Raw genomic sequence first — 54566 nt, 5'->3', positions numbered from 1 at the left:
GGATCAGCCGCACATCGAGATTGAGGAACAGGGTAGCGGAGGAAAAATCGGGCAGGGTGGAAAATTTCGCCAGCGCCCGGCTTGCCAGCATCTGCTCGAAGGCCTTCAACTCGCCATCCGCGGCAGCCTGGTCGAGAAGCGCCAGCGGATTGGAAAAACCAAGCCGGTCATGGCCGCGCATCAGCGATTCATAACCGAATATCGTGCCTGTCGTCGCCTCGACAATCGGCTGAAACGCCGTTTCGAGCACCAGTTTCGCCATGGGAAACATGTGCCCGGAGGCAAAACGCCTTATGACATCGTTCTCCAGCGTGACGGCCTGCATTTCTATTCTCCGCTATTGCCGGTCCCTTGGTGGCGCGCCGTGTGGAATGCGCCATCGGGAACCCGTCTCTTTTGCGGCGAACAATCGCAGATTACAGGTCAACAAAAGCTTTCACGACTGTGAAGCTTTGATGAACGTTTTGTTACAACCTTTTCAATATGGAAGGTTGTTACGCCGGGCCTTATGCCCGGCGGATGTGCCCGGTGTGCGCGGCATAAAGTTCCGCAACGTTCATGCGTTCCCGGTCCGCTTCGACAGGCTGCGTGGACTTTGCGCCGACGCCATGTTCGGCGGAGGCCGCCCATAGTCTCAGCGCTGCCCTGACGACCTCGCTGCCGGATGCGTAAGCGCCGCAATTCACGGCCTCGCGCATTCTTGCTGCCTGTTCCGGGGAAATCGATACTGTCACCATTGGCATGATATCACTCCCTTCTTTAAACGCTGCGAACGGTTCTTCGATGTCCGGTTTGCGGATCGGATGCCGTCGTGGTCTATGGCGGGCGTTTTTATCGTCTTTCGTCTGGCGCCGCTTCCAGCGAAATTTGTATCATCCGCGATATTAGCACGAAACGCGTTCCATTCCCAATTCGCAGTAAATCACGGTTTAGTTTTTCCGGCGTGAGCCGAACGCGGCATGGGGTTCGCCACACTGGCCGATGAACGGGAAACTACCACGCGCCGGCGGTGGAAAGTATGATCCATCGCAAATCAGCGACATAAAATGGCGCGTTTTTTATTGATTGATCGATCAATCAAGAATAATTTGCCATCCGTCAAGGAGACCCCCATGCCCAAGATCGGAATGGAGCCTTTGCGTCGCAAGGCGCTGGTGGATGCGGCGCTTCGCACCATAGGCCACCATGGTTCGCTGAATGTGACGATGTCGGATATCGCCCGGGAAGCGGGCGTGTCGGCGGCGCTCGCGCACCATTATTTCGGCAGCAAGCAGCAGCTTCTGCTGGAAACCATTCGCAGCCTGCTGCGCGATCTCAGGCGCGATGCCGTGGCGGCGCTGACCCGCGCTTCCGGTCCGCGCGAAAGGCTGAGCGCCATCGTGCATGTCTCCTTCCAGAGCGACCAGTTCACGCCCGAAACGGTGGCGGCGTGGCTTGCCTTTTATGTCGAGGCGCAGCGTTCGGAGGAAACCCGGCGCCTGCTGGTGATTTATTCCCGCCGCCTGCGCTCCAACCTCATGGCGAGCCTCAACCGGCTCTGCCCGCCCGACGATGCCGCGCGCATCGCGGAGGGGGCGGCGGCCCTGATCGACGGGCTTTATATTCGTCATAGCCTGCGCTCGGCGCCGCTCGGCATCGCCTCCGCACCGGCGCTGGTCGAGGATTATTTCGACATGCAGCTCAAATCTTTTCCCGATGGACAGCGCCAAAAGCCGTCCATCCGCGTTCTTTAAGGAGACTTCGACATGACCATCGCGACGCCGCTCAAGGCGCAGCCGAAAGCCTCGCATTTCATCGACGGCGACTATGTCGAAGATAATACCGGCGCTGTCATCGAAAGCATCTTTCCGGCCACCGGCGAAGTGATCGCAAGGCTGCATGCGGCAACGCCCGCCATCGTCGAGCGCGCCATCGCCTCGGCCAAGCGTGCGCAGAAGGAATGGGCGGCGATGAGCCCGATGGCCCGCGGCCGCATCCTCAAACGCGCCGCCGATATCATGCGCGAGCGCAACGATGCGCTTTCGACGCTGGAGACGCTGGATACCGGCAAGCCCATTCAGGAAACCATCGTCGCAGACCCGACGTCCGGCGCGGATGCCTTCGAATTTTTCGGCGGTATCGCCCCTTCGGCACTGAACGGCGATTATATCCCCCTCGGCGGCGATTTCGCCTATACCAAGCGCGTGCCGCTCGGCGTCTGCGTCGGCATCGGCGCGTGGAACTATCCGCAGCAGATCGCCTGCTGGAAGGCGGCGCCCGCACTCGTCGCCGGCAACGCCATGGTCTTCAAGCCCTCGGAAAACACCCCGCTCGGCGCCTTGAAGATCGCCGAAATCCTCGTTGAAGCCGGCCTGCCAAAGGGCCTGTTCAACGTCATTCAGGGCGATCGCGATACCGGGCCGCTGCTGGTCAATCACCCGGATGTGGCGAAGGTCTCGCTCACCGGCTCAGTCCCGACCGGCCGCAAGGTGGCCGCCGCCGCTGCCGGACATCTCAAGCACGTGACCATGGAACTGGGCGGCAAGTCGCCGCTGATCGTCTTCGACGACGCCGATATCGAAAGCGCTGTCGGCGGGGCCATGCTCGGCAACTTCTATTCCTCCGGCCAGGTCTGCTCCAACGGCACCCGCGTCTTCGTGCAGAAAAAGGCGAAGGAGCGTTTCCTCGACAATCTGAAGCGCCGCACCGAGGCGATGATCCTCGGCGATCCGCTCGATTACGCCACCCATCTCGGCCCGCTGGTCTCCAGGGCCCAGCAGGAGAAAGTCCTTTCCTATATCGAAAAGGGCAAGGCAGAGGGCGCGACGCTCATCACCGGCGGCGGCATTCCCAACAACGTCTCGGGCGAGGGCGCTTATGTGCAGCCGACCGTCTTCGCCGATGTGACCGACGACATGACCATCGCCCGCGAGGAAATCTTCGGGCCCGTCATGTGCGTGCTGGATTTCGATGATGAGGACGAGGTTCTCGCTCGCGCGAACGCCACCGAATTCGGTCTCGCCGGCGGCGTTTTCACCGCCGATCTCGCCCGCGCCCATCGCGTGGTCGATCAGCTGGAGGCGGGCACGTTGTGGATCAACACCTATAATCTCTGCCCGGTCGAAATCCCCTTCGGCGGCTCCAAGCAATCCGGCTTCGGGCGCGAGAATTCGGCGGCGGCGCTGGAGCATTATAGTGAGCTGAAGACGGTTTATGTGAGCACGGGGAAGGTGGACGCGCCTTATTGATGGGCGGTGCGTGGGGCTTACCCCCTCTGCCCTGCCGGGCATCTCCCCCTCAAAGGGGGGAGATCGGCAAGCGGCGCCACCGCCACTTCATTCGCTGACGTCGAGATGGGCGCGACCTCGCCGCAGATCGATCTCCCCCTTGAGGGGGAGATGCCCGGCAGGGCAAAGGGGGGTAAGCCCCACCCGCCAGCAATCAATCGGAACCAACGCTCACCGGAGAGAGCAAATCATGCAAGCAGACTACGTCATCGTCGGTTCGGGTTCCGCAGGCTCCGCCATCGCCTATCGCCTGTCGGAAGACGGTCGTTATTCGGTGATCGTCATCGAGGCAGGCGGTTCGGATTTCGGCCCCTTCATCCAGATGCCGGCCGCACTCGCATGGCCGATGAGCATGAAGCGCTATAATTGGGGCTATCTCTCCGAGCCCGAGCCGAACCTCGACAACCGCAGGATTACGGCGCCGCGCGGAAAAGTCATCGGCGGTTCGTCCTCCATCAACGGCCTCGTTTACGTGCGCGGCCATGCCGAGGATTTCAACCGCTGGGAAGAGCTTGGCGCGCATGGCTGGGCCTATGCGGATGTGCTGCCTTACTTCAAGCGGATGGAACACAGCCATGGCGGCGAGGAGGGCTGGCGCGGCACGGATGGGCCGCTGCATGTGCAGCGCGGCCCGGTCAACAATCCGCTGTTCCACGCCTTCATTCAGGCCGGCGCGCAGGCCGGTTTCGAACTGACCGACGATTATAACGGCTCCAAGCAGGAGGGTTTCGGCCTGATGGAGCAGACCATCCACAATGGTCGCCGCTGGTCCGCCGCCAATGCCTATCTGAAACCGGCGCTGAAGCGCGGCAATGTCACGCTGGTCAACGGTTTCGCCCGCAAGATCGTCATCGAGAACGGTCGCGCGGTTGGCGTCGAGATCGAGCGCAAGGGCATGGTGGAAACCATCGCGGCCAATCGCGAGGTCATCGTCTCGGCATCCTCCTTCAATTCACCGAAGCTGCTGATGCTCTCAGGCATCGGCCCCGCAGCCCATCTGAAAGACATGGGGATCGAGGTGAAGGCGGATCGTCCGGGCGTGGGCGCAAATCTTCAGGACCATATGGAGTTTTATTTCCAGCAGGTCTCCACCAAGCCGGTCTCGCTCTATTCCTGGCTGCCATGGTTCTGGCAGGGCGTTGCAGGTGCGCAATGGCTGCTGTCGAAAGGCGGGCTTGGCGCTTCCAACCAGTTCGAGGCCTGCGCCTTCCTGCGCTCAGCACCCGGTCTGAAGCAGCCGGATATCCAGTATCATTTCCTGCCGGTCGCCATTTCCTATGACGGCAAGGCGGCGGCGAAAAGCCATGGTTTTCAGGTGCATGTGGGTTACAACCTGTCGAAATCGCGCGGCAATGTCACATTGCGCTCGGCCGATCCGCATGACGATCCGGTCATCCGCTTCAACTATATGAGCCACCCGGAAGACTGGGAAAAATTCCGCCATTGCGTGCGCCTGACGCGTGACATCTTCAGCCAGAAAGCCTTTGACGATTTTCGCGGGCCGGAAATCCAGCCCGGCGAAAATGTGGAGACGGATGAGGAGATCGACGCCTTTTTGCGGGAGCATCTGGAAAGCGCCTATCACCCCTGCGGCACTTGCCGCATGGGCGACAGGGACGATCCGATGGCCGTCGTCGATCCCGAATGCCGGGTCATCGGCGTGGAGGGTTTGCGGGTGGCGGACAGCTCGATCTTCCCGCATGTGACCTATGGCAACCTCAACGGCCCGTCGATCATGACCGGCGAAAAGGCGGCGGACCACATTCTCGGCAAAACCCCGCTGCCGCGTTCCAATCAGGAACCGTGGGTAAACCCGCGCGCGGCCGTCAGCGACCGGTAAGGATCAATGGTAATCGTCCTCGCGTTGGTGGCGGATCGCGAGGATGGACACGGTTTCCGCATCTTCGATTTGAATGAGGACGATGTAACCGGAAGATCCGAACGGAACGATCAGTTCTCGTAAGAGTGCGTTGTCCCCAGGCGCCTTGCGCGTTGCGAAAGGAAATTCGCTCAGTCCCTCAATCGTCGAAATGATTCGGTCCACGGCTTTTTCCGCCGTCGAAAAATCCTTTTCCAGCAGAAAATCATATAGCCGGGTTATGTCCGCTCGGGCTGCAATCGTGTACCGGAGATTGAAGGTCACTCGCCACGCTCAGCTTTCTTGGCGGCGAGCATCGCCCGCAATTCCCCATGCACCTCTTCGGCCGAATAAAAAATCCCCGTCCGTTTGGATTCTTCGAGCGAGGCCAGCCCGCGCGCAATGAACTCTGCCTGTGATTTACGGATTTCCACCTGCCTGCGCACGGAATCCTCAACGAAGGAGGAAAGCGTCTCGCCTTCCTTCAGCACGCTTTCAGCAGCCTCGCGAAAATCCGCCGTCACCCGCAGCGAAGGGATCGTTGCCGTTTTCATGTTGGGTCTCCGTGCGTTGCAATTGCGATGCAGAATGCGCCGATACAATCCACCTGTCAAATGCAAAACCTTGCAATCCCCGTCCGGGAGTCCGATAAACGGGCTTCCTGCCTCGTGACGACCGTCAAAATCACCGATCTGGACCGCCATGCCTGTCGACTACAAAAAGCTGAAGATGCTCCGCCGTTCCCGTGTCGTTTGGGGTTCGTGGCGGGTGTGGAGGCCGAGGGCGGTTTTCTGGATTGGCGCGATTGCGGTCGGCCTTATCAGCGTCGGCTTTGCATGGCTTGCGGATCGAGCCCAGCACCTTTTCTTCGCGGCAACCTCATCGGGCGAATGGGCGTTTCTGCTGCCGCTCATCATCACGCCGCTTGGCTTCACGCTCTGCGCATGGCTCGCGATCACGGTTTTCCCCAATGCCGGCGGCAGCGGCATTCCGCAGGCGATCGCCGCGCGGCACCTGCGGGAAGATGCGGACCGTTCGCGGCTTCTGTCGCTGAAACTCGCCTTCGGCAAGGTGGTGCTGACGGTGGCCGGGCTTTTGTCCGGCGCCTCCATCGGCCGTGAAGGCCCGACCGTTCAGGTCGGTGCCTCGATCATGCTGCAGGCCGCCCGCTGGGGCGGCATGGCGCAGGCGAAGGGACTTATTCTCGCTGGCTCGGCGGCGGGCATCGCGGCGGCTTTCAACACGCCGCTGGCCGGTATCGTCTTCGCCATCGAGGAGATGAGCAAGACCTATGAATCCCGCGCCAATGGCCTCGTTCTCACCGCCGTCATCCTGTCGGGCCTCGCTTCGCTGGCGCTGGTCGGCAGCTATACCTATTTCGGCACCAGTTCGGTGATGGCGAAAACGGCCATGGACTGGCTGCTGGTTCTGGTCTGCGGCGTTGGCGGCGGTGCGTTCGGCGCGCTGTTCAGCGCCGGCGCCTTGCGTCTTTCCGCCCGCATCCGGCGCTTCGCGCAGGCCATGCCGCTGAAGCGAATGCTGGCGGTCGCAGCCGCCTGCGGCCTTGCCTCCGCCATCATCGGCATTGCGACTGGCGGCGCGACCTTCGGCACCGGTTACGAACAGGCACGCGCGGCAATCGAGGGCGAGGCCGCGCCGACATTCTTTTTCATCGAAAAACTGGCGGCGACGTTCTTGGCCATGATGTCGGGCATTCCGGGCGGCATTTTCGCGCCGTCGCTGTCGGTGGGCGCGGGTTTCGGCAGCACCATGGCCGCCTTGCTCGGCACCAGCATCGGCCTTGGCGCCATCGTCGGCATGGCGGGTTATTTTGCGGGCGTGGTGCAGGCGCCGATGACGGCCTTTGTCATCATCCTTGAAATGACCGGCAATCACGAAGGCGTCATGCCCATCATGGCCGCATCGATGCTCGGATATCTGACATCGCGGCTTTTCTCCCGCGAGCCGCTTTACCATGGCCTGTCGCGGGTCTTCATCGCCCAGAGCATTCGCGCCAGACGCGCCGCTCAGGCCAGCGAAACGTAACCGCTTATGCGCGAATGCCCGCCACGCCGAAATACCCGAGCCCCGGTATCTTCACGCCGGGCCGGCTGAAATCGATGCCGGCGACAAGACCGAGAAAATTGATCTCGAAACCGCTGCGCGCACCCGCCGAAATGCCGAACAGGCCGCCGAGCGAAACGCTTGCATCCTTCCAGTCGTCGGCGATGTGGTAAAACGCGCCGTCCGGCAGATAATCGCGGCCGACCGCATCCGGCGGCAGCACGACGCCGAGTTCCGGCACGCTGCGCAGCACATCGGCGACGAAGGTGTTGGAGTTGGGGCCGGGATAGATGCGGTAGCCGCCCGGCTGGCCATAGGGGTAATCGGCAATCGCCTTTTCGATCTTCGGGATGAGCTTTTCCGCTTCCGCGCCATGAATGGCCACCACCTGGCGCGGCATGTTGGAATACCAGTAGGCATCCGCCGCATAACCATTGTGGCGGATCGGCGTGCCCCAGCCCACCTTGTCGTAACGGTCATAGCTCGTAGCGCCCGGCTTTTTCAGCACGACCCAGGCATGGCTGGCGACGGAGCCCTTGAAACCGCCGGTCATGGCGGAAAAGACGTAGACGGCGGCTTCGCCGTTGCTGGACGCTGCCGGCAGCATGCCGGAGGACGACCATCTTGCGGCGTTCCAGCCGCGCGGATGGTCTTTCATGGCCCACAGCCCGGCCGATGCCAGCGCGGGAAGCAGATAGATAACGGCAATCGCCAGCAGCAGACGTTTTGCAAATTTCACTGATAGCCCCGTGCATCGAAAAATCAATTGCGGTATCAACCACATGAAATCAGAATTTTTTGAGGCTGCGAAAATGAACAATTCCGTTACCGTCGAAGTCACCCGCGGCAACCTCGTGGAAAGCCGCCATCAGGGCCTTGCCGTGGTGGTGGATGGCGATGGCGGCGTACTGTTTTCGGCTGGCGATATCGAGCGCGGCATCTTCCCGCGTTCCGCCTGCAAGGCCATGCAGGCGCTGCCGCTGGTGGAAAGCGGTGCCGCGGATACCTATCAGTTCGGCAACCGTGAACTGGCGCTTGCCTGTTCCTCCCATTCCGGCGAGGACGCGCATGTGGAGCTCGCCGCTTCGATGCTGGCGAAAGCGGGCAGGGATGCCGATACGCTGGAATGCGGCGCGCACTGGTCTTCCGACCAGAAAACCATCATCCATCAGGCCCGCACGCTGGAAAAGCCGACTGCGCTTCACAATAATTGCTCCGGCAAACATTCGGGCTTCATCTGCGCCTGCTGTCACACCGGCACTGACCCTAAGGGCTATGTCGGTTACGATCATCCGCTGCAGCAGGAAATCCGCGCCACGATGACAAGCCTGACGGGTGCTGCTCTCGGCCAGGACAATTGCGGTGTGGATGGCTGCTCCATCCCCACCTATGCCGTACCGCTCAAAGGGCTGGCGCATGGTTTCGCGAAAATGGCGACGGGCAGGGGGCTGGAAGCGGGCCGTGCGAAAGCCTCGCGCCGTCTCGTCGAGGCCTGCATGGCGGAACCCTTTTACGTGGCGGGCACCGGCCGCGCCTGCACGAAACTGATGCAGATCGCACCGGGAAAAATCTTCGCAAAGACCGGCGCGGAGGGCGTCTTCGTCGCCGCCCTGCCGGAAAAGGGCGTTGCCATGGCGGTGAAATGCGAAGACGGCACGACGCGGGCGGCGGAAGCCATGGTCTCGGCATTGCTTGCGCGCTATTTCGATGAAGGCAGCGCCGAGCAGCAGGCCTTGAGCGGCATGGCGAACCGGCAGATGCGCAACTGGAACGGCATCCATGTCGGCGATGTCAGAGTCGTCGGGCTTTAAATAACCTTTGACGCGGCCGGTTGCGGGCACGATGATGACGTGCCCTGCGTGTGACGGCCATCCCATGGCCGCCGAGGGACGGCGTCCGCATGAGGAAGAAGCGGGCGCTTCATTGCTTTGGAGGTCGCATATCCATGTTCACACTGTTTTTCTCCCCCGGTTCCTGCTCCCGCGCCAGCCATATCGTGCTTGAGGAATCCGGCCTGCCTTACAAGGCCCACCGCGTCAACTTCGCGGAGGGCGAGCAACGCTCCGAGGCATTTTTAAAGATCAATCCCAAGGGCCGCGTGCCCGCATTGGCCACGGCAAGCGGCGTGCTGACGGAGACGCCCGCCATCCTCGCCTTCATCGCCCAGATGGCGCCGGAAAAGAAGCTCGCGCCGCTCGACGATCCCTTCGAATTCGCGCTGATGCAGTCCTTCAACGCCTTCATTTCCTCCACCGTGCATGTCGCCCACGCGCATGGCCGGCGCGGCAGCCGCTGGGCGAATGAGAATAGTTCGCTTGCGGATATGAAGGCGAAAGTGCCGCAGACCATGGGCGAGTGCTTCGAACTGATCGAGCACGGCATGCTGCACGGCCCATGGGTTCTTGGCACCGCCTATTCCGTTGCCGATCCCTATCTTTTCGTCATGTCCGGCTGGCTGGAAAGCGATGGCGTGGATATTGCCCGCTTCCCGAAAGTGCACGACCACTTCCGCCGCATGAACGACCGCCCGGCGGTGCAGCGGGCGCTGGAGGGCGAGAGGGGCTGAGAGGCTCAGTATTTCCGTCATTCCGGCCCTGAGCCGGAAACCAGCCGACGCGCGTCTGCGCGGCGGGAAGACTCCTCTCAGCCCAAGGACTTGGGCTGGCTGGATGCCGGATCAAGTCCGGCATGACGGAGGGGTAAGGGGCTTAACCGCTCAGGCCGCCTCGGCGGCCCGGCTGTCCCACATCGTCTTGAACGCCGTGCGGGCCTGGCAACGATCCAGCCAGGCTTTCAGCGCCGGATGGGCGTCGAACAGCGGCTTGTGGCCCTGCGCGTAACGAACGATTTCCGCCGCGTTGAGATCGGCCACGGTGAAACGGTCGCCCACCAGATAATCATGGCTGGAAAGATGCTGCTCCAGCACCCGGAAGGGGCGCTTCAGCAGCCGGGCGGCGACATCGATCACGGCCTTGCCGCTATCGCTTTCCGACAGGCCTTCGGCGATGGCGGAGGAAATCTTCAGCGAATTGGTTTCGATTTCGGTGGCGGCGAAGAAGGACCATTGCAGCATCGCCGCATCTTCCTTCAGATCGACGGGAGCGAGCGGTCCGCCGTATTTGCGGGCAAGGTAGAGATTGATGGCCATGGATTCGTAAAGCACCATGCCGTCATCCTCGATGCAGGGAATGGTGCCCATCGGGTTGACGGCGAGAAATGCGGGAGACAGCGTGTTGAGCGGCGCATCCGCAGCCAGCGGATCGGCAAGGCGGCGGGCCTGTATCACGGGCACATGCTTGAATTCTATGCCCAGTTCACCCGCAAGCCACAGCGTGCGCGTGGCACGGGAACGGTAGACACCGTAAATCGTCAACATCGAAGTTACCCCTTGGCCAGTTAGATGCGCGGCACGTTACGGTCTCACCCTCTTAAAGTGAAGTTGCAGACCCCCGGGGCAACTATGATTTTTTCTGATCCGTGAAGAAGTCCGTATCCGGCGACAGGCGATATTCGAAACGGTCGATAAAGCGTTCGAACAGGCGTGCGAATGTCTCCACGTCCTCCGCGGGCCATCCATCCATCACGTCCTCGATGACGCTCATCTTCGTCCGGCGCATTTCCTGCAAAAGACTGGTGCCGAGCGGCGTGATTTCGACAATGCTGCGGCGGCCGTCTTCCTGGGAAACGCCGCGTTTCAGCAGGCCGCGCCCCACCATATCCGCCACCACCCGGCTGCCGCGGGAGGGATCGATGCGCATGCCCTCGGCAATCGCACCCACGGTAACATCGCCTTCCGCCCGGCGCAGAATATCGAGAACGTCGATATGGGAGAGTTCGAGACCCGGAGCGAGCTTGGCAAGCGCCATGCGGCCGATGATGCGGCGGCCGATCATGATGCGCATGCGCGTCATCGTATTGCCGATCCGCTTGATGTCCTCGGGCAGATCCTCGTTCCAGTTTTCCTCAGTCGCCACGCTTCATCGTCCCTTTCGATGCTGTTTTCCGATCACATTTAGCGGCAATAGCACAGATGTCAAAAACTTGCCATTGACATATATATGCTGATAGCACACAAATTGTCGCAGCAAAACTGCCGGAAGCCAACGAGATTTTTCATGGATATGTCCACCGCGCCCGTGGCGCCGCTTGTGTCGGATCATCGGCGCAGGCTCATCGTCTTTCTGTTCCTGATGCTGGCCATGTTCATGGCGACCCTCGATAACCAGATCGTATCGACAGCACTGCCCACCATCGTCGGCGAGTTCGGTGCGCTGGAGCGTTTCGGCTGGATCGGCTCGGCCTATCTTCTGGCGACCAGCGCGGTCATGCCTGTTTATGGCAAGCTCGGCGATCTGTTCGGCCGCAAATATGTGATGATCGCGGCGGTCGTCATCTTCACGCTCGGTTCGCTCGCCTGCGGGCTGGCATGGTCGATGGATTCGCTGATTGCCGCCCGCGTTCTGCAGGGCCTTGGCGGCGGCGGCATCATGGTGTCGATCTTCTCCGTCAATGCGGATCTGTTCGAACCGCGCGAGCGCGCCCGCTACCAGAGCTACTCCAGCCTCACCATCATGGCGTCAGGCAGTGTCGGCCCGATCCTCGGCGGCACGATGAGCGACCTGTTCGGCTGGCGGTCGATCTTCCTCATCAACCTGCCGCTCGGCATTATCGTCATTGCGGGTCTTGCGTTGATGCTGCCCTACCGTCGTCCGGCGCGCCAGCCGAAGATCGATTATCTCGGCGCGGTCCTCTTGGCAGCCACCATTGCCAGCGTGGTCTTCTGGGCTGACAGCAGCGAATTGTTCGGCTCGCTGATCGCAGGCCCCAGCCTCGGCATCATCGCTTTCGCCGTCATCGCCGCTTTCCTGTGGGTGCAGGTGGAACGCCGCGCGCCGGAACCCGTCGTGCCGCTGCGTCTCTTCAAGGACAGCACCTTTCCGCTGTTGATGATCGTGTCGCTGACCAGCGGCGGCATCGGTATCGGCATGGTCAATTATTATGCCCTGTTCCTGCAGACCACGACCGGGCTTTCGCCCTCCCATGCCGGCCTGTTCTTCATCGCCGTCACCGGCGGCATCGTCATGGGCTCGCTTTCGGCGGGACGGCTGATCTCGATCACCGGCGTCTACAAGCCCTTCTCGGTGGCGGGTCTTTCCATCAACCTCGTCGCCATGCTGCTGTTCACGCAGATGCATGCCGGAACGCCGCTTTGGATGATCGCGGTCCTCATGTTGGCACAAGGCTTTGCTGTCGGCCTCGGCCAGCAGGCGCCGATCATCGGCGTGCAGAATTCCGCGCCCAAGGCGGATATCGGTGCAGCCAGCGGCGCGGTGACGCTGACCCGCATGGGTGGTGCGGCCATTGCCATTTCGGTCTATGGCGCCATCGTATCGTCGAGCCTCAAGGGCGTGGCGGTCGATATTCCCGGCGTCGGCAAGATCGAAGAACTGACGCCGAAAATGCTCTCCGAACTCCCGGCCGCCTCACAGGCCGCCGTCGCCTCGCTCTATTCGGATGCGTTTACGCCGCTCTTCTTCGCAGCCGCCGCAACCGCCGCCATCGGCCTTGCGGCGGCGCTGATGCTGAAACCGGTGCGACTGCCGGCGGCGGTGCAGGCAAAGCCGGCCGAAGGGGCGGGGGAGTAAGAGCTGTCACCTAAGACGGTGCGATGGGATTGACGCACCTTGTTCACGTTGCTCACCATACCCTCATCCCTGTGCTTGTCACAGGGATCCAGCCAGCCCAAGTCCTTGGGCTGAAAAGACTCTTCCCACCGCGCGGACGCGCGTTGGCTGGATTCCTGTGACGAGCACAGGAATGAGGGAAAGGAGGGGTCGTGCAATGCGTCTCACCACCATGGGTCCCGTAAAACAAAAACACCGCCACTGGAAATTTAACGCCCGTTCCGCGTTATGCTCGCAGCACTTTACATTCGCGCGGGCGGCCCTATCTCAATGAATATGAAGCCGGAACAGCTCCTGAATTCCACGCCCAAGGGCCTCTATTGCCCGGCGGGCGATTTTTATATCGATCCCGTGCGCCCGGTGGCACGGGCGCTCATCACCCATGGCCATTCCGATCACGCCCGCGCCGGCCATGGCGCGGTACTGGCCACGCGCCAGACGCTGGATATCATGCGCATCCGTTACGGCGAGGATTTCTGCGGCAGCGAGCAGGCGGTCGCTTTCGGCGAGAGGGTGGAGGTGAACGGCGTCACCGCCGGTTTCCATCCCGCCGGCCATGTGCTGGGTTCGGCGCAAATCTCGGTGGAAATGAACGGCCTGCGCATCGTCGCGTCCGGCGATTACAAGCGCGGCGTCGATCCCACCTGCGCGCCCTTCGAGACCGTTCCCTGCGATGTCTTCATTACCGAGGCCACCTTCGGCCTGCCGGTGTTTCACCATCCGTTGCCGCGCGTGGAAATCGGCAAGCTGCTTACTTCGATCCGGCAGTTTCCCGAACGGACCCATCTCGTCGGGGCCTATTCGCTCGGCAAGGCGCAGCGCGTCATCCGCTTGCTCCGCGACAACGGTTATTCCGATCCCATCTATATTCACGGTGCGCTGGCGCGGCTTTGCGATTATTACGTCTCGCAGGGTATCGATCTCGGCGATCTGCGCCCCGCAACGCTCGAAAAAAGCGATCCTTCCGCCTTCAAGGGCGCGATTGTCGTCGGTCCACCCTCGGCTTTTCAGGAGCGCTGGGCGCGGCGCTTTAACGAGCCGCTCATCGCTTTCGCTTCCGGCTGGATGATGGTGCGGCAACGCGCCAAACAGGGCGGCGTGGAGCTGCCGCTGGTGATATCAGACCATTGCGACTGGCCGGAACTTCTGGAGACGATCAAGGAAATTTCCCCGCAGGCCGTCTGGGTCACCCATGGCCGTGAGGAGGCGCTGGTGCGCTGGTGCGAGTTGCAGGGCATCGCCGCCAAACCGCTGCATCTTGTCGGTTACGAGGATGAGGGGGATTGAGATGAAAGCCTTCGCCACGCTACTCGACCGCCTCGTTCTCACTCCCTCGCGCAACGGCAAACTGAAGCTGCTGACCGATTATTTCCGCGATACGCCCGATCCCGACCGGGGTTACGGGCTGGCGGCGATTGCCGGCACGCTGGACTTAAAAAGCGTCAAACCCGCCCTGTTGCGCGAACTGGTGCTGGAGCGGATGGACGAGGTGCTGTTCCGTTATTCCTATGATTATGTCGGCGATCTGGCCGAGACCATTTCGCTGGTCTGGGGCAATATCGGCGGCGCGGATGATTCCGAGGCGCAGGACCCGCGCCTCGGCGATGTCGTCACGCTGATGAATTCGCTCGGCCGCACGGAGGTACGCGGCGCGGTGTGCCATCTGCTCGACCGGCTCGATACGTCCTCGCGTTTCGCTTTCCTCAAACTCGCCACCGGCAGCCTGCGCATCGGCGTTTCGGCGCGGCTGGCACGGCAGGCGCTGGCGGATTTCGCCGGGAAAGACATCACTGAAATCGAAACCCTCTGGCACGGGCTGACACCGCCCTATACGCCGCTTTTCGCATGGCTTGAGGGCAGGGCGGAGCGGCCGGTGCTGGCCACGCCCGCCATCTTCCATTCGGTGATGCTGGCGACACCGGTTTCCGATGGCGATCTCGATGCGCTGGACCCGGCCGATTACGCAGCCGAATGGAAATGGGACGGCATTCGCGTGCAATTGTCCCGCGCAGGCGCCACGCGAAAACTCTATTCCCGTTCCGGCGACGATATTTCCGGCGCCTTTCCCGATGTTCTGGAGGCGATCGATTTCGAAGGCGTGATGGATGGCGAATTGCTGATCGGCGGCACAGCGCGCTCCAACAATCTCACCCGCACCTTTTCCGACCTGCAGCAGCGGCTGAACCGCAAGACGGTCACAGCGAAGATGCTGGATGATTATCCCGCCTTCATCCGCGCCTATGACCTGCTGTTCGAGGGCGAGAGCGATATTCGCGCGCAGACTTATCTGGAGCGCCGCGGCCGCCTGTCGGATATTATCGAGCACGCACCGCATGGCCGTTTTGACCTCTCGCCGCTGATCGGCTTTTCCAGCTGGCAGGAACTCGACACGCTGCGCGCCGCCCCTCCCGATCCGGTGATCGAGGGCGTGATGATCAAGCGCCGCGACAGCGCCTATCAGGCCGGCCGCGCCAAGGGGCCATGGTTCAAGTGGAAACGCGATCCCTATAATATCGACGCCGTGATGATGTATGCGCAGCGCGGCCACGGCAAGCGCTCTAGCTATTATTCCGATTTCACCTTCGGCGTCTGGGCGGAAGGCGAGGATGGCGAGCAGCTGGTGCCTGTCGGAAAGGCCTATTTCGGCTTTACCGATGCGGAGCTGGAGGTGCTGGACAAGTTCGTGCGCGACAACACGGTCGAGCGTTTCGGCCCGGTGCGGGCGGTGCGCGCCACGCCGGATTTCGGCTTCGTGCTGGAGGTGGCCTTCGAGGGCATCAACCGCTCCACCCGCCACAAATCCGGCGTCGCCATGCGCTTCCCGCGCATTGCGCGGCTGCGTGCCGACAAGCTGCCGGCGGAGGCGGACAGGCTCTCGACACTGGTGGCGATGATCGATGCTGTAGAGGTGTAGGGTGCCTTGGCCGCCCCTTATCCTCCGTGGCAGGCGCGGGAATGGGGAAGAAGCTGTCCAGAAATTGCCATGATGGCTGCGAATACATTGTTGTCATTCGCGAATCCGTGATTGGACAGCCTCCCGCCGCAGTGTTGAACTGCTGTTACAACCATCCCTTCAGGTGACCATATGGCAGACAAACGCTTTCTTTCCTCAGCCTTCGGACAGGAAGAGAGCGGCGCCATCTTGCCGAGCCTGACGCGGCGAAGCCTGCTGGCCGGCGCCATGGGGCTGTCAGCGGCTGCATTTTTACCGCTCCGTGCGAAAGCGGGCATTGCCGCGCCCGAGGTGTTGCCGCTGGAGCGGCAGGATTATGCGGAGGCGCGCAAACGGTTCCACACCCATCTCTTGCGAAAAATGGCTGCGCCGGAAAAATCCCCGGCGCTCGGCACGCCGCCCGGGGCGGAACGTGTCACCTATCCCGGCGGGCCGGATGGTTCCATCGAACTTGTCGCCTGGCTCTCCCATTACCAGCCGTCAAAAACGTTGAAGCCCGCCGTACTTTTCCTCCATGGCGGCAACGCCACCGGAGACGGCCATTGGGCGCTGATGAAGCCCTATTGGGAAGCGGGCTATGTCGTGCTTCTGCCGTCCTTCCGTGGTGAAAACGGCCAGAGCGGCAATTATTCCGGTTTCTACGACGAAACGGCGGATGCGCTGGCGGCGGCCACCTATCTGGAAAACCTTCCCGGCATCGACAGAAACCGTTTCTTCATCGCCGGCCATTCCAACGGCGGCACGCTGACGCTTCTGGCCGCCATGAGCCGCAGGTTCCGCGCTGCGACACCCATCTCCGCCGGCGTCAATTCCTGGCGTTACTTCAACCGCTATAGCGACGAGATCTGTTTCGACGAGACCGACGAGCGCGAATTCATCATGCGCTCCTCCGTCTGTTTCGGCCCCAGCCTCAAATGTCCGGCCCTGCTTCTGCGCGGCACGGAGGAGCGGCCTTTCGATGCCGATCACCAGCTTTTCGTGGATCGCGCCCTGACATCCGGCTTCAAGGTCGACAAGAAGCTGTTGCCCGGCACCCATAACGGCGTGGTGCCGCATGCGGTGGAGGAAAGCATCCGCCTTTTCAACGCCTTCGTCTGAAATGCGAACTGTGCCGCTGTTTTAGGAACGCGTGAGGTTCAGGAGCACGTCCGGTAAAACCGCTTCGTGCTTTTACTGGAAATGCCCTAGTTCTTGACGATGGACGTCTTGGCCTGCTCCGCCCACCATGCGCCGTCTTTCTTGTCGGCATATTGGGCGCGCTTGTTAGTGAACTGCCCCTGGGTGCACATTTCGCGGTAATTGCGGACCGGCAGCCCCCGTTCCTTGACGACGGCATGCACCACTGTCGGGCCGGTCATGTCGTAGACGCTGGTGAGCGTTCCGTCTTCGATATTCTGGGAAATACGGTCGGCCATCAGCCTGAGCGCCGGGTGGCCGGGCCTGGAGGCCATGAAGTAATTCGTGATCTCGCCGCTTTTCATGGCGATGAAAACGGCCTCTTCCTGCGGGCCGATTACATCCTCGGGGCGGGCCGCAAAATTGGAATCGATATCGAGATAGATGCCGCCTTCCTGCAGCAGCACCAGAATACGCCAGAAATCCGCCTTGGCGGCGCCCACCTGCAGGCGACGGAAGGCGTCGGCGTAACGTCCGGGAAAATGCCGGTCGATATAGGCCTGGCACGCCTCGTCATCATGGTAGCGATATTCGAATTCCGGCGTCAGCCAACGGTTGAACAGGAAATTCGCATAGATCGGCGTCGTTACCCGGTTGGAGTAATTCGTCTGCCAGATGATGCGGGGAATGGCCTTTTCCGATTTCGGGCTGCGTCTGGCAGGCTGATACTGCGGAAGCGTCTTTCTTCTGCCGGGCCGGATGAACAAATCGATGGAAAAGATGACCTTGGCGATGTTTCCACCGATCTTGATCGCGCGGTACGCGATGCGGTTATAGCCATGCTTTGCCAAGTTCAGCGCTCCTGCGCGTGGAATCGATTGTCACGCGCGTGGAAACGGCGGTACGCGGTATTTATTGGACGCAATTAGTTTGTCAATATGCCGTAAATGAGACGGCCGGGCCTCGATTGACGAGACCCGGCCGTCTTTCACGCAAATGGAATGTCAGCCCTTGTTGCGGTTGAAATAGCCGAGCAGCCGCATGGCATTGGCGGTCACCAGAACCGTCGCGCCGGTATCGGCAAAAACGGCGAGCCACAGGCCCGAAACGCCGGTCACGGTCGTCACCAGAAACACCGCCTTCAGGCCGAGCGCGATGGTCACGTTCTGGCGGATATTGCTCATGGTGGCGCGCGACAGGCCGATCAGGCGGGCGGCATCGCCGACATTGTTGCGCATCAGCGCCGCATCCGCCGCTTCCATCGCCACGTCTGTTCCGGAACCGATGGCGACGCCGACGCTTGCCGCCGCAAGGGCCGGCGCATCGTTGATGCCGTCGCCCACCATCACCACGGTCTTCTTTTCGGCAAGCTTGCGGATTTCTTCGACCTTGTTCTGCGGCAGCAGTTCGCCGCGCGCCTCAAGGCCCAGCTTGTTGCCGATGGCACGCGCCGTGCGGGCATTGTCGCCCGACAGCATCAGCGAGGAAATGCCCATTTCTTTCAGGGCCTTCACGCCTTCCGCCGCATCCTTGCGCGGCTCATCGCGCATGGCGAAGAGGCCGCTTGCCACCCCGCCGACTATCACGACGGCCACAGTCTTGCCTTCGCTTTCCAGTGCGGAAATGCGATCGGAAAGGTCCTTCGAGAGGGTGCCGACTTCCGTTGCAAAGCGCGGTGCGCCGATGAACAGGTCTTTCCCGCCGACATTGCCCTGCATGCCGCGACCGGAAATCGCCTTGATGTTGGAGCCGGGCAGGGGCTTCACGCCCAGCTTTTCGGCATGATTGACGATGGCGCGGGCGAGCGGATGGCTCGATTCGTGCTCGATCGTTGCGGCTTGCGCAATCAGCTCGGCCTCGTTGCCGTCAAGCGCCACCACGTCGGTCACGACAGGTTCGCCGAGCGTCAGCGTGCCGGTCTTGTCGAAGGCGACGGTTTCGGTGCGCGCCAGCATTTCGATGACCGCGCCGCCCTTCACCAGCATGCCATGGCGTGCCGCTGCCGAAAGGCTGGAGGCGATGGCCGCGGGAACCGAGATGACCAGCGCGCAGGGGCAACCGATCAGCAGCAGGGCGAGACCGCGATAAATCCAGGTATCCCAGTCGCCGAGGCCGACAAGCGGCGGCACGATGATGGTCAGCACCGAGATCGCCACGATCAGCGGCATGTAATAACGCGAGAAGCTCTGGATGAAGCGTTCCGTCGGGGCGCGGGCATCCTGTGCTTCCTCGACGAGCGTGATGATGCGGGCAATGGTGTTGTCTTCCGGCGCGCGGTCGACGCGGATGCGCAGCGAGCCGTCATGGTTGATCGAGCCGGCGAAGACGCGCGCGCCCTTTTCCTTGGCGACGGGAATGCTCTCTCCGGTCATCGGCGATTCATCGACACTGGACTGGCCTTCCATGACAATGCCGTCAGCCGCGATGCGGTCGCCGGGACGCGCCACGACCACCTGACCGATGCGCACCTGATCGGCGGCAACCTGCCGCAGCGCGCCGGTTTCCTCCACCAGCGCCGTTTTCGGCAGCAGCGAGCCGAGCGCCTTGATGCCCGAGCGGGCGCGGGCAGCCGCGAAACCTTCCAGCAATTCGCCGACGGAGAACAGCAGCACGACAATGGCCGCCTCTTCCGCCTCGCCAATGATGATCGCGCCGATGGCGGCAATCGTCATCAGCATTTCGATGGTGAAGATCGCGCCGAAACGGGCGGCGTTGAAGGCGTTCTTCGCGATGGGGAAGAGCGTGACCAGCGTGGCGATGATGAAGGCGTAACCGCCCCATGCCGGGAAGCTCAGTTCCGCCGCATAGGCGATGGCGACCAGAACGGTGCCGGTGAAGGTGTTGCGCGCCTTTGCGGTGCGCCACCACGCGCCTTTTTCATCCGCGCCATGGGCGTGTCCCACTTCCGCGCTTTGGTCTGCAGCCGCCGGAGCGGAACCATGCGAATGGCCCGCATGGTCGTGGCTGGAATGATCGTGACCAGAATGGTCATGCTTGGAGTGGTCATGATCATGCCCGCCGCAGGACGTGTGATCGTGCGCGGAATGGTCATGCCCCGAATGGTCATGATCTGAATGATCGTGGTCGTGGTGATGGCCGCCGCATGACCCGTGGTCATGATCGTGATCTGCGGCCTTTTCTCGCGCGGTCTTTTCCTGCGGCAACAGGGCCGGTTTGAAACCGAGCTTGCGCAGCGTGTCCTCGATTTTTTCGACCGGGGTTTTGCTCTCGGCCAGCGAAAGGTTCAGCCTTTCGCGCGCAACGGAAACCTTGACGTCGGCAACACCCGGCAGGCGGGAAAGCGCGGTCTCGATCTTGGCCGCGCAACTGCCGCAATCCATGCCGCCGACCGAAAAGGTCAGCGCATTGCTGTTGTCGGCGCTCGTTCCGGTATCGGCATGGTGGCCGCCGCAGGACGAATGATCGTGGTGATCATGGTCGTGGCCGTGATGATCCGCCTCGACTTTTGCGCGGGAGACTTTTTCCTGCGGCAGCAAAGCGGGTTTGAATCCGAGCTTACGCAGCGTGTCTTCGATTTTTTCGACCGAGGTTTTGCTTTCGGCGAGCGAAAGGTTCAGCCTTTCGCGCGCAACGGAAACCTTGACGTCGGCAACGCCCGGCAGGCGGGAAAGCGCGGTTTCGATTTTCGCCGCGCAGCTGCCGCAATCCATGCCGCCAACGGAGAAGGTCAGTTGCTCGCCGTCTTTGCCCTTGATGTTTATGCCTGTCGAAATATTCATGGTTTCCGCTCCTGAATTCCAGTCGACAGCCAATCTGGCACCTCTAGCAACTAGAGCTTCAAGAGGAAAAATGCGGTTTTTCGATTTTTTTTGAAAAACCGACGCCAGCTTCGCGCCAGCCGCACGGTTCATCATGCCGGCAGATTGGATTCCATGAAGCGGTTCAGATGATAGCACTCCTTTTGAAAAACGGTCGCCGGGCGGCCTCTCTGGCGGGGCTCGCCCTGCTGCCTCTCATGAGCGGCTGCCTTTTCGTGACGGATACGACCCGGATGGACCCGGATGTCTTCGTCAGGGAAACGGCGCCGGTGTTCAATTTCAATTCCGTCAGCTCCAATCGCCAGCCGGAACTGCCGCCGCAGCCGGGCCAGCTTTCGACGCGCCCGCCGGATCTGTTCAGAACCCGCTTCCATCAGGAATACGGTCCGCCGGTGCGCGGGCAGGGTCTGCAAGCCCCGCAGGTGCAGGGTTCTAACGCGCCGCAGCCGCAGGGTCAGACGATGGCCTATGGCCTGCCGGTCTCCAATCCGCTGCACAGGGTCATGTATGGCCCGATCCGCGATGAGGACCGTTCGTTGCCGGCCATTCCCTATGGTCGCATCGATCCGCGCTATCTTCGGCAGGAAGTGAGCTACCAGACGGCGGAAGCCCCCGGCACCATTATCGTCGATACCAGACAGCATTTTCTCTATCTCGTGCAGTCCGGCGGCAAGGCGATCCGTTACGGCGTTGGCCTTGGGCGCGACGGTTATGCCTGGTCGGGCCGCGGCAAGATCCAGTGGAAGGCGAAATGGCCGCGCTGGACGCCGCCCGATGAAATGGTCAAGCGCCAGCCGGAACTCGCCTCCATCTCCGCCGCCAATGGCGGCATGACGCCCGGTCTCAACAACCCGCTCGGCGCGCGTGCGCTTTATATCTTCAAGGATGGCAAGGACACGCTTTACCGCGTGCATGGCACGCCGGACTGGCAATCCGTCGGCAAGGCGACGTCCTCCGGCTGCGTGCGCATGCTCAATCAGGATGTGATCGATCTCTACGAGCGTGTGCCGCAAGGGGCGCAGATTGTGGTTATCTGAACACGTTCTAAAAGAAAGAGATATTGGACCCATTCCGCCAGCGCCTTGTGACTGGCTTTTAGCGGTCGGTTAACTATTTTCGCAATACGCATGACACGGAACAAATGACGTACAACGGCGATATAGCCGTTCGAAATGTGGGACAAACCGGCCTTATGACAAGCACCGACACAGATCTTTCCAGACGCACCTTCCTTTCCCTTCTCGGCATCTCCTCCGCTTCGCTTCTCGCAGGCTGCGCCTCGTCGGGCACGGGAGACGCCATTCGCCAGCAGGCAAGCGCCATCGGCAGCGATTTCCGGCAGATGTTTTCGCCGGGCGTCAGCGATGCGGAACTGGCCGTCATGTACGGCTCGGTTGAGGATGGCGGTTACGTCATTCCCGCCGTCCCCTATCAGAAAATCGACCGCCGTTATTATCGCCAGCGGGTTGTCGACCCTACCGGCGAACGCCCCGGCACCGTGGTTGTCGATACGCGCTCGCGCTTCCTTTATGTCGTGGAGCAGGGCGGCAGCGCCATGCGTTACGGCGTCGGCATCGGCCGTGAAGGTTTCGCCTGGTCGGGCGAGGGCGTCATCCAGTGGCGTCAGAAGTGGCCAAAATGGACCCCGCCGGACGAAATGGTCGCCCGCCAGCCGGAACTGGTCAAATATTCCTCCAAGAACGGCGGCATGCCGCCGGGCCTGAAGAACCCGCTCGGCGCACGCGCCCTTTATATCTTCCAGAACGGCAAGGACACGCTTTACCGTCTGCACGGCTCGCCGGAATGGAACTCCATCGGCAAGGCCGTCTCTTCCGGCTGTGTGCGCCTTATGAACCAGGACGTCATCGACCTCTACGACCGCGTGCCGCAGAAGGCGCGTGTGGTGGTCTGGCAATAAGCCGAAAACGCTTCGAATAAAAAGGCGGCCCTGTGCCGCCTTTGTCTTTTTGGGGTTACGGACGGCTGAGACTGTCCTTCAGCGCATTCACCCGGTCACGAATCTGCACCAGCTCCTCCAGCCCGCATCCGGTGGCGCTGCCGATCGCAGCCATGATCTTCACGCCCTCTTTTTTGAGGTTTGCGCCCTTCGGCGTCAGGGCCACCAGCACCTGCCGCTCATCCACCGTGCCGCGCTTGCGGGTAATCAGCCCCGCATGTTCGAGCCTCTTCAGCAGCGGCGACAGCGTGCCCGAATCGAGGCCCAGCATTTCGCCGAGCGCCTTGACGGTGGATGTCTCCTTTTCCCACAGCGCCATCATCACCAGATATTGCGGATAGGTGAGCCCAATCGGGTCGAGCAGCGGCTTATAAGCGCGTGTGAAGGCGTGTGCCGCGCCATAAAGGGCAAAACATATCTGCTGGTCCAGCCTCAACAGGCTTTCCATCTTCTTCTCGTCGCCCTCTGCGTCCATTTTCCTGCTCCAAAATCAACCGGGAAGGGAACAATCAGCCCCCGCTTTCGGTTCCTGCCGCATGGATGCGCGGCGAAATTTCGTGAAAATTATCGCAAAAAACAAAATTTCATTCAATGTGCAAAACTATATTGCGCACAATTTAATTGTGCGTTATAAGATGCCCAACACCAACCCGAAGGAGTAAATGTCATGCCCATTCTCTACACGACCAAAGCATCCGCCACCGGTGGCCGCGCCGGCAACGCCAAGTCGGAAGACGGCGTTCTCGATGTGACGCTGACCGTTCCGAAAGAGCTGGGCGGCGATGGCGCCCGTGGCACCAATCCGGAGCAGCTTTTCGCAGCCGGTTATTCCGCCTGCTTCCTGGGCGCGCTGAAATTTGTCGCCGGCAAGGAAAAGGTAAAGATTCCTGAAGACACGACTGTGACGGCAACCGTCGGCATCGGCCCACGCGAAGATGGCGGCGGCTTCGGCATCGAAGTGTCGCTGAAGGCCAATATTCCGGGCGTCGAGCGCGAAGTCGCCGAAAAGCTGGTTGCCGCCGCTCACATCGTCTGCCCGTACAGCCACGCCATGCGCACCTCCACGGAAGTGCCGGTCTCGGTGGCCTGATCCAATTCGCGTGACTAAGCTATCTGAACAATGAGGCCGGGTTTATCCCGGCCTTCTTGTTTTCAGAAAGAAAAATGCTATATTCTTTCCAAGGAAAGGATATGCGTCATGAATATTCACGCCAGGAGCGCCATGGATCCCGCCTCGCAGGGCAGGGTCGTCACCAAGGCCGTTATCGCCGCCGCCGAGCGGCTGGGCCTGAATGCCGCCCGCACGGCCGATATTCTCGGCGTTTCCGCCCCCACCGTGTCGCGCATGAAACGGCTCGATTTCCTGCTGGAGCCGGGCGCCAAATCCTTCGAGCTTGCGGTGCTGCTGATCCGGGTTTTCCGCTCGCTGGACGCGATTGCCGGCGGCGATGAGGCCATGGCGAAAAACTGGCTGCGCAATCACAATGTCGCGCTGAACGCCGTGCCTGCCGACAAACTGACCACCATTACCGGATTGATCGATGTCCTCTCCTATCTGGACGCCCGACGCGCTCCTGTCTGAAAAACGCGCCGTATCGGGAAAATACTGGCGGCTGGTGGAAGCGCAGCATCAGGTCTCCACCATGAAACTGGTGGATACGGTGGAGGAGCAATCGCTGCTGGAAGATATTCTGGAGACGAGCAAGCGGCCGTTTCCGCCGGAATGCGCCGGTTTCGACTATCTTCTCGCCACACCCTTCCGGTATGGGGCCGCCTATCCGCACGGTTCGCGCTTCCGCCGCGCGGGCTATACCGAAGGCGTTTATTACGCCGCCCAGAAGGTGGAGACGGCGCTCGCCGAAATGGCCTTTTACCGGCTGCTGTTTTATGCTGAGTCGCCGGGCACGCCGCTGCCCGCCAATCCCGCCGACTATTCCGCCTTCGCCGCCCGTATCGCCACCGATGCGGCGCTCAACCTGACGAAACCGGAACTGAGCCGGGATGCTCGCCTGTGGACCGATCTGCAGAATTACGAGCCATGCCAGGCGCTGGCCGATCAGGCGCGTCTGGCGAAGATCGAGGCTATCCTCTATCGCTCGGTACGCGACCCCGCCGGTGGCCTCAACATCGCGGTTCTGTCGCCGAAGGCTTTTGCCGCGAAGACACCGGTGGAACGGATGAGCTGGCGTATCCACCTGTCGAAAACGGGGGTGCAGGCGCTCTGCGAATTTCCGATGCGCAGAACGGGTTTTGCGGTTTTGGATTTCGCCGGCGATCCACGCCTCGCCAGCCTTTTGGGCTGACGGGCGTTTGCTTTTCAAAACCATCAGGCCGAGGCGAAAAACCCTTCCGGATCGTCGACTTCCACCAGCCTGCGCTTGTCGATCAGCCAGAAGCGGGTTCCGACAGCCCGCACGAAACTCCTGTCATGCGAGACGAACACGCAGCTGGCTTCGCGGCCGATGATTTCCGTCTCCAGCGCTTCCTGCCCCTCAATATCCAGATGGTTGGTGGGCTCGTCCAGCAGGTAGAAATTCGGCTCCGCCAGCCGCAGCGCCAGCATGGCAAGCCGCGCCTTCTGCCCGCCGGAAAGGGCGGCGATGCGGCGTTTCTGCATTTCCATGTCGATCCCGGCGCCCGCGAGCAGGCCATGGATTCGCTGGTCGCCAATGTCGAAGCGGCGGGACAGCAGTGAAACCGGCGTGCTGTCGTCATCGATCTCGGCGAGCGACTGGTCGACATATCCCGCCACCAGCGAGGGCGTGGCCTTGATGCCGTCCTGTATCTGGCCTGTGCCCGATACGGCCGCCTGCAGAAGCGACATCAGCCGTGTCTTGCCGACGCCGTTGCGGCCGAGAATGACGATGCGGTCGCCCTGACGGACAAATTGCCGGCCGGTGCGAAACAGCACCGTTCCGTCCGGCGTCGAGACGGGCGCATCTTCCAGAGTGACCAGAACTCTGGCATGGGTGCCGCGATTGGCGAGCTGGATTTTGCCGGCGGATCGCTCGATATGGGCCGGCCGCGCCTTCTCCTCGATCTTTTCCGCACGCTCGCGCAATTGCTTGGTCTTGACGGTCAGAAGATCGCTGCCGGAATTGATGCCGATATTGTTGAGCTTCGCGGCCTGCCGGCGCAATTGCTGGGCGGTTTTCATGTCGCGCTGGAAACGCCGCTCATCGGCGGCATCCTCTTCTTCCAGCACCGCCCGTGCGTGGCCATAGGGCAACCGGAACAACGCCGAATTTTCCGGCCGCAGGAACAGCGTGCTCCTGGTGACATTATCGAGAAAGGCGCGGTCATGGCTGACGATGATGACAGCCGTATCGCGCGGCAATTCACCGAGCCAGTTTTCCAGCACATTGATCTTTTCGAGGTCGAGATGGTTGGTCGGCTCGTCGAGCAGCAGCACATCCGGCTCGGTGATCCATGCCCGCGCCAGCATGGCAAGCCTCTGCCAGCCGCCGCTCAGCTCTTTCAGGCGGCGCTCGCGGAATGGCTCCGGCACCAGCATGGCGTCGAAAATAATGTCGGCACGCCAGCTCTCGCTGTCGATCGTGTCCGCCGGCAGGGCGGAAAGCACGGCGTCCCGCATCGTCCGTTCCATCAGCGGGGCGGGTAGATGCTGGTGGACGATGGACTGCGTCAGCCCGCGCAGCCGGGTGATATCGCCGCTGGTGGGCTCCATGTCACCGGAAAGGCAATGGAGCAGGGTGGATTTGCCGCAGCCATTGGCGGCGACGATGCCGATGCGGTCTCCCGCATTCACGGTGAGGCTGAGATTGGAAAAAAGCGGCTTGCCCAGAATGATTCCGAGGTTTCGAAGCGTGATGATGGTCATGAAGTCGTCTCTGGCAAGACGGACCCGTGACGAACCGTGGTCTGCCACAGGCAGTACGGGGTTTCGGTTCGGGGGGATCCGTCGTGAAAACATGCGCAACGGCAGACAAGCTGCATTCTGCGCGGCCTTTTGGGCAAACCAGAGTGTTGGTGTTCCGGTCAGCCCTGCAAACGCGTCTGCAGGGCAAAAAGGTGGCAGAGCTGACGATTGCGCCAGAAGCAGGAAATATCCATGCGAAGCCTCCTTTCTTGAAACGGGTTGAACCGCTTCACCATTAACAGCGGCGGTTGTTCGAGGCAACGGCTTTTGCAATGGCAGGCGGTGGGGGAGAGTGCGGCAAGCCCGCGCCCTCCCGTTTTAATCCGGCCTTCGCTTGAGCGGCCTTCATTGCTTCGCGACACGCGCGCGCAGTTCTTCGACATGCGCGGCGATTTCCGGCGTTACGGCGTCGCCGAAGTCTTCCATTTCGAACATCGGGCGGATTTCGATTTCGCTGCGCTCCAGCATCGGGTTCGGGCAGCGTTTCACCCAGGCCACGGCCTCGTCCATGTCTTTCACAGTCCAGATCCAGAAGCCGGCGACCAACTCGTTGGTGTGCGGGAAGGGGCCGTCGATCACCGTGCGGCTGTCACCGTCGAACACAACCCTCTTGCCCTTGGAGGAGGGGTGCAAGCCGTCGCCGGATTGCATGATGCCGGCATTGACCAGCTCTTCATTGTATTTCCCCATCGCCTCGATCAGCTCGGTCGTGGGCATGACGCCGTCTTCGCTGCTTTTGGTGGCTTTTACAAAAACGATTGCACGCATGATCATTCCTCCTTGATTGCGCTTTCTTCGTAGTTTCGCTCCCCGGCACGACGGCCGGATGACATTGTCGCCGACAAAAGTGGCGCCATGCCGTCAATCCTGTCAGCCGAGGTCGATAAGGTCACGGCGCAGCCGGTCGGGGTCGCCGCTGCCGATGCGGGCTTCGATTTCGGCATGGGTCTGTTCCCAGATGGGGAAGGCGGCGGCGAGCACGGCCATGCCGTCCGCCGTCAGCCGCAGCCGCTTGCCGCGCTTGTCCTTCGGGTCCTGCTCGATGCTGACCAGCCCGCGCCGCTCCAGCGGCTTCAGCGCCGCCGTCAGCGTCGTGCGGTCCATGGCCAGAAGATTGGCGACCGGTCCCATCGGCGGCGGCTCGGGCCGGTTGAGCGACATCAGCAGCGAAAATTGTCCATTGGTGATGCCGACCGGCTTCAGCGCATTGTCGAACAGCCGCGCCAAAGCCCGTGCGGCGCGCTGCGCATGCAGGCACAGACAGGCATCCCGCACGAAAAGAGTTGTCGAAAAAGGAATCACGCTGGCGTTTGACATGGGATAAATATGTTGATATCAACCTAATTAGTCAAGCGGAACTTGATGTCCCGCAGACTGTTTATTGACTTTCAGCACAGAAATAGCCGGTGCCCACCGCTAAAAGCGGGGCGGTGCCGTGGTGAAAGACGGATCCAAGGAGGAAAGATCATGTCTCATCCCGTCGTTTCGAAAGAGGAGTGGCTTGCGGCCCGCCGCGATTTGCTGGTGAAGGAAAAGGAAATGACCCGCGCCCGCGACAGGCTGAACGAGGCCCGGCGTGCGCTGCCCTGGGAAGAGGTGACGAAGGATTATATCTTCGATGCCCCTTCCGGCCCCAAATCGCTGAACGAACTGTTCGGTACCTGCAGCCAGCTCATCGTCTATCACTTCATGCTGGCGCCGGACTGGGAGGAGGGCTGCGTCGGTTGCTCATTCTTTGCCGATCATGTCGATGGCGCGCTGATCCACCTCAAGCATGGCGATGCGGGTTTCGTTGCGGTGTCGCGCGCGCCGCTTGAGAAGATCGAAAGCTACAGGAACCGCATGGGCTGGAAATTCCCGTGGGTTTCGGCCGAAAGCAGCGATTTCAACTACGATTATCAGGCCTCATTCCGCGACGAGGACATGGCCAAAGGTGAAATCACCTATAATTACCGTGACATGGCGCCCTATGGCGACCTGAAGGACCTGCACGGCATCAGCGTTTTCGCCAAGGGCGATGACGGCAAGATTTACCACACCTATTCCACTTACGCCCGCGGCGCGGAACAGACGCTCGGCACGCTGATGCTGCTCGATCTGGTGCCAAAAGGCCGTAACGAGGAGGAGGTAATGGATTGGGTGCGCCGCCACGACCAGTATGAGGACGCGCCGAAGGCGGCAGCCTGCTGCCACTGAAAACTGACGGATGAGGAGGAAACAACAATGGAAATGGAAATCGCCAAGCCGCAGAAGGAACATGAGTTCCTGAAAAGGATCGTCGGAGACTGGGTCATGACCTCCAGTTCCGGCCATGAGGACTACAATGCCGACGACCCGTCGCAGCAATTCACCGAGACCGTCCGCTCCGTCGGCGGCTTGTGGATCATCGGCAACGGCACCGGCAAGATGCCTGACGGCACGGATATGACAGCCGTGATCACGGTCGGTTTCGATCCGGCCAAGGGCAATTTCGTCGGCACCTGGGTGGGGTCGATGATGACCAATCTCTGGGTCTACAAGGGCTGGCTGGAGGAGGACGGCAAGACCCTGACGCTGGAAGCGGAAGGCCCCGCCTTCGACGGTTCCGGCGGCACCGCTACCTATCACGACGTGCTGGTGCTGCATGACGACAATCACCGCAGCTTTTCCGGCAGCGTCAGGCAGCCGGACGGCACATTCAAGACCTTCATGACATCGGAATTCCGCCGGAAGGCCTGAGGCCCTGCGAAAGTTTCACCCGAAAACCGCTGGCGCCGCCGCATCCTGCGGCGGGCGCTGGCCGAAACACACCCGCCAAACCCTCCATAGGAGACGACAATGTCCGATACACATGGAAAATTCATCTGGGTCGAGCTGATGACGCCCGACATGGAAGCGGCAGCCCGCTTTTATGGTCATGTCGTCGGCTGGCAGACCAAGGATTTCGGCTCGCCGGAAATGCCCTATCTGGTGCTGGAGGCCGATGGCAAGGGCATGGGCGGCGTCATGGAGCTGACCGACGAGCACAAGGGCCAGGGCATTCCCCCGAACTGGACCGCCTATGTCGATGTCGACGATGTGGACGCCACGGCGAAACAATTCGCTGAAAAGGGCGGTGCGGTCAGACGTCCGCCGCAGGATATTCCCGAAATCGGCCGCTTCGCCGTGGTCGCCGATCCTTTCGGTGCGGTGCTCTGCATCATGACGCCGCAGCCGATGGAAACAGGCGGCTTCCCGGAGGATATGCAGGAAAAGCAGGGCCATGTCGGCTGGCACGAACTCTTCACCGATAATGTCGACGAGGCCATGGCCTTTTACGGCGATGTTTTCGGCTGGACCAAGGACCATGATTTCGACATGGGCGACATGGGCCCGTACCGCATCTTCGCCTACAGGGGCAAGGCCGTCGGCGGCATGATGAAACGCATGCCGCAGGTCCCCGTCTGTCACTGGGGTTATTACTTCAATGTGGACGGTATCGATGACGCCATCACCCGCGTCAGCACCGGTGGCGGCAAGGTCGTCAACGGTCCGATGGAGGTTCCCGGCGGAAGCTGGATCGTCAATTGCGTCGATCCGCAGGGCGCTTATTTCTCGCTGGTTTCGCAGAGGAAATAGCCCTGTTTTCTAACGGTCTGCCGGGGTTCGCTCCGGCAGATTTACCGCTGTCTCGACAGGCGGACGTGATCGATGAAGGCGCGCAGCTTCGGCGCAAGATTGCGACGGTTGGGATAATAGAGATAAAATCCCGCGAAGGTCGGGGAGTGGTCTTCCAGCATCGAAACGAGCTGCCCGCTCTCCAGATAGGGGCGGAACGTTTCTTCCATGCCGAATGTGATGCCCGCACCGGCGCAGGCCAGCTTGATCATCAGCTGCATGTCGTTGGTGGTGAAGGCCGGCTCCACCGCCACCGCGAATTCGCGGCCGTTTTCCGCAAATTCCCACCTGTATGGCGCCACACCCGGACGGGGTCGCCAGCCGATACACCTGTGCCCCATCAATTCGCGGGGCTGCGCCGGCAGGCCGAAGCGGTCCCGATAGTGTGGCGAGCAGACGGCGAGCTGCCGCTGCGGCGCGGAAACCGGAACCGCAATCATGTCCTGCGCGATCAGCTCTCCAAGACGCACGCCGGCATCGTAGTGCTCGGCGACGATATCGAATTCCTCGTCCGTCACGACGATATCGAGCTGCACTTGGGGATGTATTTCCGCAAAGCGCGCAAGCAATGGCCCGGATAAAAAGCGCTCGGCTATCGAGGAAACAGCAAGCCGCAACTGCCCGCGCACGGCGCCGCTCAGGGACGATGCGGCATTGGCAGCCGCAACGAGATTGCCGATGGATGGCGACACATCCGCATAAAGCTGCTGTCCCGCTTCCGTGAGGCTGACGCTGCGCGTCGTGCGCTGCACCAGCGCTATTCCCATCGTTTCTTCAAGCTTGCGGATGGTCTGGCTGACGGCGGAGCGGGTTACGCCGAGCCTGTCTGCAACGGCCCGGAAATTGCGTTCCTCGGCAACCATGCAGAATGTCGAAAGCGCGTTGAGATCGATGTTCATTGGTTAGAAATTCTACCCATTGAGGTTATGATTGAGGCAGTTATCACGACAATGCCCAAGCTTTATCTTCTCCGCAATGGCCGCTTCCAGAAAAGCCGGCCGTAACACCAAGGAGAAAGCCATGACATTGAACAAAGTCGTTCTCATCACAGGTGCATCGAGCGGGATCGGTGAGGGTATCGCAAGGGAACTGGCCGCCGCCGGGGCGAAGCTGGTGCTGGGTGCGCGCCGCATGGACCGCTTGCAGGCGCTTGCCGAAGAATTGCGCGGGAAGGGCGCCGAGGTCGTCATCCAGCCGCTGAACGTGACGGACAGACAAAGCGTCGAGGCTTTTGCGGAGGCAGGGCGCAAGGCTTTCGGGCAGGTCGACGTCATCGTCAACAATGCCGGCATCATGCCGCTGTCGCTGATGTCGTCCCTGAAGGTCGACGAATGGGATCGCATGATCGACGTCAACATCAAGGGTGTGCTTTATGGTGTCGCCGCCGTTCTGCCCGAGATGACGGCCCGTTCTTCCGGCCATATCATCAACATCGCCTCCATCGGTGCGCTCGCCGTTTCGCCTACGGCTGCCGTTTATTGCGCGACGAAATTTGCGGTGCGGGCGATTTCGGACGGGCTGCGGCAGGAAAACCGCGACCTGCGGGTCACCTGCATTCACCCCGGCGTGGTGGAAAGCGAACTTGCCCACACCATCACCGATCCCGCCGCCGCGGAACTGATGCAGACCTATCGGGCCATCGCCCTGAAGCCCGACGCCATCGGCCGCGCGGTGCGTTACGCCATCGAGCAGCCCGACAATGTGGACGTCAATGAAATCGTCGTCCGTCCGACCGCGGCTTAAGGAGGATTGGCAATGAACATTGTTTCGACATCCGTTGCGCTTCTGCTTGCAACGGCTTCCGCCGATACGGGTTCCCGCAAAGCGAGCAACGCCATGGACGTGAATATGACCGAAACGGTTCAAACCCGGAACCACCCCTATATCGGCATGTGGGTCACAGGCGATGGCCACATTCGCCAGGAACTTCTGCCGAATGGCCGGTATGACGAGGCGCGGGGCAACCGCAAAAGCGCCTATCAGGGACGGTATGAGGTGAGGGGAAACCATATCGACTATTGGGACGACACCGGCTTCACCGCCGACGGCGAATTCGTCGACGATGTGCTTTATCACGGCGGCATGATCTTCTATCGCCAGAAGTAACCTTGACGCCAATCAAGCGCCGCCCGCCCCATCGAGGGTGGGCGGCGTATCTGTTTTATCGCTTCAAACTACCGAGAATCCCGCGCACGATGGCGCGGCCGACCGAGGTGGCAACCGAGCGGGCAGCACTTTTCATCGCCGCCTCGATTACCGTTTCGCGCTGGTATCCGGTCTTGCGTGCGCCGCCATTGCGCGAGCCGGTGGAGGCCGGTGCGGGTTCTTCATCGCCGAAGCCGGGCAGGCGCCAGCGGCCGGAAGCGCTCTCGGACTGGCTGGCGGCGTTTTCTTCTTCCGCACGTCTGGCGGCTTCTGCATCGGCAGCCTTCTGGGCGCGGGCTGCGAGGATTTCGAAGGCCGATTCCCGGTCCATATCCTGGTCATATTGCCCGGCGACGGGGCTCACATCGATCAGGGACTTGCGCTCCGCATCGGTGAGCGGCCCGACACGGCCGGATGGCGGACGTACCAGCGTGCGCTCGACGATGGAAGGTGCGCCCTTGTCGTGCAGGGTGGAAATCAGCGCCTCACCGGTGCCGAGCGTGGTGATGGTGTCGGCGGTGTTGAAGGCAGGGTTCTGGCGGAAGGTGTCGGCCGCGGTGCGCACCGCCTTCTGCTCACGCGGCGTATAGGCGCGAAGCGCGTGCTGCACGCGGTTGCCGAGCTGGGCGAGAACGGTTTCCGGCACGTCGAGCGGGTTCTGCGTCACGAAATAAACGCCCACGCCCTTGGAGCGGATGAGCCGCACGACCTGTTCCACGCGCTCCACCAGCACCCGCGGCGCGTCGTTGAAGAGCAGATGTGCCTCGTCGAAGAAGAACACCAGACGCGGCTTTTCCGGATCGCCCACTTCCGGCAGCTCTTCGAACAGTTCCGAAAGCATCCAGAGCAGGAAGGTGGCGTAAAGGCGCGGGTTCATCATCAGCCGGTCGGCGGCGAGAACCGAAATCGTGCCAACCCCATCCGTGCCCACACGCATGATGTCGGCGATTTTCAGCGCCGGTTCGCCGAAGAAATTCGCCGCACCCTGCTGTTCCAGAACCAGCAGCCCGCGCTGCAGCGAACCGACCGAAGCCTTGGAAATCAGGCCGAACTGGTTGGAAAGCTCGGTTGCGTTTTCGCCCATATAGTTCAGGAGCGATTGCAGGTCTTTCAGATCGAGCAGCGGCAGCCCGCCCTGATCGGCGATCTTGAAGGCGATGTTGAGCACGCCTTCCTGCGCTTCCGAGGCATCCATCAGCCGGGCAAGCAGCAGCGGCCCCATCTCGGCGATGGTGGCGCGCACACGATGGCCTTTTTCACCGTAGAGATCCCAGAAGATCACCGGCGATTTGCCATAGGCAAAATCGGTGAAGCCGATCTGTTCGGCGCGTTTCTGCACCCAGTCCTTGGCTTCGCCCTGTGCCGCGATGCCGGAAAGATCGCCCTTGATATCGGCGCAGAAAACCGGCACGCCGGCCTTGGAAAAACCTTCGGCCAGCACCTGCAACGTCACGGTCTTGCCCGTTCCCGTCGCGCCGGTGATGAGGCCGTGGCGGTTGCCGAATTTCAGTTCCAGATATTCGCCCTTGTTCAGGCTGTCGTCCGGATTGCGGCTGGTGCCGATATAGAGCTGTCCGTCCTGCAACATCGACCATTTTCTCCTGCGGCTGGTGCATGACCCTTAAAATCGCGGTGGATTTTGCAAAAGTCATGTCCGAATTTAAAGCGTCACTACCATGTTGTGGCCGCTTCTGACGATAGCGGCCTTTTCATAGTTTGGTTGTGATGATCTTATAAGGACAGTTTCAAGGCGCAACAACTGCTTGATGGCGATGAAGAAAAACCGCTTGATGAAAGTTGCCGCACCTGACCGTCGCCGCTTGAACGCGGCATGATATTGTTTTACGTTGACGTTAACGTCAGTTATTCGATGTTGGCGTCGTTTTTCAACAGGAGGCAAGAATGAACGAAGTCGTGAGCCAGATCGCCGAGAAGGCGGGAATCAGCCCGGATCTGGCCGAAAAGGCCATTGGCATGATTCTCGGTTTTCTCCAGCGTGAGGCGGAAGACGGCCCGATCGCCCGCATGATCGAAGCCATTCCCGGCGCCAGCGAACTGGTGGCGCAGTATAATGGCGAAGGTGCCGGCGGCGGCGGTCTGCTTGGCGGCCTGATGAGCGCGATCGGCGGCGGCGGCATCATGGGGCTGGGCCAGCAGCTGATGAGCCAGGGCCTTGGCATGAGCGAGATTTCCACGCTCGCCAAGGAAACCATCTCCGTTGCCCGCCAGCATGCGGGCGATGAGGTTGTCGATCAGGTGATCGCCTCGGTTCCGGGCCTCAGCCAGTTCGCCTGAGGCGAAATTACTCCATAGCGGGGCGCGGCGGCTGTTCATTGAACAGACGCCGCGCCTCTTCTATTTCGGCATGGTGCGTTTCCGCCCATATCCACACGCCGCAAAAGGCGCTGCCCAGCGTGCGGCCGAGGTTCGTCAGGCCGTAATCCACATGCGGCGGGATGACGGGATGCACGGTGCGGCGCACCAGCCCGTCGCTTTCCATCTGCCGCAGCGTTTTCGTCAGCATCTTCTGGCTGATATTGCCGACCAGCCTGCCGATCTGGGTGAAGCGCAGCGTGCCATGCTCTTCCAGCACTTCCAGAATGAGCATCGTCCATTTGTCGGCCACCTTGGCAATGATGTCCTGAACCAGCGCCTCTATTGCCGGATCGGTATCCGTGGGAGGCGGAACCTTGCGCCGGCTCTCGAGAGCCGGGTCGGCGGCGTGCCGTTTCATCTTACACTCTCCTTTGGGTAAGTATAAATCTTTTGGGTGCCTACTTTCGATTGGAGAGTATCATAGCTAACTTCCTTTCAGCCAACAAGCAAAGGATGTTCCAATGAAAATCGCTGATAACACCATTCTCATCACCGGCGGCAGTTCCGGCATCGGCCGGGCGCTGGCGGAGGCGTTTCACAAGGCCGGCAACCGGGTGATCATTTCCGGCCGCCGCAAGGCCGTGCTCGACGAGGTGACGGCCGCCAATCCCGGCATGGCCTCGATGGTGATGGACGCGACGGACGCCGCAGGCATCCGCGCGTTTGCCGAAGCTCTGGTGAAGGCCCATCCGACCCTCAACGCCGTCATCAACAATGCCGGCATCATGCGGCCGGAAGACATCGCCGCAGCACCGGATTATCTCGACACGGCGGAAGAAACCATCGCCACCAATCTTCTCGCACCCATTCGCCTGACGGCGGCGCTTCTGCCGCATTTCCTGAAACAGCCTGCCGCCACGGTTCTGACGATTTCCTCCGGCCTCGCCTTCGTGCCCATGGTGCTGACCCCCACCTACAGCGCCACCAAATCGGCCATCCATGCCTATTCGGTCGCGCTGCGCGAGCAGCTAAAAGAGACGCCGGTGGAGGTCATCGAAATCGTGCCGCCCTATGTGCAGACGACGTTGATGGGCGAGGGGCAGGCGAGCGACGAAAGAGCCATGCCGCTCGACGCCTTCATTTCCGAGGTGATGGATATTCTTGAAAATCGCCCGGATGAAAAGGAAGTGGTGGTGGAACGCTGCAAGCCGCTGCGTTTTGCCGCGCAGAACGGCAATTTCGATCAGATCTTCGCGATGATCAACCATATGCATCCGTAAACGGCCGCGTCTGTCACATGGGGCCATCTTGTGATAGCGTCGCGCTCTAATCTGCGGAGCGCGCGCTTTCATGGCCCAAGGCCGGTTCCTGATGCCGAAAACCATTCTGCCCGGCGTCGTCGCCGTGGCGGCGGATAGCGACCGTTCCTTTCCGCGCCACATGCACGATCAGTTCGGCATCGGTCTCATCGAACGCGGCGCGCAGAAATCGCTCTCCGGCCGTGGCATGGTGGAAGCGGGCGCCGGTCATCTCATCACCGTCAATCCGGGCGAGGTGCATGACGGTATTCCCCTCGGCGAGGGCGGCCGCGCCTGGAGGATGCTCTATCTCGACATCGATATCGTCCGCGACGCCGTTGCCGATATCGGCGAGACGGATCGCGGCGCGTTCGAATTCGCCTATCCCGTCGATATCAGGCCCCTGGCAAAGAGATTCAACGCTGTCTTTGCAGCCATGACGGCAAGGGAACGGCCGGGCGAAACCCTTCGTGGCGACGAGACCCTGCTGACGCTTCTGGCGGGGGCGATGGAGACAGCGGCGAAGCCGGGCGAAATCGCCGCACCCGAGAATATAAAGCGGGCGAAAAGCCGCATCGACGACGAGCCCTCCCGGCCATTCCGCCTTGCCGATCTCGCCGCAGAGGCCGGCATGAGCCAGTTCCGCTTCCTGCGCGCTTTCACCAGGGCGACCGGGCTCACGCCGCACAGCTATCTTCTCCAGCGGCGCGTCCATGTGGCACGACATGCGCTGGCAAGAGGCACGCGGCCCGCCGAAGTGGCCTTTGCCGCCGGTTTTGCCGACCAGAGCCATCTGAACCGGTTCTTCGTGCGGCAATTCGGGGTTACGCCGGCGGTTTACCGGGCGGCGCTTTCGTAGTGCTTTCTCCGCCCTCATTCCTGTGCTTGTCACAGGAATCCAGCCAGCCCAAGTCCTTGGGCTGAAAAGACTCCTCCCGCCGCGCAGACGCGCGTCGACTGGATTCCTGTGACAAGCACAGGAATGAGGACGGAGTGGGCTGGCCGATACCGTAACCTGCCACTTCGGTGCGCGCCGACGAGCGTCTGTGCTGCAATTTCATCCAAGACACCCACCCCACGCACCCTCATGCTCCTGTCCTCCACCCCAAGAGGACACACCCGCATCATGACACCCGAATTCCTCATCACATCCTTCATCGTCGCCGCTTCTCCCGGAACCGGCGTGGTCTACACGCTCGCCGCCGGTCTTTCTCAGGGGGCAAGGGCGAGCGTCGTTGCGGCCTTCGGCTGCACGCTTGGCATCGTGCCGCATCTGCTCGCCGCCATCACCGGCCTTGCCGCCATCCTGCATGCCAGCGCGCTCGCCTTCGGCATCGTCAAATATCTGGGGGTCGCCTATCTTCTCTACATGGCGTGGAACATGCTGCGGGAGGACGGTGCGCTGAAGATCGACGATACCAGAGAACCCCGGAAGGCCGCCCGCATCATCGGAGAGGCGATCCTCATCAATCTGCTGAACCCGAAACTGTCGATCTTCTTTTTCGCCTTCCTGCCGCAGTTCATCGCGCCGGATGAGGCTTTGCCGACATGGCGCATGGTCGATCTCGGGCTGATCTTCATGGCCATGACGTTTCTGGTGTTTGCGCTTTATGGCTGTTTCGCCGCCTCGGTCCGGCGTCAGGTGGTGTCGCGCCCGGCGGTCCTCGCCTGGCTGCGGCGCAGCTTCGCCGCCGCTTTCGTGGCGCTGAGTGCGAAGCTGGCCCTGACCGAGAGATAAACGGGACCGGAGGGCCCCGTCGCCTCAGTCGTCCCAATCGGGCGCGAGGTGGCCGGGATTGACGATGCGGCCATTCGGCTTTGCAAGCGCGTGGATCGCCCGCATTTCCTCTTCCGTCAGCGCAAAATCAAAAATATCGAAATTCTCTTTCAGGCGGCTTTCCGTCGCCGTCTTGGAAAGCGCTACGATATCCGGCTGCTGCACCGCCCAGCGCAGGGTCACCTGCGCGGCGGTCTTTCCGTGTTTTGCGCCGATATCCTTCAGCACGGGATCGTTCGGCACCTTGCCATCGGCCATCAGATAATAGGCCGTCACTGACATCCCGTGCTTGCGCGCCGCCGAAATCACCTTCGTCTGGTCTAGATAGGGGTGATATTCGATCTGATTGGTGGCAAGCGGTGTGTCGGAAAGCTTCACCGCCTCTTCGGTCAGCGCCACGTTGAAGTTGGAAATACCGATATTGCGCGCCTTTCCGGCCTTGCGCACCGCGTTCAACGCGCCCATGCGTTCGGCAAGCGGCACATCGCTCTTCGGCCAGTGCAGCAGCAGCAGATCGACATAGTCGGTCTTCAGCTTCGTAAGGCTTTCGTCGACGGAAGCGAGAAAATCGTCGTGGCGGAAGCGGTCCACCCAGACCTTGGTGGTGAGAAATATATCATGGCGGGAAATACCTGACTGAGCGATGACCTCACCGACTGCGCCTTCGTTCTTGTATATCTGGGCGGTATCGACATGGCGGAAACCGAGTTTCAGCGCCTCCGGCAGAATGCGCCTGATATCGTCTTCCGGAATGCGGAAGGTGCCGAAACCGAGGGCGGGAATATTCGCGCCATTCGCGCTGACGTCATACATGGGATGTCTCTCCTGTTTGCTGAAAACATGGCCGGCACGGGATGCCGGGCGGGGGAAGCCGTCTTTCATTAACTGGTGTCCGCGCGATCGGTTTCAACCCGGCGGGACGATATCACATCAGCACGTAATCCACCGGGCGCGGATCGGCCGGCAGATCGGTCTCGCCCATCGCCTCGCGCAGATTGATCTCGATTGTGGTGGCGAGCGAATTGATCGGCAGCGCATTGAGGCCGGTGCCGAAGGGGTCCTCCAGCTCGTCGGACAGCGCATCGAGACCGAAGAACGTATAGGCGATGAGCGTGCTGGTAAACGGCGTGGCCCAGCCGAGCAGATCGGTGAAACCGAACGGCAGCAGCAGGCAGAACAGATGCGCGGTGCGGTGAAGCAGCAGCGAGTAACCGAAGGGAACCGGCGTCTGGCGGATGCGCTCGCACGAAGCCTGCGCCGCCCCCATCTGCTGCACGGTGGCATCCAGCATCTGTAGCTGGATATCGCTGATCTGCCCCTTGCCATGGGCGGAGACGACGGCGTCGGATATTTCGCGCAGCAGCATGTCCGGCCGGTTGCGGCTGCGGTCGTAAATATCCCTGAGATCATCCGGAACGAGGCTGGCCGCAGTGGCGGTCGCATCCCCGGGGCGCAGATGCGAGACCAGCGCGTGGCAGAAGGCGATGGCAAGATCGGTGATCTGCCGGCGGGTGACGGGATCGGCGACATCCTGCCGGCTATCGAGCATGAGGCTCTGGCGTGAAAGCGCGCGGGCGACGGTAATCAGCCCACCCCATTGCTTGCGGGCTTCCCACCAGCGGTCGTAACAGGCATTGGCGCGAAAACCGAGAAACACCGAAAGCGCGATGCCGAGCAGCGAAAAGGGCGCGCCGTTCAGCGCCTGCACCAGATCCGGCCTGTCCTTGTGCGCCCAGACAACCAGCGTCGACAGCAGGAAAACCGCAAGCACCTGCGGAAAGATGCGGACGATGATGGAGCCGCGCACGATGAGGAAAAGCTGCAGCAGGTTCGGTTTTGGACGAACGATCATGGCGGAAACTCGAAATGCCTGTGGCGGATGGGAGGGGCGTGAAAGAGCCTCACCCTATCTACATGCTGGCGAGGCGGCCTTGTCCACCCTTTTTTGCATGGTTGCACCCGACGGCTGGCGGCGCTACGCGTCTATCGCCGGGATCGTCAACCGTACGATCCGACTATGCGGTGGAAGGAAATATCGCGTGTCACGCTCACAACGGCTTCTCGATCTGTTGCAGATCCTGCGCTCCCACCGCATGCCGGTCAGCGGCGCGGCCCTTGCCGCGCAAACCGGCGTCAGCCTGCGCACGCTTTACCGCGATATAGCGACGCTTCAGGCGCAGGGCGCGGATATCGAAGGGGAAGCGGGCGTGGGTTATGTGCTGCGCCCCGGTTTCCTGTTGCCGCCGCTGATGTTTTCGCAGCAGGAAATCGAGGCGCTGGTGCTCGGCTCGCGCTGGGTGGCGGGCCGCGCCGATGCGGGATTGGCGGAGGCCGCCCGCGCCGCGCTCGTCAAGATCGGCGCCGTGCTTCCCGATGCCCTGCGTGAGGAACTCGATCATTCCACCCTGCTTGTCGGGCCGGGGCAGGGCCTTGCCGCCATCCATGTCGATCTGGCGGCCATTCGCGATACGATCCGCAAGGAAAGCAGGGTCGTCATCACCTATCGCGATGAAAAGGGAGACGTGACGGAACGGGTGATCTGGCCCTTCGCGCTCGCCTTTTTCGATCTGGTGCGGGTGGTGCTTGGCTGGTGCGAGACACGGCAGGACTACCGCAGTTTCCGGGCCGACCGCATCGAAGATTTCTGCCCTCTCGACAGCCGTTATCCGCGCCGCCGCCAGGCGCTGCTGAAAGAATGGCGCGAACGGGAAAAACAGCGGCGGCGGCATCATGCTGACAAAAACTGACAACAGCGGGGTCTAGAAACCGTTCATCCGCAACACAGGAGAACAGCCATGACCCACCCCGATTTCACCATCCTTTACGTCGACAACCCGCCGGCCAGCACCGAATTTTACAAGGCGCTGCTGGGCGCGGAGCCGGTCGAAGCCTCGCCGACATTCTCGCTCTTCGTGCTTCAGAACGGCATGAAGCTCGGCCTCTGGTCGCGACATACCGTGGAGCCGAAAGCATCCGTTACAGGCGGCGGCGGCGAGCTTGCCTTCCGGGTTGAAAACGATGCGCGGGTGGACGAGATTTTTGCGGATTGGAAGGCGAAGGGTATCGACATGCTGCAGCAGCCGGCAGGCATGGAATTCGGCTACACCTTTACCGCCGCCGACCCCGACAAGCACCGCCTCAGGGTCTATGCTTTCGCGGGCTGAAGCTACTTCTTCACCGCCACCACAAAAAGGCGGGGAAAGCGCAGAAGCAGGCGGCCGTCCGCCATCGGCGGGTAGGCCGCCTTGATGCGCCGCGTATAGTCGGCGAGGAAGGCTTCGCGGTTTTCCTCGCCGGCGGCGGTGAGATAGGGGCGCAGCCCCGTGCCCTTGACCCATTCGACGATGCTTTCCGCATCCTTCATCGGATGATTATAGATGGTGTGCCACACATCCACCCGCGCGGATTTCGGCGTCAGCGCATCGAAATAGTCGGATGGCGCGGGCAGAGGTTTGCGGCGCAGCCTGCCATCTGCAAACGTGTCCTTCCAGGAACCGTTCGCTCCGGTCTCTTCCATGGCGCGATGCGTCGGCTCCTGCAGATTGTCGGGCATCTGCACGGCCAGAACGCCGCCGCTTTCCAGCTGGTCCATCAGTTGCGAAAGAACGGTGAGATGATCCGGCACCCATTGGAACACGGCATTGGCATAAAGCAGGTCTGCCTTCTGCGCCGGCTTCCACTGGGAAAGATCGGCCTTGCCGAAGCGCGTGGTCGGCAGCCGGTCCGCCGCCTTTTCCAGCATGTCGTCATCGCTGTCGATGCCGGTAATGACATTGACGCCGTAACGGTCGGTCAGAAGCTCGGTGGAATTGCCGGGGCCGCAGCCGAGGTCATAGCCATTCAGCACCCGCTCCAGCGGCACCTGCGCCAGAAGATCACGCGCGGGACGCGTCCGCTCGTCTTCGAATTTCAGATATTGGTGGGCGGACCATGCCATGATTTTCCTCCTGCAAAATGCCGTCAGATCGCCAGCATCGCATGGGGCAAATCGCGCCGCTATCGCCCGATGCATGAATTATTGTGATGAATCTATTCATCAACCTTTTGTTTCGCCTCATAAAACATGCTTGCGGGGCCGTTGCTTTGTTATTTTCCATCAAATTCAGAAATCGCTGCAATTAAAACTTGACCTCGTCAGGGGAGAGGCATTCACTCCGGCCGATTTCCAGCACATGCCCCGTTGAGAGCGCGCAGCGCTCTTCATCCGGCAATGCATCAGAACAAAAAAGACGGAGCGTTTTTACCGAATGAAAACGCTTGAGACAGGAGACCATCATGAGCGTCGATACCGCACCCCGATCAACCACCTGGACCTATGTTGACGGTCAATGGCTGCCCGGCAATCCGCCGCTCATCGGCCCGACCTCGCATGCCATGTGGCTGGCTTCCACGGTGTTCGACGGTGCGCGCTGGTTCGATGGCGTGGCGCCTGATCTCGATCTGCACTGCCAGCGCGTCAATCGCTCCGCCGTCAATATGGGCATGAAGCCGACCATGACGGCCGAGGAGATCGAGTCCCTGGCGCTGGAAGGCGTCAAGAAATTCGACGGCAAGATGGCGATCTACATCAAGCCCATGTATTGGGCCGAACACGGCATGCCCGGCAGCGTCGTGGCGCCGGATGCCAGCTCCACCCGTTTTGCGCTTTGCCTTTTCGAAGCGCCGATGGATGCCGGCAAGCCGCTGACGCTCACCGTCTCGCCGCTGCGCCGCCCTTCGCCGGAAACCGCCATGACCGACGCCAAGGCCGGCAGCCTCTATCCCAATAGCGGTCGCGCCATTCTGGAAGCGCGCTCGCGCGGTTTCGACAATGCCCTGATGCGCGACATGAACGGCAATGTCGCCGAATCCGCCTCCGCCAACATCTTCATGGTCAAGGACGGCGTTGTCCTTACCCCGGTTCCGAACCGCACTTTCCTTGCCGGCATCACCCGTTCGCGCGTGATCGGCCTTCTGCGCCAGGCCGGTTTCGACGTGCGTGAAGCGACGCTTTCGGTCGAGGATTTCCGCGAGGCCGATGAAATCTTCTGCTCCGGCAATTATTCCAAGGTTTCGCCCGTCGTGAAGCTCGATGATCGCGAATTGCAGGCAGGCCCCGTCGCCCGCAAGGCGCTCGATCTCTATATGGACTGGGCGCGTCTCGGCGCGGACGTTTAAGGTCGGGTAAAACCCATAGTTTCAAAAGGCCGCGGCAGGCTCATCCCTGCCGCGGCCTTTTGTTTTGAACTGCATTATTTCCCCATAAAAATTCAGGGGGAATTTAATCCAATTTTAGAGGACCACAGGCTAGCTTGCGGCATTACCGATCCGGGCTAGTGGGGGCCGCCAAATGTCTTTCAGCATACGCAATATACTTGTGGGATTTTTTCTGCTCGTCGGCATCGCGCTGGCAGGCTTCGTGGGCAACGGCATGTTGCAGTCCGTGCAGCGTGCCCGCAGCTTTTCGGAGGTGGCGCAGCTCGTTTCGCTGGACAGGCTGCTTTTCAACGCCCTGCTGAACTTTCGCAGTGAACGCGGCAACAGCGCCTCGGCGCTGACCGTCGATCCGGCAAAGACGGCCAATACCATCGCCAGCGTGCAGGCGTCGCGCCAGAAGGTGGATGCCGCCATGGGCGCCTTTCTCGAACAGTCCGCCGCGCTCGATCAGGCTGGCCTCAAGGCTCCGCTTGCCCGCGTGAAGGATATCTACACGCAATTCCTGGAGCTGCGCAAAAAGGTTGACGCCAACGTCACCCTGCCGCTCGACCGTCGTGAAAACGGGCTGGACAAGACCGTGCTGGCGCTCGGTCAGGATTTCCTGACGGCGCTCGAAGCGGGATCGACGGCGGTGGAAGGCGAGGTTCGCTCGCTGGACCAGAGCCTGACCGGCCTCATCCAGTTGCGGTCCTATGGCTGGTCGGCGCGTGCGCTGGGCGGCAGCGCCACCGTTGTCATCAATGCGGTCGTGGCCCAGCAGCGGCCGCTGACCCCGCAGGAAACCCAGCAGCTTGGCAATTTCGATGCCGGCGCGGCCTTTGCCTGGAAAGCCACCGGCGACCTCGTCGCGCATGAATCGACGCCGAAGGCGCTGAAAGACATCTATGCCGTTGCCGACAGGACCTATTTCAAGGGTGATTTCGTCACGCAGCGCGCAAAGCTGATCGATGATCTGAACAATGGCCGCACGCCTGCCTTCACCATCGATACATGGCGCAATACGGTCACCGAAAGCCTCGATACGGTCGCGAAAATCGCCTCCGAAGCGATGGATGTTCTCAACGCCAATGCCGAAAAGGCCAGACAGGACGCCTTTATCGGCGCGATGATCTATCTCGCCGCATTCATCCTCACACTTGGCGTCTGCATTCTCTGCCTTGTCGTCATCGTCGGCCGCGTCACCCGTCCGATCAGCCGCCTGACCAAGGCGATGATGGAATTGTCCACCGGCAACCTGGCGATCGATGTGCCCGGCGCAAAACGCGGCGACGAGATCGGCGAGATGGCCCGCGCCGTGGAAATCTTCCGCGAAGCGGCCATCCGTAACCGCCAGCTTGAGGACGAAGCCGTCGGCAGCCGCGAGCAGGCCGAGCGCGACCGTATCGAGCTGCAGCAGCGCGCCGAGGCGGAGGCGGAAGAGCGTCTCAATCAGGCCACGGGGTCGCTGGCTGGCGGTCTTCGCCGGCTTGCCTCCGGTGATATGGTCTGCGAGATCGCCACGCCGTTTTCGCCGCAATTCGAGACGCTGCGGCACGATTTCAACAGCTCCGTGCATCAGCTGCGCGAAGCGCTCACCAGCGTCGGCCAGTCCGTGCAGACCGTGAATGGCGGCGCCCACGAGGTGTCGTCGGCATCCGACGATCTTTCCCGCCGCACCGAACAGCAGGCCGCTTCTCTCGAAGAAACCGCCGCAGCGCTGGAAGAGATCACCGCCAATGTTTCCGCCACCTCCAAACGGGCGAGCGATGCGCGCGACACGGTGCGCGAGGCAAGGACAAAGGCTGATCTTTCCGGCAAGGTGGTGCGCGATGCCGTCGCCGCCATGGAGCGCATCGAGCATTCCTCGCGCCAGATCGGCCAGATCATCGGCGTCATCGACGAAATCGCCTTCCAGACCAACCTTCTGGCGCTGAATGCCGGCGTCGAGGCAGCGCGGGCGGGCGATGCGGGCAAGGGCTTCGCCGTCGTCGCACAGGAAGTGCGCGAACTGGCGCAGCGCTCCGCCAACGCCGCCAAGGAAATCAAGCAGCTCATCACCGCGTCAGCCGTTGCTGTGGGTGAGGGCGTGAAGCTGGTGGCCGATACCGGCGTCGGGCTTTCCGAGATCGAGCAGCTGGTGCTTTCCGTCAATACCCATATGGACGCCATCGCCACGGCGGCGCAGGAGCAGTCGGCCGGTCTTTCCGAGGTCAACACCGCCGTCAACCACATGGATCAGGCCACGCAGCAGAATGCCGCCATGGTCGAGGAAATGAATGCGGCCGGTGCGGGTCTTGCACAGGAATGCACCAACCTCCACGCCCTGCTTGCGCAATTCCAGCTCGGCCAGCAGACCTCGGCATTGCGGGAGACGGCACGTCATATGCAGCGCGCCGCAAGCCCGGTCCACGCGCCCGCCGCACCGGTCGCACCGGCGCCGAAGGCCCGCCCCGTTGCTGCCCGCGGCAATGCGGCGATGGCCGTGAAGGGTGACGACTGGACGGAGTTTTGAGAACGAACCTCGTGGACTGAACGTGTGGGTGGAGGCTTGGTTATGGGCTCCGTCGCCCCGGACTGGATCCGGGGTCCAGCGCGATCAAGTCCTTGATCGCGAAAGACTCTCTTCACGGCGCAGACGCGCCGTGGCTGGATGCCGGATCCAGTCCGGCATGACGGAGGAGAGAGTACGGTTCCATGTCGTCAACAAGTCGAAGCCTGCCCTCGCAGCCGGCACGGGCTTCACCTTTTCCCCACATCCGGCAGCGCAGCGGCAAGCGCCCGCAGCGGCGCGGTCATGTGTTTGTCGCGCCGCATCGCCAGCGCGATCCGCCGTTCAAGCGGCGGTGCGAGCGAGCGCCATTCGAGCCCGGATGCCGCGCCTTCATGCTCCATCGCCATGCGCGGCACGATGGCAAGGCCAAGGCCCGCGCCTGCGAGCTTCTTGATCGCCTCGACGCTGCCCAGTTCCATGGCGGGCTGCACGGTGCGGCCGCTCGCCGAAAACCATTGATCCACCAGCCGGCGCGTATTGCCGCCCTCGTAAAGCAGCAGCGGCCGCGCCGAAAGCGTCTCGGCGTTGAGCGCCGTTGTGTCAGAAACGGAGCCTTGCGGGAAAACCGCGACCAGCTCGTCGAGATGGATATCGCTGATATCGAGGCTGCGGCCGCTGGCGGGCAGGGCCACCACCGCCGCATCGATGGTATTGGCCTCCAGAAGCCGGAGGATATCGTGGGTATTGCCGGTCTGCACGACGATCTCGATGCCGGGCATGGCCTGCCGGATTTTGCCCAGCACCGGCGGCAGCAGATAGATGCAGGCGGTGGCGCCCGTGCCGATGCGCAGGCGTCCCATCACCCCGCTGCGATGCGGCGCAACGGTATCGATGGCATGCGCCACTTCTTCCGCAATCCTTCTTGCATGGATGAGAAAATCGCGCCCCGCCGCCGTCGGCTGCGCGCGCCTGCCGACCCTTTCGATCAGCCGCACGCCGAGCTGTTTTTCAAGCAGCCTTATATGCAGGCTGATGGCCGGCTGCGTCAGCCCGGCCTTGTCAGCGGCGGCGGAAAAACTGCCGAGATCGGCCACATCCATGAAGCTGCGCAGCTGCCGCAGGTCGAGGTCCATCATCAAAGAAAACCTTATCGTTTGTATAAGACAGATAATCTTTATTTTGGGTGCGCCGCAATGCACAATGACGGCGTGAATGATCCGCAGGACAAGAGAATGACCCTTTCCACCGTTTCCAGCCTTACCATCCGCCCTTGCGAAGAGGCGGATATTCCAGCCATTGCCGAAATATACCGGGACGCCGTGCTGCACGGCCGCGCGAGCTTCGAGATCGATCCGCCGAGCGTGGAGACGATGCTCGAGCGCCGTCGCCTTCTGGTGGAGGGCAATTACCCCTATATCGTCGCCGAATGCGATGGAAAGATAGCCGGATATGCCTATGCCGGCGCCTACCGCCCGCGCCCGGCCTATGGCGCGGCGGTGGAGAATTCCGTTTATATCGATCCGGCCATGAAGGGCATGGGCATCGGCCGCAAGCTGCTCGATGCGTTGATCGAGGCGGCGACCGCGCGCGGCTTCCGGCAGATGATCGCCGTCATCGGCGATTCAGCCAACGCCGCCTCGATTGGCGTGCACCGCGCCGCCGGTTTCGAACATGTCGGCACCTTTAAATCCATCGGCTGGAAACATGGCCAATGGCTGGATACGGTGCTGATGCAGCGTGCGCTGGGCGAGGGTGACACCACACCGCGCTTTTGAACGATCAGGGCTTGGTGGAGCCGGGAATTTCCACCTTCAGCGTATCGCCGGCAAGCTCGCTGCCCAGCTCCACGGCCTTGGTCTTCTTGTCGTAGACGCAGATATGGCTGACGGTGGCATCCGCGCCCCCACTCTTCCCGGTGAGTTTCGCCTTGCCGGTGAGGATGGCGAGGCCGTAATTCTCGCTGCCGACCGGATCGACCACGGCCTTCGCGTCCTCGATCATGTCTTTGGCGCCGGCAAGGCAGGCCGTCTGCACATCCGCGACGAACTCCTTCCAGGCGTCATCCGACGATGCGGCGGCAGGCAAGGTGAGCGACGAGAAGGCCGCAAGGAGGAGGATGGAGCGGGGGATCGGACGGGTCATGGAATTTCCTTCCTGCAATCTCGGTAAAAGCGAACCGATAGGGTGGAAAACGGTACGCCAGGGTTGTGAAACAAATGTGGTGGCGGTCGCAAGGAGAGGAATTTTCTCTTTTGTCGGAACATTTTGATATTTCGCAGGTTGCCCAAACAGAGGTTCGCTCCTATGGTCCGCTCACACGGTTTCTAGGAGCGGTAACCCGCTGCAAAAAGGAGTAAAAACCATGGCCTTCGAACTTCCCGAACTCCCCTACGACTACGACGCGCTTGCACCCTACATGTCGCGCGAGACGCTCGAGTTCCATCACGACAAGCACCACAAGGCATATGTCGACAACGGCAACAAGCTGGCGGCCGAAGCAGGTCTTTCCGACCTGTCGCTCGAAGAAGTCGTGAAGAAGTCCTTTGGCACCAATGCCGGTCTCTTCAACAATGCGGCCCAGCATTACAACCACGTCCATTTCTGGAAGTGGATGAAGAAGGGCGGCGGCGGCAACAAGCTGCCGGGCAAGCTCGAGCAGGCGATTGCCTCCGATCTCGGCGGCTACGACAAGTTCAAGGCCGATTTCATCGCTGCCGGCACCACGCAGTTCGGCTCCGGCTGGGCATGGCTCTCCGTCAAGAACGGCAAGCTTGAAATCTCCAAGACCCCGAACGGCGAAAACCCGCTGGTTCATGGCGCCGATCCCATCCTCGGCGTCGACGTCTGGGAACACTCCTACTACATCGACTACCGCAACCTGCGTCCGAAGTACCTCGAAGCCTTCGTCGACAACCTCATCAACTGGGACTACGTCCTGGAGCGTTACGAAGCCGCCGCCAAGTAAGGCTTGCGGAACGGATTTTTCGAACACCCGGCCTCTGTGCCGGGTGTTCTGCTTTTGTGATATGGCGATACGGCCTGTCGGGTTTTATTGTCACAAGCCTGTCATCCGCCGGGTTTATCGCGGCGCATCATGACTGAAAAAACCACGCCTCTTTTCTCCTTCGGCATTGTCGCCGATCCCCAATATGCCGATGCCGATCCGCGCCCCGAGATGGGTCGTTATTATGCCGAGAGCCCGAAAAAGCTCGCAGACGCGATCGACGCCTTCAATCGCGAGGAGCTGGCCTTCGTGGTGACGCTCGGCGATATCATCGATCGCGGCTTCGACAATTTCGATGCGATCCTTGCCGTTTACGACGGGCTTCGCCACCGCTCGGTCCTGTTGCCGGGCAACCACGATTTCGCCGTCGCCGCCGAGCATTTGCCGGCTATCCACGCCCGCCTCGGCATGTCCGCCCCCTGGCATGATTTTTCCATCGGCGACATCCGTTTCGTCGTGCTTGATGGCAACGAGGTCAGCCTGTTCGCCCCGCCGCCCGGCGATCCGCGTCGGATGCTTGCAGCAGACCGGCTGAAGCGCCTGGCGGATGCCGGTGCAATCAATGCGCAGGACTGGAACGCCTCGCTCAGCGACGAGCAGTTCGAATGGCTGCGGGCCGTTCTGCAAAAGGCGGATGCGGCAGGCGAAAAAGTGATCGTTCTCTGCCACTATCCTGTCTATCCCGAAAACGCCCACAATATGTGGGACGCGCCGCGCATTCTAGAACTTCTCGGCTCCCACCGCTCGGTCGTCGCGTGGTTCAACGGCCATAATCACGAGGGCAATTACGGCCTATTGGGCAATACCCACTTCGTGAATTTCAAGGGCATGGTCGATACGCCCGATCAGAACACCTTCGCCATCGCCGATGTCTTTGCTGACAGAATCGTCATTCGCGGTTTCGGGCGGGAGGAGGATCGCCTTTTACGGCTGTGAGTAGGGGATTGGCGGCTGGTTGCTCTGCCAGCCGCTCATCCATAATTGCCGCAGCTTCTCGCCTTCCAGCTTGAAGAAGCTGCCGGTCGTTTCGCAGCCCAGCACCCGGTCCGAGCGGAAATTGCGGATCGCCTGCCGCAATTCGCACCAGGCGACGATATTCACCGTCTCCGAATAATAGATCACCGCAATCGGCCGAACCCACCGCTGCGTTTCCGCGCCGGCTTCATCGCGATAGGTGATCTCCAGCTTCTCCTCGTCGCGCACCGCCCGCCGGACCGTTGCAAGATCGACGCCGGCGGGGGAGGGGGCGATGCTGCCCCAGGCGTGCAGGGCATTGGCGGAGAGGGTTTTCGACAGGGGTTCGGGCAGGGATGCGGCGATCTTGTCGCTGACCTGCCTTGCCGCCTGCCGCAACCCGCTATCGCCGGTACGCGCGACCATGGCGAGAGCCAGCACGATCGCCTCCGTCTCTTCGATGGAAAACATCAGTGGCGGCAGGTTGAAGCCGGGACGCAGGATATAACCGACGCCGCGTTCCCCTTCGATGGGCACGCGCATGGTCTGAAGCGCTGCTATGTCGCGATAGACCGAGCGCACCGTCACTTCCAGCGCCTCGGCAATCGTCTGCGCGGTGACAGGCCTGCGCGCCACCCGCAGGATCTGGATGATCTCGAACAGTCTCGACGCCTTGCGCATTGTCGTTTTCCCGGTGGATTTCCCCACGCAACTGACATAACGCTGTCAGTTGGCTTTTCCTATAAACGGAGAAACACATTGAGAAACATGGGATTTCCCGAATGTGTCGTGAACCGTTTTGGGAGATACTGACATGAGTTACGCCGAAAATCTCTGGCTTTTCTTTCTGGTCCTGTTCGGCATCATCATCCTGCCGGGCATGGATATGCTGTTCGTGCTGGCAAGCGCGCTGACGGGCGGCAAGAGAACGGGTCTTTCCGCCGCAAGCGGCATGAGCGCCGGCGGCATCGTGCATTCGCTTTACGGCGCCCTGGGCGTCGGCATGCTTGCCGCCTGGATGCCGTCGCTGTTCCTGCCGCTTCTGGTTTTCGGCGCCGCCTATATGATCTGGATCGGCATCGGCCTGATGCGCAGCGCGATTGTCGTGAACGGCGACGAGGCGCAGGCGAGCGCTTCGGTCAGAAAGGCCTTCTGGCGGGCGGTGCTGACCTGCCTTTCCAATCCGAAGGCCTATCTGTTCATGATGGCGATCTATCCGCAATTTCTCAAACCGGCCTATGGCCCGATCTGGATGCAGGGGCTGGTGATGGGCGCGATGGTGGCGGTCACGCAGTTCACGGTCTATGGCGCGCTGGCGCTGACGGCGGATAAAAGCCGGGCATGGCTGGTTTCTTCGCCCGCCGCCACGATCTTCATCGGCCGCGCCGCCGGTTTCATGCTGATTGCCGCAGCGCTGCTGACACTGTGGGAGGCCTTGTCTTAGGCTTCTGTTTTCACGATGGAATTCACCGCAATGTGACTTCTTTTCGCCATCCGGAAAGGGCATCCTCGCGCCGTTCCATCAAGCGTCCGGTGTCCCGGCCGGAATCAAGGAGAGTTGCATGAAACTGAAAACCATCACCGCGGCCATGCTGTTCGGCTGTCTTTGCGCCGGAGCGGTCTACGCTGCCGGCGAAGTCGAAAAACGTGAAGGCATGATGAAGCAGATCGGTGGGGCCATGGGTTCGCTCGCCGCCATCTCCAAGGGCGAAAAGCCCTTTGACGCCGATACCGTCAAGACTGCCGTAACCACCATCGGCACCAATGCGAAGGCTTTCCCGGACCAGTTCCCCGCCGGCACCGAGACCGGCAGCGCCGCGGCCCCCGCCATCTGGGAAAATTTCGACGACTTCAAGGCCAAGGCCGCCAAGCTCGGCACGGATGCGGACATGGTTCTCGCCAATCTTCCCACCGATCAGGCGGGCGTCGCGACCGCCATGAAGACGCTCGGCGCCGATTGCGGCACCTGCCACCAGACCTATCGTCTGAAGAAATAATCGCAGCACTTTGGAAACGCCGCTTCCCGGCGGCGTTTTCTCAGGCACGAAAGACATCTGACCGGGTCAGGTGAGAATGGGGAGAGGGGCATGTCCTCCATCTGGACGAAACTCGCGGGCGGAGCCGTCGTCGCGGCCATTGCGGGCTACGGCATATTCGCTTGGGTTACGGCGCCTGAGCGGCAGGCGCCCAGCCACTGGGTCAGCCTGGGCGAACCGGATCTGGCCAATGGCGAAACGCTGTTCTGGGCGGGCGGCTGCGCAAGCTGTCATGCCGCGCCCGATGCGAAAGGCGAGGCGCTGTTGACGCTTTCGGGCGGGCAGGCGCTGAAAAGCCCTTTCGGCACCTTCCATGTCCCCAATATTTCCTCCGATCCGCAGCATGGCATCGGCGGCTGGACGCTGGCGGAATTCGGCGATGCGATGACGCGCGGTGTGGGAAGGAACGGCGAGCATCTCTACCCGTCCTTTCCCTATGCCTCCTATGCCCGCATGACTCAGAAGGACATCAACGATCTCTTCGGTTATCTGAAAGCCCTGCCGGCCAGCCAGAATGATGCGCCGGATCACGAGTTGCCGTTCCCCTTCAATCTGCGCATGGCGCTGGGCGGCTGGAAATTCCTTTATTTCGACCCCTCGGCGCGGCCCCGCGTGGAGCTTGCCAATGCCAATGCCGAATTGCTGCGCGGCCAATATCTTGTGGAAGGGCCGGGCCATTGCGGCGAATGCCACACGCCGCGCAACGCGCTTGGCGGTTTCGTGAAAGACAAGTGGCTGGCCGGCGGGCCCCACCCGGAAGGCGAGGGCCGCATTCCCGACATTACCCCCGGCTCGCAAAGCATCGGCAGCTGGGCCGAGGCCGATATTGCCAGCTATCTGGAAAACGGGTTTACCCCGGAATTCGACAGCGTCGGCGGCTCCATGGTCAAGGTGCAGCAGAATATGGCGCATCTGACGGCCGAAGACCGCGATGCGATTGCCGCCTATCTGAAGGCCATACCGTCGCGGTAACTCTCAGCCATCATGCCGGACTTGATCAGGCATCCAGCCACGGCGCGTCTGCGCCGTGAGAAGAGTCTCTTGCGATCAAGGACTTGATCGCGCTGGACCCCGGATCTAGTTCGGGGGTGACGGAGGTGGAGGCAACGGCGTGCAGTTCGAAATCAGGCCCACCATTGACTCCCGCCGCCGCCCATCGGATAACAATCCTGTGATGGTTCCTTCCGGGCGTTCCGGAAGGTGAAAAGGGAACACGATAGGGAGAAATCCTCATTCGTGGCTGCCCCCGCAACTGTGAGCGGAGAGCCTGAAACGAAATGCCACTGGCAAGCCATCTCGCCGGGAACTGAAGGTTTCCAGAGAGGGTGACGCCGGGAAGGTGTTTCAGGTTTTGACCCGTAAGCCAGGAGACCTGCCATCGCGGAAATATCCATGCCGGCGGGGTGTCCGGAAGAGCGGAATTTCAGGGTGGCGGGATCGACGCCTCCCTGTGTCAGTCTCGTATCCCCGTGGTGAAGTGTATTGTAGCGGCTCGACGGCCCTTTGCCGTCCGGCCGCGTCCAAAGGCGCGGGGTCGCGCCGGAGAGGGGTCACCATGTCCATCAACCAGAATACGGCCAACGCCGCCGTTTCCGCAAAAACAACCAGCTTTGCGCAATCGCTGACGGCGATCGTGCTTGGCCTGTTCGTTGTCGGTTTTGTCGGCTTTTCCCATGTGGAAGCCGTTCACAATGCCGCGCATGACACGCGTCATGCCAACGCCTTCCCCTGCCATTGAGGGGAAACGGCATGTCGTCTTTTCGCAATATCGTCTTTACTGCCGTTCTCGTCGGCATCGTCAGTGGTTTCGCCGTTTCGGCCATGCAGGCTTTTGGCACCACGCCGCTCATTCTTCAGGCGGAAACCTATGAAAGCGCGGGCGAAGCGCCCCACAGCCATGATGCGCCGGCGCCCGGTGCTGCCGTTCCCGCCCATGAGCACAATGACGAGGCCTGGGCTCCGGCCGATGGCTTCGAGCGCACCGCCTATACGGTTGCCGCCAATGTGCTGACCGCCATCGGTTATGCGCTGGTGCTGACCGGCCTCATTTCGCTGCGTGGCACGAATGGCGGCTGGCGTGAAGGCCTTCTCTGGGGCGTTGCCGGTTTTGCCGCCGTCATGCTGGCCCCGATGATCGGCCTGCCGCCGGAACTGCCGGGCAGCCCGGCCGCCGCACTTGAGGCGCGGCAGATCTGGTGGCTTGCGACGGTTGCCGCAACCGCGGGCGGGATTGCGCTGATCGCCTTCCGCCGCGAACCCTGGGCGATCATATTGGCGCTGGTGCTGATCGTCGCGCCGCATGTGGTCGGCGCACCCCTGCCGCCGGAAGGCGAACATGCGCTGGCGCCGCTGCCGCTGGAGCGTCAGTTCATCGTCGCCGCCACCATCACGAGCTTCGTTTTCTGGGCTTTGCTTGGAACATTGAGCGCGTTTTTCCTGAAGCGCTTCCAGTCGGCTTGAGACTATGCAGGACGCAGCCGAATGGAGTGAGGAACTCGATGCGCTGCGTTTTGCCGTTCCCGGTCACGGCGCTTTCTGCGCCGTGCACCGTCTTGCCTTCAAGGCTGTCCTTGGGGCAGCCCCGGATCGCGAGGCGGCTCTCGCCTGTTTTCATGAACACGAGGCCGCTTTTATCGCTGCGGCGCTCAGCAAGATAAAACGCTCGAATTTACCCGCCGGCCGCAGCCTGCATCTCAACAGCCGCGATATTCGCCGTGCGATTGCCGGGGAGGGCGAGGAGCCAGCGGCGCGCATATGCCGGGTGCTGGATCGGCGATAGTCCTCGCTGTTTTCACCGCCGTCATCCCGGCCTTGAGCCGGGATCCAGCCAGCCCAGGTCCTTGGGCTGAAAGGACTCTTTTCGCCGCGCAGACGCGTGCCGGCTGGCAACTGTATTAATGCATGTTGTTTTAAGCTGCTTCGAATGTGGTTTTATCCCTGAGAATAGCATTTGCAATGACGAGCAGTTTGCGGGCGATGGCGATGATCATGACCTTGAACGGTTTGCCTTTGGCCTGCATGGCTTGAACCATGCGGGCGAAGGGCGACTTTAGCCGGTAGGCCACCAGCGCCGCCATATAGAGGGCATCGCGCACGCGCTTTCGTCCGGCGCGGATATGGCGCTGGCCGCGATGAATGCCGCTATCGGCATTGAAGGGGGCAAGGCCTGCAAGCGCC

The 54566-nt window shown here is 61.5% G+C and carries 61 protein-coding genes and 1 riboswitch (1 of these 62 running past the window's edge); of the genes, 37 read left to right on the top strand and 24 right to left on the bottom strand.

From position 1 onward, the window contains the following. Window positions 1-325: the 5' end (the start) of an EAL domain-containing protein gene (locus EM858_RS06585; protein WP_020812512.1), read on the bottom strand. 1478 nt of this gene lie to the left of the window's left edge; 325 of the gene's 1803 nt are visible here — the first part of the coding sequence; its start codon is at window positions 323-325; the stop codon falls past the left edge of the window. A gap of 181 nt (window positions 326-506) precedes the next feature. Continuing rightward, complete coding sequence (locus EM858_RS06580; RefSeq protein WP_035236784.1) at window positions 507-743, bottom strand: type II toxin-antitoxin system ParD family antitoxin; 237 nt, start codon at window positions 741-743, stop codon at window positions 507-509. 369 nt (window positions 744-1112) lie between these two features. On the opposite strand from EM858_RS06580, the gene betI reads away from it, so the two are divergent. From betI to betA, 3 genes are all read left to right on the top strand, one after another. Beyond that, complete coding sequence (gene betI, locus EM858_RS06575) at window positions 1113-1733, top strand: transcriptional regulator BetI (protein ID WP_127756226.1); 621 nt, start codon at window positions 1113-1115, stop codon at window positions 1731-1733. A 12-nt stretch (window positions 1734-1745) separates the two neighbouring features. Continuing rightward, window positions 1746-3227, top strand: a complete 1482-nt coding sequence (gene betB / locus EM858_RS06570) for a betaine-aldehyde dehydrogenase (protein WP_127756225.1) — start codon at window positions 1746-1748, stop codon at window positions 3225-3227. Between the two features lie 229 nt (window positions 3228-3456). Next, complete coding sequence (betA, locus tag EM858_RS06560) at window positions 3457-5106, top strand: choline dehydrogenase (protein ID WP_127756224.1); 1650 nt, start codon at window positions 3457-3459, stop codon at window positions 5104-5106. Window positions 5107-5109: 3 nt separating this feature from the next. Here betA and EM858_RS06555 read toward each other — a convergent pair whose 3' ends face one another. Then, on the bottom strand, window positions 5110-5409 hold the full coding sequence (locus tag EM858_RS06555; protein WP_078051124.1) for a type II toxin-antitoxin system RelE/ParE family toxin: 300 nt from the start codon (window positions 5407-5409) through the stop codon (window positions 5110-5112). Continuing rightward, on the bottom strand, window positions 5406-5678 hold the full coding sequence (locus EM858_RS06550; protein WP_127756223.1) for a YlcI/YnfO family protein: 273 nt from the start codon (window positions 5676-5678) through the stop codon (window positions 5406-5408). Before EM858_RS06550 ends, EM858_RS06555 begins: the two co-directional genes overlap by 4 nt. Before the next feature lie 148 nt (window positions 5679-5826). Between EM858_RS06550 and EM858_RS06545 the strand changes: the two genes are divergently transcribed. After that, a complete protein-coding gene (locus tag EM858_RS06545; RefSeq protein WP_164865340.1) occupies window positions 5827-7170 on the top strand; it encodes a chloride channel protein in 1344 nt (447 codons plus the stop codon). Window positions 7171-7174: 4 nt separating this feature from the next. Here the strand turns inward: EM858_RS06545 and EM858_RS06540 are convergent, their stop codons facing one another. Next, a complete protein-coding gene (locus EM858_RS06540) occupies window positions 7175-7927 on the bottom strand; it encodes a DUF3750 domain-containing protein (protein ID WP_164865339.1) in 753 nt (250 codons plus the stop codon). A gap of 73 nt (window positions 7928-8000) precedes the next feature. On the opposite strand from EM858_RS06540, the gene EM858_RS06535 reads away from it, so the two are divergent. After that, window positions 8001-8999, top strand: a complete 999-nt coding sequence (locus EM858_RS06535) for an asparaginase (protein ID WP_127756221.1) — start codon at window positions 8001-8003, stop codon at window positions 8997-8999. 134 nt (window positions 9000-9133) lie between these two features. Continuing rightward, on the top strand, window positions 9134-9754 hold the full coding sequence (locus EM858_RS06530) for a glutathione S-transferase family protein (RefSeq protein WP_080817456.1): 621 nt from the start codon (window positions 9134-9136) through the stop codon (window positions 9752-9754). 150 nt (window positions 9755-9904) lie between these two features. On the opposite strand, the gene EM858_RS06525 is transcribed toward EM858_RS06530, so the two are convergent. Continuing rightward, window positions 9905-10564: a glutathione S-transferase family protein gene (locus EM858_RS06525; RefSeq protein WP_003522220.1), complete on the bottom strand. Its 660-nt coding sequence runs from the start codon at window positions 10562-10564 to the stop codon at window positions 9905-9907. An 82-nt stretch (window positions 10565-10646) separates the two neighbouring features. Beyond that, window positions 10647-11162 (bottom strand): MarR family transcriptional regulator, encoded by a 516-nt coding sequence (locus EM858_RS06520; RefSeq protein ID WP_003522221.1) that lies wholly within the window; start codon window positions 11160-11162, stop codon window positions 10647-10649. Between the two features lie 141 nt (window positions 11163-11303). Between EM858_RS06520 and EM858_RS06515 the strand changes: the two genes are divergently transcribed. From EM858_RS06515 to EM858_RS06500, 4 genes are all read left to right on the top strand, one after another. After that, the gene (locus EM858_RS06515) at window positions 11304-12833 is read left to right on the top strand and encodes an MDR family MFS transporter (RefSeq protein WP_162936707.1); all 1530 of its coding nucleotides are present in this window, start codon (window positions 11304-11306) and stop codon (window positions 12831-12833) included. 315 nt (window positions 12834-13148) lie between these two features. After that, entirely contained in the window at window positions 13149-14159 is a 1011-nt protein-coding gene (locus EM858_RS06510; RefSeq protein WP_127756402.1) for a ligase-associated DNA damage response exonuclease, read from the top strand. 1 nt (window position 14160) lies between these two features. Next, window positions 14161-15786 carry a cisplatin damage response ATP-dependent DNA ligase gene (locus EM858_RS06505; protein WP_127756220.1) on the top strand — a complete coding sequence of 542 codons (1626 nt, stop codon included), beginning with the start codon at window positions 14161-14163 and terminating at the stop codon, window positions 15784-15786. A gap of 171 nt (window positions 15787-15957) precedes the next feature. Further along, window positions 15958-16923: an alpha/beta fold hydrolase gene (locus EM858_RS06500; RefSeq protein WP_127756219.1), complete on the top strand. Its 966-nt coding sequence runs from the start codon at window positions 15958-15960 to the stop codon at window positions 16921-16923. Between the two features lie 86 nt (window positions 16924-17009). Here the strand turns inward: EM858_RS06500 and EM858_RS06495 are convergent, their stop codons facing one another. After that, the gene (locus EM858_RS06495) at window positions 17010-17792 is read right to left on the bottom strand and encodes a glycosyltransferase (RefSeq protein WP_164865338.1); all 783 of its coding nucleotides are present in this window, start codon (window positions 17790-17792) and stop codon (window positions 17010-17012) included. A 153-nt stretch (window positions 17793-17945) separates the two neighbouring features. Further along, window positions 17946-20681 (bottom strand): heavy metal translocating P-type ATPase, encoded by a 2736-nt coding sequence (locus EM858_RS06490; RefSeq protein ID WP_127756217.1) that lies wholly within the window; start codon window positions 20679-20681, stop codon window positions 17946-17948. Between the two features lie 167 nt (window positions 20682-20848). Between EM858_RS06490 and EM858_RS06485 the strand changes: the two genes are divergently transcribed. Then, window positions 20849-21757: a L,D-transpeptidase gene (locus EM858_RS06485; RefSeq protein WP_127756216.1), complete on the top strand. Its 909-nt coding sequence runs from the start codon at window positions 20849-20851 to the stop codon at window positions 21755-21757. A gap of 155 nt (window positions 21758-21912) precedes the next feature. Then, window positions 21913-22638 carry a L,D-transpeptidase gene (locus tag EM858_RS06480; protein ID WP_065654265.1) on the top strand — a complete coding sequence of 242 codons (726 nt, stop codon included), beginning with the start codon at window positions 21913-21915 and terminating at the stop codon, window positions 22636-22638. A gap of 55 nt (window positions 22639-22693) precedes the next feature. Here the strand turns inward: EM858_RS06480 and EM858_RS06475 are convergent, their stop codons facing one another. After that, window positions 22694-23152 carry a MarR family transcriptional regulator gene (locus EM858_RS06475; protein WP_020009598.1) on the bottom strand — a complete coding sequence of 153 codons (459 nt, stop codon included), beginning with the start codon at window positions 23150-23152 and terminating at the stop codon, window positions 22694-22696. A 192-nt stretch (window positions 23153-23344) separates the two neighbouring features. On the opposite strand from EM858_RS06475, the gene EM858_RS06470 reads away from it, so the two are divergent. The 3 genes from EM858_RS06470 (at window position 23345) to EM858_RS06460 (ending at window position 24980) form a co-directional block, all read left to right on the top strand. Further along, a complete protein-coding gene (locus tag EM858_RS06470; protein ID WP_003509379.1) occupies window positions 23345-23767 on the top strand; it encodes an organic hydroperoxide resistance protein in 423 nt (140 codons plus the stop codon). 108 nt (window positions 23768-23875) lie between these two features. Beyond that, window positions 23876-24259 (top strand): MbcA/ParS/Xre antitoxin family protein, encoded by a 384-nt coding sequence (locus EM858_RS06465; RefSeq protein WP_127756215.1) that lies wholly within the window; start codon window positions 23876-23878, stop codon window positions 24257-24259. Further along, complete coding sequence (locus EM858_RS06460; RefSeq protein WP_059754004.1) at window positions 24219-24980, top strand: RES family NAD+ phosphorylase; 762 nt, start codon at window positions 24219-24221, stop codon at window positions 24978-24980. Before EM858_RS06465 ends, EM858_RS06460 begins: the two co-directional genes overlap by 41 nt. A gap of 23 nt (window positions 24981-25003) precedes the next feature. On the opposite strand, the gene EM858_RS06455 is transcribed toward EM858_RS06460, so the two are convergent. From EM858_RS06455 to EM858_RS06440, 4 genes are all read right to left on the bottom strand, one after another. Beyond that, complete coding sequence (locus tag EM858_RS06455; protein ID WP_127756214.1) at window positions 25004-26518, bottom strand: ABC-F family ATP-binding cassette domain-containing protein; 1515 nt, start codon at window positions 26516-26518, stop codon at window positions 25004-25006. 158 nt (window positions 26519-26676) lie between these two features. Further along, window positions 26677-26940: a hypothetical protein gene (locus tag EM858_RS06450; protein ID WP_127756213.1), complete on the bottom strand. Its 264-nt coding sequence runs from the start codon at window positions 26938-26940 to the stop codon at window positions 26677-26679. Beyond that, window positions 26903-27325, bottom strand: coding sequence for a YciI family protein (locus tag EM858_RS06445; protein WP_080827426.1), 423 nt, complete (start codon window positions 27323-27325; stop codon window positions 26903-26905). Before EM858_RS06445 ends, EM858_RS06450 begins: the two co-directional genes overlap by 38 nt. 102 nt (window positions 27326-27427) lie before the next feature. Further along, a complete protein-coding gene (locus EM858_RS06440; protein ID WP_003522235.1) occupies window positions 27428-27874 on the bottom strand; it encodes a MarR family transcriptional regulator in 447 nt (148 codons plus the stop codon). 150 nt (window positions 27875-28024) lie between these two features. On the opposite strand from EM858_RS06440, the gene EM858_RS06435 reads away from it, so the two are divergent. From EM858_RS06435 to EM858_RS06425, 3 genes are all read left to right on the top strand, one after another. After that, complete coding sequence (locus EM858_RS06435) at window positions 28025-28753, top strand: thioredoxin family protein (protein WP_127756212.1); 729 nt, start codon at window positions 28025-28027, stop codon at window positions 28751-28753. Window positions 28754-28780: 27 nt separating this feature from the next. Continuing rightward, complete coding sequence (locus EM858_RS06430; RefSeq protein ID WP_080817446.1) at window positions 28781-29275, top strand: DUF1579 domain-containing protein; 495 nt, start codon at window positions 28781-28783, stop codon at window positions 29273-29275. 99 nt (window positions 29276-29374) lie between these two features. After that, entirely contained in the window at window positions 29375-30154 is a 780-nt protein-coding gene (locus tag EM858_RS06425) for a VOC family protein (RefSeq protein ID WP_127756211.1), read from the top strand. A 41-nt stretch (window positions 30155-30195) separates the two neighbouring features. Here EM858_RS06425 and EM858_RS06420 read toward each other — a convergent pair whose 3' ends face one another. After that, entirely contained in the window at window positions 30196-31092 is an 897-nt protein-coding gene (locus EM858_RS06420; RefSeq protein WP_127756210.1) for a LysR family transcriptional regulator, read from the bottom strand. A 121-nt stretch (window positions 31093-31213) separates the two neighbouring features. Here EM858_RS06420 and EM858_RS06415 point away from each other — a divergent pair, with 121 nt between their 5' ends. Further along, complete coding sequence (locus tag EM858_RS06415; RefSeq protein ID WP_127756209.1) at window positions 31214-31936, top strand: SDR family oxidoreductase; 723 nt, start codon at window positions 31214-31216, stop codon at window positions 31934-31936. A gap of 12 nt (window positions 31937-31948) precedes the next feature. After that, on the top strand, window positions 31949-32299 hold the full coding sequence (locus EM858_RS06410; RefSeq protein WP_127756208.1) for an Atu4866 domain-containing protein: 351 nt from the start codon (window positions 31949-31951) through the stop codon (window positions 32297-32299). A 55-nt stretch (window positions 32300-32354) separates the two neighbouring features. On the opposite strand, the gene EM858_RS06405 is transcribed toward EM858_RS06410, so the two are convergent. Then, the gene (locus tag EM858_RS06405; RefSeq protein WP_127756207.1) at window positions 32355-33926 is read right to left on the bottom strand and encodes a helicase HerA-like C-terminal domain-containing protein; all 1572 of its coding nucleotides are present in this window, start codon (window positions 33924-33926) and stop codon (window positions 32355-32357) included. Window positions 33927-34240: 314 nt separating this feature from the next. Here EM858_RS06405 and EM858_RS06395 point away from each other — a divergent pair, with 314 nt between their 5' ends. Continuing rightward, window positions 34241-34633: a DUF937 domain-containing protein gene (locus EM858_RS06395; RefSeq protein ID WP_080817440.1), complete on the top strand. Its 393-nt coding sequence runs from the start codon at window positions 34241-34243 to the stop codon at window positions 34631-34633. A 7-nt stretch (window positions 34634-34640) separates the two neighbouring features. Here EM858_RS06395 and EM858_RS06390 read toward each other — a convergent pair whose 3' ends face one another. Next, the gene (locus tag EM858_RS06390; RefSeq protein ID WP_080817439.1) at window positions 34641-35072 is read right to left on the bottom strand and encodes a helix-turn-helix domain-containing protein; all 432 of its coding nucleotides are present in this window, start codon (window positions 35070-35072) and stop codon (window positions 34641-34643) included. A gap of 103 nt (window positions 35073-35175) precedes the next feature. Here EM858_RS06390 and EM858_RS06385 point away from each other — a divergent pair, with 103 nt between their 5' ends. The 3 genes from EM858_RS06385 (at window position 35176) to EM858_RS06375 (ending at window position 37690) form a co-directional block, all read left to right on the top strand. Next, window positions 35176-35934 carry an SDR family oxidoreductase gene (locus EM858_RS06385; RefSeq protein ID WP_127756206.1) on the top strand — a complete coding sequence of 253 codons (759 nt, stop codon included), beginning with the start codon at window positions 35176-35178 and terminating at the stop codon, window positions 35932-35934. A 70-nt stretch (window positions 35935-36004) separates the two neighbouring features. Then, entirely contained in the window at window positions 36005-36811 is an 807-nt protein-coding gene (locus EM858_RS06380) for an AraC family transcriptional regulator (protein WP_127756205.1), read from the top strand. 267 nt (window positions 36812-37078) lie between these two features. Then, on the top strand, window positions 37079-37690 hold the full coding sequence (locus EM858_RS06375; protein ID WP_127756204.1) for a LysE family translocator: 612 nt from the start codon (window positions 37079-37081) through the stop codon (window positions 37688-37690). 24 nt (window positions 37691-37714) lie between these two features. On the opposite strand, the gene EM858_RS06370 is transcribed toward EM858_RS06375, so the two are convergent. Further along, window positions 37715-38542: an aldo/keto reductase gene (locus tag EM858_RS06370; RefSeq protein ID WP_127756203.1), complete on the bottom strand. Its 828-nt coding sequence runs from the start codon at window positions 38540-38542 to the stop codon at window positions 37715-37717. 112 nt (window positions 38543-38654) lie between these two features. Continuing rightward, window positions 38655-39581 (bottom strand): bestrophin family protein, encoded by a 927-nt coding sequence (locus tag EM858_RS06365; protein WP_127756202.1) that lies wholly within the window; start codon window positions 39579-39581, stop codon window positions 38655-38657. Between the two features lie 187 nt (window positions 39582-39768). Between EM858_RS06365 and EM858_RS06360 the strand changes: the two genes are divergently transcribed. Both EM858_RS06360 and EM858_RS06355 read left to right on the top strand, forming a co-directional pair. After that, the gene (locus EM858_RS06360) at window positions 39769-40476 is read left to right on the top strand and encodes a YafY family protein (RefSeq protein WP_127756201.1); all 708 of its coding nucleotides are present in this window, start codon (window positions 39769-39771) and stop codon (window positions 40474-40476) included. A 48-nt stretch (window positions 40477-40524) separates the two neighbouring features. Next, window positions 40525-40893, top strand: a complete 369-nt coding sequence (locus EM858_RS06355) for a VOC family protein (protein ID WP_127756200.1) — start codon at window positions 40525-40527, stop codon at window positions 40891-40893. A 2-nt stretch (window positions 40894-40895) separates the two neighbouring features. Here the strand turns inward: EM858_RS06355 and tam are convergent, their stop codons facing one another. Next, window positions 40896-41666 carry a trans-aconitate 2-methyltransferase gene (tam, locus tag EM858_RS06350; protein WP_080852509.1) on the bottom strand — a complete coding sequence of 257 codons (771 nt, stop codon included), beginning with the start codon at window positions 41664-41666 and terminating at the stop codon, window positions 40896-40898. A gap of 338 nt (window positions 41667-42004) precedes the next feature. Between tam and EM858_RS06345 the strand changes: the two genes are divergently transcribed. Next, the gene (locus tag EM858_RS06345) at window positions 42005-42886 is read left to right on the top strand and encodes a branched-chain amino acid aminotransferase (protein WP_065654247.1); all 882 of its coding nucleotides are present in this window, start codon (window positions 42005-42007) and stop codon (window positions 42884-42886) included. Between the two features lie 172 nt (window positions 42887-43058). Beyond that, window positions 43059-45416 carry a HAMP domain-containing methyl-accepting chemotaxis protein gene (locus tag EM858_RS06340; protein WP_127756199.1) on the top strand — a complete coding sequence of 786 codons (2358 nt, stop codon included), beginning with the start codon at window positions 43059-43061 and terminating at the stop codon, window positions 45414-45416. A 227-nt stretch (window positions 45417-45643) separates the two neighbouring features. On the opposite strand, the gene EM858_RS06335 is transcribed toward EM858_RS06340, so the two are convergent. Then, window positions 45644-46531: a LysR family transcriptional regulator gene (locus EM858_RS06335; RefSeq protein ID WP_127756198.1), complete on the bottom strand. Its 888-nt coding sequence runs from the start codon at window positions 46529-46531 to the stop codon at window positions 45644-45646. A gap of 96 nt (window positions 46532-46627) precedes the next feature. Here EM858_RS06335 and EM858_RS06330 point away from each other — a divergent pair, with 96 nt between their 5' ends. Further along, window positions 46628-47170 carry a GNAT family N-acetyltransferase gene (locus EM858_RS06330; protein ID WP_127756197.1) on the top strand — a complete coding sequence of 181 codons (543 nt, stop codon included), beginning with the start codon at window positions 46628-46630 and terminating at the stop codon, window positions 47168-47170. Window positions 47171-47174: 4 nt separating this feature from the next. Here the strand turns inward: EM858_RS06330 and EM858_RS06325 are convergent, their stop codons facing one another. After that, entirely contained in the window at window positions 47175-47537 is a 363-nt protein-coding gene (locus EM858_RS06325; protein ID WP_162936705.1) for a hypothetical protein, read from the bottom strand. A 220-nt stretch (window positions 47538-47757) separates the two neighbouring features. Here EM858_RS06325 and EM858_RS06320 point away from each other — a divergent pair, with 220 nt between their 5' ends. Further along, window positions 47758-48360, top strand: a complete 603-nt coding sequence (locus EM858_RS06320; RefSeq protein ID WP_046798591.1) for a superoxide dismutase — start codon at window positions 47758-47760, stop codon at window positions 48358-48360. A gap of 129 nt (window positions 48361-48489) precedes the next feature. After that, complete coding sequence (locus EM858_RS06315; RefSeq protein ID WP_127756195.1) at window positions 48490-49335, top strand: metallophosphoesterase; 846 nt, start codon at window positions 48490-48492, stop codon at window positions 49333-49335. Here the strand turns inward: EM858_RS06315 and EM858_RS06310 are convergent. Beyond that, a complete protein-coding gene (locus tag EM858_RS06310; protein WP_127756194.1) occupies window positions 49324-50034 on the bottom strand; it encodes a YafY family protein in 711 nt (236 codons plus the stop codon). The genes EM858_RS06315 and EM858_RS06310 overlap by 12 nt on opposite strands. Window positions 50035-50167: 133 nt before the next feature. Here EM858_RS06310 and EM858_RS06305 point away from each other — a divergent pair, with 133 nt between their 5' ends. From EM858_RS06305 to EM858_RS06280, 6 genes are all read left to right on the top strand, one after another. Further along, window positions 50168-50797, top strand: coding sequence for a LysE family translocator (locus tag EM858_RS06305; RefSeq protein WP_003522261.1), 630 nt, complete (start codon window positions 50168-50170; stop codon window positions 50795-50797). Between the two features lie 118 nt (window positions 50798-50915). Beyond that, window positions 50916-51350, top strand: a complete 435-nt coding sequence (locus EM858_RS06300) for a cytochrome c (RefSeq protein WP_003522262.1) — start codon at window positions 50916-50918, stop codon at window positions 51348-51350. Between the two features lie 90 nt (window positions 51351-51440). Continuing rightward, on the top strand, window positions 51441-52361 hold the full coding sequence (locus EM858_RS06295; protein WP_127756193.1) for a cytochrome c: 921 nt from the start codon (window positions 51441-51443) through the stop codon (window positions 52359-52361). A 186-nt stretch (window positions 52362-52547) separates the two neighbouring features. Next, window positions 52548-52784, top strand: a riboswitch (cobalamin riboswitch). A gap of 160 nt (window positions 52785-52944) precedes the next feature. Next, window positions 52945-53127: a CbtB domain-containing protein gene (locus tag EM858_RS06290; protein ID WP_003522264.1), complete on the top strand. Its 183-nt coding sequence runs from the start codon at window positions 52945-52947 to the stop codon at window positions 53125-53127. A gap of 11 nt (window positions 53128-53138) precedes the next feature. After that, on the top strand, window positions 53139-53849 hold the full coding sequence (locus EM858_RS06285; protein WP_127756192.1) for a CbtA family protein: 711 nt from the start codon (window positions 53139-53141) through the stop codon (window positions 53847-53849). Between the two features lie 4 nt (window positions 53850-53853). After that, window positions 53854-54168 (top strand): hypothetical protein, encoded by a 315-nt coding sequence (locus EM858_RS06280; protein ID WP_127756191.1) that lies wholly within the window; start codon window positions 53854-53856, stop codon window positions 54166-54168. 130 nt (window positions 54169-54298) lie between these two features. On the opposite strand, the gene EM858_RS06275 is transcribed toward EM858_RS06280, so the two are convergent. After that, the coding region (locus EM858_RS06275) for a transposase (RefSeq protein WP_164865337.1) at window positions 54299-54566 on the bottom strand (268 nt) is incomplete at its 5' end.

This window comes from Agrobacterium sp. CNPSo 2736 (assembly GCF_004005385.1).
Classification (GTDB): domain Bacteria; phylum Pseudomonadota; class Alphaproteobacteria; order Rhizobiales; family Rhizobiaceae; genus Agrobacterium; species Agrobacterium leguminum.
The sequence above is the reverse complement of the archived record's forward strand: the minus strand, read 5'-3'. Positions and strand labels throughout refer to the sequence as shown.

Coding starts and splice junctions, on each gene's coding strand:
- EM858_RS06580 (WP_035236784.1), bottom strand. CDS start 743: ATGCCAATGGTGACAGTATCGATTTCCCCGGAACAGGCAGCAAGAATG.
- betI (WP_127756226.1), top strand. CDS start 1,113: ATGCCCAAGATCGGAATGGAGCCTTTGCGTCGCAAGGCGCTGGTGGAT.
- betB (WP_127756225.1), top strand. CDS start 1,746: ATGACCATCGCGACGCCGCTCAAGGCGCAGCCGAAAGCCTCGCATTTC.
- betA (WP_127756224.1), top strand. CDS start 3,457: ATGCAAGCAGACTACGTCATCGTCGGTTCGGGTTCCGCAGGCTCCGCC.
- EM858_RS06550 (WP_127756223.1), bottom strand. CDS start 5,678: ATGAAAACGGCAACGATCCCTTCGCTGCGGGTGACGGCGGATTTTCGC.
- EM858_RS06545 (WP_164865340.1), top strand. CDS start 5,827: ATGCCTGTCGACTACAAAAAGCTGAAGATGCTCCGCCGTTCCCGTGTC.
- EM858_RS06535 (WP_127756221.1), top strand. CDS start 8,001: ATGAACAATTCCGTTACCGTCGAAGTCACCCGCGGCAACCTCGTGGAA.
- EM858_RS06530 (WP_080817456.1), top strand. CDS start 9,134: ATGTTCACACTGTTTTTCTCCCCCGGTTCCTGCTCCCGCGCCAGCCAT.
- EM858_RS06525 (WP_003522220.1), bottom strand. CDS start 10,564: ATGTTGACGATTTACGGTGTCTACCGTTCCCGTGCCACGCGCACGCTG.
- EM858_RS06515 (WP_162936707.1), top strand. CDS start 11,304: ATGGATATGTCCACCGCGCCCGTGGCGCCGCTTGTGTCGGATCATCGG.
- EM858_RS06510 (WP_127756402.1), top strand. CDS start 13,149: ATGAAGCCGGAACAGCTCCTGAATTCCACGCCCAAGGGCCTCTATTGC.
- EM858_RS06505 (WP_127756220.1), top strand. CDS start 14,161: ATGAAAGCCTTCGCCACGCTACTCGACCGCCTCGTTCTCACTCCCTCG.
- EM858_RS06500 (WP_127756219.1), top strand. CDS start 15,958: ATGGCAGACAAACGCTTTCTTTCCTCAGCCTTCGGACAGGAAGAGAGC.
- EM858_RS06490 (WP_127756217.1), bottom strand. CDS start 20,681: ATGAATATTTCGACAGGCATAAACATCAAGGGCAAAGACGGCGAGCAA.
- EM858_RS06485 (WP_127756216.1), top strand. CDS start 20,849: ATGATAGCACTCCTTTTGAAAAACGGTCGCCGGGCGGCCTCTCTGGCG.
- EM858_RS06480 (WP_065654265.1), top strand. CDS start 21,913: ATGACAAGCACCGACACAGATCTTTCCAGACGCACCTTCCTTTCCCTT.
- EM858_RS06475 (WP_020009598.1), bottom strand. CDS start 23,152: ATGGACGCAGAGGGCGACGAGAAGAAGATGGAAAGCCTGTTGAGGCTG.
- EM858_RS06470 (WP_003509379.1), top strand. CDS start 23,345: ATGCCCATTCTCTACACGACCAAAGCATCCGCCACCGGTGGCCGCGCC.
- EM858_RS06465 (WP_127756215.1), top strand. CDS start 23,876: ATGAATATTCACGCCAGGAGCGCCATGGATCCCGCCTCGCAGGGCAGG.
- EM858_RS06460 (WP_059754004.1), top strand. CDS start 24,219: ATGTCCTCTCCTATCTGGACGCCCGACGCGCTCCTGTCTGAAAAACGC.
- EM858_RS06455 (WP_127756214.1), bottom strand. CDS start 26,518: ATGACCATCATCACGCTTCGAAACCTCGGAATCATTCTGGGCAAGCCG.
- EM858_RS06450 (WP_127756213.1), bottom strand. CDS start 26,940: ATGTCGAAGAACTGCGCGCGCGTGTCGCGAAGCAATGAAGGCCGCTCA.
- EM858_RS06445 (WP_080827426.1), bottom strand. CDS start 27,325: ATGCGTGCAATCGTTTTTGTAAAAGCCACCAAAAGCAGCGAAGACGGC.
- EM858_RS06440 (WP_003522235.1), bottom strand. CDS start 27,874: ATGTCAAACGCCAGCGTGATTCCTTTTTCGACAACTCTTTTCGTGCGG.
- EM858_RS06435 (WP_127756212.1), top strand. CDS start 28,025: ATGTCTCATCCCGTCGTTTCGAAAGAGGAGTGGCTTGCGGCCCGCCGC.
- EM858_RS06430 (WP_080817446.1), top strand. CDS start 28,781: ATGGAAATGGAAATCGCCAAGCCGCAGAAGGAACATGAGTTCCTGAAA.
- EM858_RS06425 (WP_127756211.1), top strand. CDS start 29,375: ATGTCCGATACACATGGAAAATTCATCTGGGTCGAGCTGATGACGCCC.
- EM858_RS06420 (WP_127756210.1), bottom strand. CDS start 31,092: ATGAACATCGATCTCAACGCGCTTTCGACATTCTGCATGGTTGCCGAG.
- EM858_RS06415 (WP_127756209.1), top strand. CDS start 31,214: ATGACATTGAACAAAGTCGTTCTCATCACAGGTGCATCGAGCGGGATC.
- EM858_RS06410 (WP_127756208.1), top strand. CDS start 31,949: ATGAACATTGTTTCGACATCCGTTGCGCTTCTGCTTGCAACGGCTTCC.
- EM858_RS06405 (WP_127756207.1), bottom strand. CDS start 33,926: ATGTTGCAGGACGGACAGCTCTATATCGGCACCAGCCGCAATCCGGAC.
- EM858_RS06395 (WP_080817440.1), top strand. CDS start 34,241: ATGAACGAAGTCGTGAGCCAGATCGCCGAGAAGGCGGGAATCAGCCCG.
- EM858_RS06390 (WP_080817439.1), bottom strand. CDS start 35,072: ATGAAACGGCACGCCGCCGACCCGGCTCTCGAGAGCCGGCGCAAGGTT.
- EM858_RS06385 (WP_127756206.1), top strand. CDS start 35,176: ATGAAAATCGCTGATAACACCATTCTCATCACCGGCGGCAGTTCCGGC.
- EM858_RS06380 (WP_127756205.1), top strand. CDS start 36,005: ATGGCCCAAGGCCGGTTCCTGATGCCGAAAACCATTCTGCCCGGCGTC.
- EM858_RS06375 (WP_127756204.1), top strand. CDS start 37,079: ATGACACCCGAATTCCTCATCACATCCTTCATCGTCGCCGCTTCTCCC.
- EM858_RS06370 (WP_127756203.1), bottom strand. CDS start 38,542: ATGTATGACGTCAGCGCGAATGGCGCGAATATTCCCGCCCTCGGTTTC.
- EM858_RS06365 (WP_127756202.1), bottom strand. CDS start 39,581: ATGATCGTTCGTCCAAAACCGAACCTGCTGCAGCTTTTCCTCATCGTG.
- EM858_RS06355 (WP_127756200.1), top strand. CDS start 40,525: ATGACCCACCCCGATTTCACCATCCTTTACGTCGACAACCCGCCGGCC.
- tam (WP_080852509.1), bottom strand. CDS start 41,666: ATGGCATGGTCCGCCCACCAATATCTGAAATTCGAAGACGAGCGGACG.
- EM858_RS06345 (WP_065654247.1), top strand. CDS start 42,005: ATGAGCGTCGATACCGCACCCCGATCAACCACCTGGACCTATGTTGAC.
- EM858_RS06340 (WP_127756199.1), top strand. CDS start 43,059: ATGTCTTTCAGCATACGCAATATACTTGTGGGATTTTTTCTGCTCGTC.
- EM858_RS06335 (WP_127756198.1), bottom strand. CDS start 46,531: ATGATGGACCTCGACCTGCGGCAGCTGCGCAGCTTCATGGATGTGGCC.
- EM858_RS06330 (WP_127756197.1), top strand. CDS start 46,628: ATGACCCTTTCCACCGTTTCCAGCCTTACCATCCGCCCTTGCGAAGAG.
- EM858_RS06325 (WP_162936705.1), bottom strand. CDS start 47,537: ATGACCCGTCCGATCCCCCGCTCCATCCTCCTCCTTGCGGCCTTCTCG.
- EM858_RS06320 (WP_046798591.1), top strand. CDS start 47,758: ATGGCCTTCGAACTTCCCGAACTCCCCTACGACTACGACGCGCTTGCA.
- EM858_RS06315 (WP_127756195.1), top strand. CDS start 48,490: ATGACTGAAAAAACCACGCCTCTTTTCTCCTTCGGCATTGTCGCCGAT.
- EM858_RS06310 (WP_127756194.1), bottom strand. CDS start 50,034: ATGCGCAAGGCGTCGAGACTGTTCGAGATCATCCAGATCCTGCGGGTG.
- EM858_RS06305 (WP_003522261.1), top strand. CDS start 50,168: ATGAGTTACGCCGAAAATCTCTGGCTTTTCTTTCTGGTCCTGTTCGGC.
- EM858_RS06300 (WP_003522262.1), top strand. CDS start 50,916: ATGAAACTGAAAACCATCACCGCGGCCATGCTGTTCGGCTGTCTTTGC.
- EM858_RS06295 (WP_127756193.1), top strand. CDS start 51,441: ATGTCCTCCATCTGGACGAAACTCGCGGGCGGAGCCGTCGTCGCGGCC.
- EM858_RS06290 (WP_003522264.1), top strand. CDS start 52,945: ATGTCCATCAACCAGAATACGGCCAACGCCGCCGTTTCCGCAAAAACA.
- EM858_RS06285 (WP_127756192.1), top strand. CDS start 53,139: ATGTCGTCTTTTCGCAATATCGTCTTTACTGCCGTTCTCGTCGGCATC.
- EM858_RS06280 (WP_127756191.1), top strand. CDS start 53,854: ATGCAGGACGCAGCCGAATGGAGTGAGGAACTCGATGCGCTGCGTTTT.